This window comes from Acinetobacter sp. YH12233, assembly GCF_013417725.1.
Taxonomy (GTDB): domain Bacteria; phylum Pseudomonadota; class Gammaproteobacteria; order Pseudomonadales; family Moraxellaceae; genus Acinetobacter.
In genome coordinates this window covers 1-57,671 of record NZ_VPDK01000013.1, presented here as the reverse complement: position 1 = coordinate 57,671, position 57,671 = coordinate 1, and the positions used below count along the sequence as shown (strand labels likewise).

The window sequence follows — 57,671 nt, the reverse complement described above, 5'->3', positions numbered from 1 at the left end:
AAACCAGTCTTCTAACTGTCGCAGTACTGGTCAGCATCTGTTTTGTTCTGATTAACTTATTGCAAAAGCGCGATTTTCCTAAAATTGAAACTGAAAATATCCTGCATAGTCTGGGTGATGGTTTCCGTTTTATCTGGAACAGCAAAATTGTACTGTGGTCGATTTCCCTAGATTTGGTTTCGGTACTGTTTGGTGGGGTGATTGCCCTCTTACCGATTTTTGCAGAGGATATTTTAAAGGTTGGTCCTGAAGGTTTGGGGTATTTACGGGCTGCCCCTTCAATTGGCGCACTGATAACCATGATTGCCCTGACCCGTTTTCCGCCTACGCAACATGCCTGGCGTAATATGCTGCTTGCAGTCGCAGGATTCGGAGTCTTTACCCTGCTATTCGCCTTTTCTAACTCGATGTGGCTATCTCTGTTTGCTCTTGCCATGACCGGCGCCTGTGACAGTATTTCTGTAGTGATTCGCCAGACGATTTTACAGATTTACCCACCCGATAATATGCGTGGCCGGGTTGCTGCAGTAAACGGCATGTTTGTCTCATCTAGTAATGAACTGGGTGCTTTTGAGTCCGGTCTGGCTGCGAAATATATGGGCACAATTATGGCTACAGTGTTTGGTGGCAGCATGACCCTACTGGTGGTGTCCATCAGCTGGGCAAGAACCAAGGATCTGTTTGGAATTGATATTACCAAAGGAACTGAAAAATAATTTTTAGTTCTGATGTGCGTAGGATTTTCAACAGGAAAATATTGTGCACTAATGATGAATACAAATAAAAAGAGGCTTTACGCCTCTTTTTTAAAACATCGCATACGCCCAATAGACAAACAAATAACGTCCAATTTTGGCAATACTGACTATCAAAATAAAACGGGCAAAATTTTCCTTGAGCAAGCCAGCAATTAACGTAATTGGATCGCCAATAATCGGCACCCAGCTCAGCAATAATGACCAATAGCCGTATTTCTGATAGGTACTTTGGGCTTTAAGCATCTGCTGCTCAGAGACTGGAAACCATTTTTTATGTTTATATTGCTCAATCTTAAACCCCAGATACCAGTTCACACAGGAACCCAAGATATTTCCAGCACTTGCGATCATGATAAGTAAAGCCGCCGAATAGCTCCCTTGCCATAATAAACCCAGCAAAACCGCTTCCGACTGCAGCGGTAATAAAGTGGCTGCACCAAAAGCGGCAAGAAAGAGCAGAAACAGGGACATCCCGAGACTAACGGCTTAAACCCAGTTTTTTCTTGGCTTTAAGATATTCCCAATTCGCCCAGACTATAGCCATAACCATGGCCAAAATACGTGACCATTGATATTTCTGGGTGATCGGCTCAAGCGCTGCATTTAAAATCTGGCGATCTTTGGTATTCAAGGCGCTGATCACCTGATCCACATGCACAATTTCAGCAATAAACAGCAGCAGACAAGCTGCGATACCGAAAATAATACTCCAGTAAATTCGAGGATTCGTTTCCACGATTTTAGTAAAGTTCAGGAAAAAATCTTTCATACACTCACCCAATAAAAAACCACCCAAAGGTGGTTTAATCTACTTTTATCTAGTTTAGCACAAAGGCCAGACTTATCTGACCTGTATTGCTAACGCTCTTTGAACCGCTGGACGCGCAGTCAGGCGTGTCACATATTCCTGTACTTCCGGATAATCTGCCAGATCAATCTGCTGCCATTCATGACGTAACACCCATGGCAAAATAGCCATATCCGCAATTGAATACTCACCGGCTACATATTTTTGACCAATCAGCTGTTTGTTCAGAACCCCGTATAGACGCTTGGTTTCATTGACATAACGATCAGTGGCATACGGGATACGCTCAGGAGCAAAACGGCTGAAGTGATGATTTTGCCCCAGCATCGGACCCAAGCCACCCATTTGCCACATTAGCCATTGCTCAACTTCAACACGTTGCTGCTCATCATCCGGATAAAACAGGCCGGTTTTACGACCCAAATATTGCAGAATCGCGCCAGATTCAAAGACTGAAATCGGTTCGCCACGCGGGCCATCCTGATCCACGATCGCAGGAATTTTATTGTTCGGAGAGATACGTAAAAAATCAGGTTGAAACTGGTCATTTTCCAGAATATTGATTGGGAAAATTTTATATTCCAAGCTCATTTCTTCTAATGCGATGGTAATTTTATGGCCATTGGGCGTTCCCCAATAATAGAGATCAATCATGTTATTACCTGTTACCTTTTCGTTTTTACATGACATTATTGAAATTTGATCTAGTTATAGCATGATTTAAAGCTCTACTTCCGCATATTTTGTTATAGATTCAGCAGTAAAATCGCTAAATTCAAAGTATTATTTTTAGCTCAAGATGGGTTCAAATTTTTTTAAATTTTGAGTCTTGAAAAGCTTCGCCTCAATCCTATATTAGAAATAGAGCAATGATCTATTCAGAAAATTGTTTCTAATCACTGAGTTCATATTGAAGAAATGCATGTTGTTTATAAAACTTTTCTGAGATCAGGAGGTAAGATCAATGAGCAATTTCAGTCTTAGCCCACTATTCCGTCGTAGTATCGGTTTTGACCGCTTTAATGACCTTTTTGATTATGCAATGCAAAGTGAGGCACCGAATTATCCGCATTACAACATTGAAAAAACCGGTGACAACAATTACCGCATTGTGGTTTCTGCTGCCGGATTCAATGAAGACCAGCTAGAGATCAATCTGGAAAATCAGGTTCTGACCATTAGCGGTAAAGCGGTGGAAGAAAATTCAGATACGACTGTGGAATTCCTACATAAAGGCATCGCCCACCGTTCATTCAAGCTGTCTTTACGTCTGGATGAACATGTAGAGGTACAACAAGCTGAATTTGAAAATGGTTTATTGAAAATCGAATTGCAGCGCAATGTGCCGGAAGAAAAATTGCCTCGTCAGATTCCGATTGGCAAAAAGCTGTTAGCTGAAAAAAATGAATCTAAAGAGCAGCAAAGCTGATCATCAATCAAAAGAAAGGCCCAAACGGGTCTTTCTTTTTTAGGACAGAATCCTTAAGCTTGAAAGTATACAATTTTCATCCATCATAAAAATAATAATATGAACACATCAGACATTATTCTGTTTCATCAAAGTGCCCAGACGATGAAACATATGGGACTTCTCCTACTTTGCTATCCCATTGGGATTTTGATGACCTTGTACCTTCATACTCCAGTTCCTCCTTCCAGTTTTGTTCGAGGATTGGTATTTTTATGGCAGGAGTCTCCAAGCTTTTATGGCTATATGCTGGGTTTCCTGATGTTATCGCTCTTGCTATATAGCATTAAACTAAAAATCACCTCGCGAACAATTTATTACACTTTGGCAGGATACCGGATCAGCCTGTGTTTATATCGTGAAGCCGTCCATTACAGCTTTATCAATCCTCAATATGATTCACTTAAAGCCCGTACCAAACGCTGGCTAACCAGACTTCCCGCTCATCAAATTAATCAGCGAGATGGCACGCTCGATTTTATTCTTTGTCAGTCCAGTTGGCGCGACCGGCTCTGTTTAAGATTATTCCGGATTCATTTATCGATGTTTTCTCGTCAGCAAGCTAAGGAAATTATTCAAGCCATGTACAGTGCTTGGAATTTAAGATCATAAAGGCTGATTCAAAAACACTTTTAATTATATGGGTTAAGCTGAAAGAAATTTATCTCATCAGATTTCAAAGGATAAAAGCAGTTATTAAAAAAATGGTGTTCTGGTTAGGACTTTCCCCTATCACTACATATATTTGATTTACATAAAATTTCGGCTATGCTTTTTCTGAAACAGAATAAAACATTCAATAAATACCATAGATAAGAAAATCTGCCGTAGGTGCACTATGAATTATGTCCGTCGCAACGCCCTGAGTCCTTTCATGCTATTGAGCTTGCTGTTCTTTTTATTGATTGTTATTTTACTGCTATTGTTTGGCTGGCCACATTATAAAGTTTGGAAACAAGGCATGGATGGTCAGGCAGCATTGGCTGAAGCAGAACAATCCAAAATGATTCAAGTGCAAGTTGCAAAAGCGGAACTGGAAAGTGCCAAACTGCGTGCAGAAGCCATTAAACTCGTTGGGCAGGCAGCTAAAGATTATCCTGAATATCGCAAGCAGGAATTTATTGGTGCATTTGGTGAAGCCCTACGAGAAGGTCGTATTCAACAAATAATTTATGTACCCACTGAGGCCAATATTCCGATTGTAGAAGCAGGAAAATCCTACCCTGCTCAATAAAAGATTAAGTTACCTCATAAAAAAGCCCTGCAAATACAGGGCTTTTTTCATCAAGAGATGCTTACTTTTTCTTTTTAGGACCAAGCAGCATACCCATTTGACGACCTTCCATTTTTGGTGCTTGTTCAACTACACCATATTCAACTACGTCTGCTTCAACTTTTTGCAGTTGAGCCAGACCCAGTTGCTGGTGAGCCATTTCACGACCACGGAAACGCAAAGTAATTTTTACCTTGTTTCCTTCTTCAAGGAATTTGATGATTGCACGTAGTTTTACGTTGTAATCACCTACATCTGTCGCAGGACGTAGCTTGATTTCTTTCACCTGGACTTGATGCTGTTTTTTCTTCGCTTCTTTCTGCTTTTGTTTCAGATCAAACAAATGCTTGTTGAAGTCCATGATTTTGCAGACAGGTGGCTCAGCATTGGCTACGATCTCAACAAGATCAAGATCGGCAGCTTCAGCTGCGCGCAATGCTTCTGCAAGGTTAACAATACCTTTTTGCTCACCATTTTCGTCTACAAGACGGACTTCTTTTGCACGAATTTCATCATTCAAGGCAGGACGGTTTGATTTTCCGCCCTGTTGATTACGGTCAGGCTGTTTAATCGCTGTTACTCCACAATGTACCGGCCGCGTTCGGCTACGGCTGCTTTTACTAAGTCAACGAAAGCGTCGATTGACATAGTACCCAAATTTTTTCCTGAGCGGGTACGGACATTCACCGTACCTTCCTCTACCTCACGGTCCCCAAGTACCAATAAGTAAGGAATACGCTCTAAAGTACGTTCACGAATCTTAAAGCCGATTTTCTCATTTCTCAAGTCAGAAATTGCACGAATTCCGTTTTCTTTAAGTTTCGCGACGACTGACTCACAAGCCTCGGCTTGAGCATCAGTAATATTCATTACACACGCTTGCACTGGTGATAACCAAGGTGGCATAAAGCCCGCGTAGTGCTCAATCAGTATACCAATAAAACGTTCGAAACTGCCAAGAATTGCACGATGCAACATTACAGGCTGATCACGATCGTTATCTTCAGTGACATAAGAGGCATCCAGACGTTCTGGAAGGTTGAAGTCACATTGAATGGTACCGCACTGCCAGATTCGGCCTAAGCAGTCTTTCAATGAGAATTCGATCTTCGGACCGTAGAATGCACCTTCACCTGGTTGTAAATCCCAATCCAGGCCAGCAGCATCTAAAGCATCTGCCAAAGATTTTTCTGCCATATCCCAAAGTGCATCATCACCCACACGTTTTTCAGGACGTGTCGACAACTTCATTTGTACTTCTTCGAAGCCAAAATCTTTGTATACGTCTAGTGTCAATTTGATAAAGTCTGCAACTTCAGTACCGATTTGTTCTTTGGTACAGAAAATATGCGCATCATCTTGGGTAAAGCCACGTACACGCATAATGCCGTGTAAAGAACCTGACGGCTCGTTACGGTGACATGAACCAAACTCCGCTAAACGGATTGGAAGATCACGATATGATTTTAAGCCCTGGTTGAACACTTGCACATGACAAGGACAGTTCATCGGTTTCACGGCATAGTTACGGTTCTCTGAATGAGTCGTAAACATGTTTTCAGCATAGTTCGCTGCGTGACCTGATTTTTCCCAAAGCGTGAAATCAACTACTTGTGGTGTACGGATTTCAAGGTAACCATTTTCTTGCTGAACTTTACGCATGTATTGTTCAAGCACTTGATAAATGGTCCAGCCGTTCGGATGCCAGAACACCATACCTGGTGCTTCTTCCTGCATATGGAACAAGTCTAAGGCTTTACCAATTTTACGGTGATCGCGTTTTTCAGCTTCTTCAATACGTTTGATATAAGCTGCGAGCTGTTTCTTGTCAGCCCAAGCTGTACCATAGATCCGTTGCAGCTGTTCGTTTTTCGCATCACCGCGCCAATAAGCACCGGAGATTTTAGTCAGCTTGAATGATTTTAAGAATTTGGTATTTGGTACGTGCGGACCACGGCACATATCCAGATAGTCCTGATGGTAGTACAGGCCCATTTGAGTTTCTTCAGGCATGTCTGCGATCAGGCGCAATTTGTATTCTTCACCACGGGCTGTGAATTCTGCAATCACTTCATCACGTGGGGTCATTTTTTTCACGACATCATAGTCTTGATCAATGAGCTTTTTCATACGCTCTTCAATCGCAGCCATGTCATCTAAAGTAAATGGACGTGGCATCCAGATATCATAGTAGAAACCTTCTTCAATGACTGGACCAATGACCATCTTTGCTTCTGGGAACAATTGCTTAACGGCATGACCCACCAAGTGTGCGCAAGAGTGACGAATAATTTCGACACCTTCTTCATCTTTAGGCGTGATGATTTGTAAAGTTGCGTCTTCAGTAATCAGATCGCACGCGTCCACTAGACGATCGTTTACACGACCTGCAACAGTATTTTTTGCTAGACCAGGACCGATGCTTTGAGCAACTTCCATCACAGATACGGCGTGATCAAACTGTTTTTGATCGCCATTTGGCAAAGTGATAATTGGCATATGAAATCCTTAAGGAGTGATGCCCCGTACCATGGAGCATGTCACCGCGAGATTATGATCGAGGGAGAACCTCAAAAGATAAAAACGGTGGATAAATAAAAAATCACCTAGAATTTTACACGGCTTGGGCCAATGATTAAACCTTTTCCCTAATAAAAATAGGATTTATCACCAAAAAGTTCTTTTGAGCTGCAATGAGTTAAGATGATTATTCGCTCAAGAATTATTTATTCTCTCAAGGTTTGCCACGCTTCAAATTACCCTTCAGCATAGACATACAATTGAGAAAACTGAGGAATGATGGCTTCACTTTGGGTCGGCCTTAAAAACACGTAATCATCGACTTTCAGTTCACAAGATTTCGGTACCAGAACCATTTCCTGATTGCTACTACGTCCATATAAAACATGCGGCTGGCTTTTTTCTGGAAAATAATAGTCCGCCTGCCAGTAACCACCATAAACGAATAGCGCTTTATAATGATGCGGTAGATGATTAAATACTTCCAGACCAGGAATCTGACTATAAGGCAGCACTTTTAAAATCGGAGTGGCGATCCACAAAGCACATTTTAAAGCAGAGAGATTGGCCAGATCAAAATCACTGGGTTTAAGTAGCATGGAACCAAAAGCTAGATCATTACAGACACTCTGCTGGCAATGCTGCATAAAGGTCGGACTGCCGCCACCATTAAAACATAGATTTTCATGCCATAAATCAGGAAATTGCTGTTGCAGCGTCAGCTTGAATTGTTGATAAATCTGGTGTGATTGCTGATAACTTTTTTCAGGTCTTTTGAGAATTTTTGGCAGTTTGGCTACATGCGCATCATAGCCCATTAATCCGGAAAACTTTAGATACAGTAGATGCTGCCGAATTAAATTAAGCATGGTTACGAACTGCTCCTGACTGCTTACTCCTCCGCGATGTAGGCCCACATCAATTTCAATATTTATATTCAAGCAGAGATTCAGGTTTTGGGCGAGTTGCAGATACTGCTCCAAGCGTGCTTGACTATCGATCAGCCATTGAATATTTACTTGAGGATTTAAGCCCTTTTGACTAAACAGGCTTTGATAAAAGCGCTGCGCTGCATGAATCGGCATTGGTTTACCGAGCAGAATGTCCGCTTGCTGAAATGCTCCGATAATTTCCCGAAGATGTGGCAGATGAACTACCATAAAACATTGGGTATTCAGCTTTTCACTAGCGAATTGAAGCAACTTGGTACTGGCTAGAGATTTCACCACCAGACGAGGCTTTAACTGCGGAGGTAATTTTGCCTGCACAACATCCAGATTATGTTGATACTGAGCCAAATCCAGAATCAGTTATGGTGTACCCGTACCCTGCTGTTTTAGGTCTTGAGTCAGTTGCTGAAAATAAGTTGGTCGCATCTTCTACTGCTCTTACTTAACCAGAAACAGTTGTTTTAAGTAGGGATTCAGCCATTTTTTTGCGGATCCAGCTGCTGACGTAGCCCCATAAACTCACCCCATCTTGGATATAAGTCGCGCAGTGATGCGGCATGCATGCTATGCAATTTTCCCCAATGTGGTCGCCCCTGATATTTCTGAAAAATCGGTTCCACTAGATTAAAAATGACGTGATAATCCTGCTTATAAAACTGATGGATAGAAATTAAAACTGAATCCCGCTGATAAAATGGACTGAGCCAGATGTCATCCGCTTTGACATAACGAAACTCGATCGGAAAGAACATCGGCACACGATGCTGCTTTAAACAATGCAACACTTCTTCCAGACACTGCAAGCCTAGTTCAACCGGAATCTGGTATTCCATTTCATTAAATCGGGTATTGCGCGGTGTAGGGAAAATCTGACTGGACCAATCCACAAAACAGGTCGGTTTGACAAAAACACCGAGCAGCTTTTGCAGATAAGGATTGGTAGACGGCAATAACCGTGTCAATTCAGAACATAACATCAGTAAACTGTCTTCTGATGGCCAGCTTTCTTTTCTCGACTGGAGAATTTCATCCGTTTCATCTAGTGTTTTCAGCATGACCTGATCAGCATGCAGGAAAGCCCAAAACTCAATATGTCGGTGTTGTTGTTTCCATTGATCGATATTGGAAAATATGTCTTTTAACGAACATAACCAGATCTGTTCTTTTAATTTATAACGCGGCCGATTTTGCAGGTTAATTTTAGTGAGTATTCCGAGACTGCCCAGTGCCACCCGCCCCGCCTGAAAATTTTCCGTATTTTGCTGCTTATTACATTGCAATAATTCGCCATCTGCAGTCAGTAACTCAAAGCCTTGAACGAAAGCAGATAGACACGGTAAATCAATTCCCGTGCCATGTGTACCGGTCGAGATTGCACCCGCCAGACTTTGCTGATCGATATCACCTTGGTTGATCAAACCCTGATTAAGAGGAGCTAGATACTCACCCAGCTCATATAAACGTGTACCTGCCTGTACAGTACATTGAGCTGTCGCTTCATCTGCATATATCACGCCTTTGAAATAATCCAGACGAATCAATACCTCATCAGTTTTGGCTAGCGCACTGAATGAATGTCCTGCACCAACCACACGAATCTGCGCATGTGACTTCACTAGATTTTGTAATTCATTAATTTCTTTAGGCTCAAAAATTTGAGGAGAACTGTACTGGCTTCCTGACCAGTTGCGCCATGTTGCATCCGCCTGTTGTATTTTCATTATTATTCCTTGGCTGAGGCTATTTTTAACACTCATTTAGAGTAAAATACCTAAAAAGGCAAATATGGGAACCCATAGGTTCAAAAAATCAGTGCTTAAAAATAATTTTATTAATATTCAATTATTTAATTTTTTAAAATTATGCATTCGCACTCGACTAAAGCATAACTGCAAGACTTCCAAGAATTGCATATCTTTTTTAACAGGATATGAAAAATAAATATAGAACGGAGTTTTACAATGGTTAAGGCATACGATGAATTACCGCGCACCCCTGCCAATTTTGTAGCGCTGTCACCTTTACGCTATCTCGATCGCGCGGCTTATATCTACCCGAATCAAAACGCGATCATTCATGGTAAGCGTCGTATTACTTGGCGTGAAAAATACAATCGTTGCTGTCAGTTTGCCCACCAACTCCAAAATTTAGGCATCGGTAAAAATGATACCGTTTCAGTTTTATTGCCAAACGTACCTGCAATGATTGAAGCACACTTTGCTGTGCCAATGGCGGGTGCGGTCCTGAATACTTTAAATACCCGTCTGGATGCCAAAACTTTGGCGTTCATGCTGGAACATGCTGAGACTAAAGTACTGCTGGTCGATCCAGAATTTTCTGCAGTTGCAACAGAAGCTTTGGCATTGATTCCACAGCAAGACATTTATGTGATTGATGTGGCTGATGAAGAATTCGAGGGGGAAGATACCCGTATCGGCCAAATTGAATATGAATACTGGTTGGCTCAAGGCGATGCCAATTTTGAATGGCATTTACCGGATGATGAGTGGAATGCGATTAGCCTGAACTACACTTCTGGAACCACAGGCAATCCGAAAGGCGTGGTTTACCATCATCGTGGCGCCTATATTAATGCAGCCAGTAATATCATTGCCTGTGGCATGATGCCGCGTGCCACTTACTTATGGACCTTACCGCTGTTCCACTGTAATGGCTGGTGTTTTGCCTGGACCATGGCAGCCAATGGTGGTACGAACGTCTGCTTACGCAAGGTTGATCCGGAACTGATCTTTAAACTCATTGCTGAACATAAAGTGGATTATTTCTGCGGTGCACCAATTGTACTGTCTATGCTGATCAATACTCCTGAAGAGAAAAAGACCAAGTTTGATCATCGTGTCGAAGTGATGGTAGCCGGTGCTGCGCCTCCTGCTGCAATCATTGAGGGCATGCGCAATATCGGTATCAATGTGACTCACGTCTATGGTCTAACTGAGACCTACGGCCCTTCTGCGCTCTGTGCGTCTCAGGCAGGCTGGTCAGACCTGTCGATTCAGGAACAGGCACAACTGCATTCTCGTCAAGGTGTACCATATCCACTGCAAGACGGCATGAAAGTGCTTGATCCTGACACTATGCAGGAAGTGCCACATGATGGTCAGACCATGGGTGAAATCATGTTCCGTGGCAACATCGTCATGAAAGGTTATTTAAAGAATCCGGAAGCAACTGCTGAAGCCTTTGCCGGTGGCTGGTTCCATACTGGCGATCTAGCAGTATGTCAACCTGATGGTTATGCAAAAATTACCGACCGCTCTAAAGACGTGATTATTTCAGGCGGTGAGAATATTTCATCGCTGGAAGTGGAAGAAGTGCTCTATCAGCATCCTGCTATTCTTACGGCAGCCGTGGTGGCAAAACCAGATCCACGCTGGCAGGAAGTACCATGTGCCTTTGTCGAACTGAAAGCAGGACAAACTGCTACAGCAGAAGAGATTATCGAATTCTGCAAGCAACATCTGGCGCGTTTTAAAGTACCTAAAGATGTAGTGATTACCGAGATTCCAAAAACCTCAACCGGGAAATTACAGAAATTTATCCTGCGTGACTGGGCTAAAGAACGCTCTCAAGGTGAATTCTCTTAATTTATTAAGACCCTAGCATCCAGCCCTACTCCTCAAATTTCTTTTTTAATATTGAGAAAGAAAAATTTGGTGAATGGGGCTTTTTTTATTCAGAATAAAGACAATTTATTTATTTAAATAACTGAATTTAAAGTGCTGATTAAGGTACTTATTCTGAGGGATGCCTTACCAAATTAAAGATAAAGAATGCGATCAATCAAAGAAGTTTGCATCCACATGCTTATTTTTAGGCAATAAAAAACCCCAAGACTTAATATGCTTGGGGTTTTTCAGAATCTTGGTCCCGAGGGTCGGACTCGAACCGACACGTCATCTCTGACAGCGGATTTTGAGTCCGCCGCGTCTACCAATTTCACCACCTCGGGAGTGGATGACGGCTATATTACTCTGTTTCAAAAACTTGTCAACGCAGAAAAAACACATTTGCCTAATTTTAAAACAATTCTTATTTTTTTGTTTTATAATCGAGCAATTCCCGCCATAAAAAAGAAAAAAGTTTATACTAGCCGCAGTTTTTTTATCGTAAATTGTCATGCAACTTTCTGATTTTAGTTTCGATCTCCCTGATGAGCTGATTGCTCGCTATCCTCTTGAACAACGTAGTGCTTCTCTCCTGTTACACCTTGATGCACAAGGCCAATATCACGATCACCAGTTCACCGATATTTTGGATTTATTGAATGAAGGCGATTTGCTGGTTCTGAACGATACCAAAGTGATGAAAGCGCGCCTGAAAGGTAAACGTGCCTCTGGTGGTGCAGTTGAAGTACTGGTTGAGCGTATGATGGATCAGTTCATTGCGCATTGTCATATCAAGGCCAGCAACACACCTAAAGCCGGTGCAGAATTATTTATCGGTCCAGATGAAGTCAAAGTCACCGTTCAAGGCCGTCATGAAAATCTGTTTATTGTCGAATTTTCTCAGCCGATTTTAGATGTTCTAGACAAATACGGCGCACTGCCAATTCCCCCCTATTTCAATCGTGAAGCAGAAGAAATTGATACGGTTCGATATCAGACTGTCTTTAATGATCCAACTAAACTGGCCAGTGTTGCTGCTCCTACCGCTTCGCTACATTTCGATGAAGAGTTGCTGAAAAAACTGGAAGAAAAAGGCATTCAGAAAACCTTTGTGACCTTACATGTCGGTGCAGGTACATTCCTGCCGGTTCGTACCAATGATATCGAAAATCACATCATGCACAGCGAATGGTGTCAGGTGTCGGATGAATCCATGGAGCTGATCAAAGCCACCAAAGCGCGCGGCAATAAAGTGATTGCTGTGGGGACGACCGCAACCCGTGCGACCGAAAGTGCGGCTCAGGCCAATGGTGGTGAACTGAAAGGCTGGACAGGTGATACTCAAATCTTCATCTATCCGGGTTATGAATTCAAAGTGGTGGATCGTCTAATCACCAACTTCCACTTACCGGAATCTACCCTACTCATGCTGGTTTCAGCTCTATCTAATCGCGAAAACATCCTGAATGCTTACAAACATGCGGTTGAAAGCAAATACCGCTTCTTCAGTTATGGCGATGCCATGCTAATTGATCAAGCGCAATAATCAGCAGGAACCCTCCCGATGCCGATCGAGTCTGTGCAGCACTCCATTCATATTCGACGCAAGAAAAATGCAGTAGTGTTTCGCAACATCGCCCGGCTCTGGGATCTGGGTCGTCAGGCCAAAAGCCATCAGGAATTATTGGATGGCTTGCATCCATGGAACGGTCCAATTAGCTTAAAATTTGAAAATAATTTACCGCTTGCTCTGGCTGGAATCGGACTCTTTCTGATTGGCTGCATTTTTGTAGCACCTGCCAATATCTGGATGCAAAGCGGTGTCTTCTTCGGCTGTCTACTATTGTTCTGGGCTTATATCAGCTATGAACATCGAAAGCCACTGGATGAAGTTATCCGCTATCTGGAAGATGAGGCGCTCGCCAAAAAATACCAGCTGGCTTTTCAGAAGCAGCCACAACATATCTCGATTCCGCTCAATCCCGTACATTTTATTAGCCATTTAAAACGTCTGTTCCCGGTATTTAATCAAGGCTCTCTGAGTAATGAAATTTCACGCTATGCCAGCACTGTCTGGGAAGATGAAGATGGTCAACAACATCAGGTTCTGGTCTTTCAATATCATTATGTGCATGAAGTTCAGGTACGCAATAAGGAAGGTCAACCGGTCAAACTGACCCAGGTACATAAAGACCTTTGGGGGGTATTTGTTTTTGATGTTCAGATTCAGGGGCTAGCCGTGACTACCTCCAGAAAAAAATTTCATTATCCTTATGCTTATCCTTGGCACAGCAGCGACATTCGCACCAACCAGAAATTAAATTTCTTTGGCAGCGATCCGATGCAAATGGCGAAACTGCTCACACCTGGTTTTGTACTTCGACTGGCGGACTTTTTTGAGCAGCGTCAGGGCGATTTACTGTTTCATCCAGAAAGCCATATGCTCTGCTATCTGGGACCACATGATTTATTTCAGGTATCCAGTAAACACGATAAAATTAGCGATATTTCCACATTGCGTGGCCATCTCAGAACGTTTAAATTAATAGAGTTGGAAAAGTTACATACTGATCTGACACAATTTTTAAAATAATTATTTTTTCTGGGGACTGCTTTTATGGGATTTTTTGTTTTTGTCATTATCCCGCTTCTGGTCATTATTGCCATTATCATGATTCGTAACAGCATTGTGCGTCATCATAACTCCACTATTCGTGCATGGTCCGATGTCGCCAGCTATGAGCGGCAAAAACTAAAAATCCTGGATGGTCTGCAACCTCTGGTTGAGCAATATTCCAGTTTTGAAAAAGGGACTTTAGAGAAAGTTACTGAACTGCGCCAGAACATTATGAACCTGAATATTCAGGATGCCGATATCGCCCAGTTACAACGGGTTGAAAACCTAAATAAAGAACTGATGCGCAGCCTGAATGTGGTGATTGAAAACTACCCTGAACTGAAAGCAAATGAAATTTACCTGAAAATGATGAATGAAATTGAAGAACAGAATGAAAATGTCGGTGCTGCAATTACCATCTACAACCGCAATGTCGAACTCTTCAATAACCAGATCCAGATTTTCCCGCATAATATTATCAATAACATGTTTCTCAAAAAGAAAGCAGTACGCCCTTTCCGTGACCAGACCGTGAGTCAGAATTTTGACTATCGTCCGAACTTTCACTGAGAAAAATCATTACATTTTATAGTTTTTGATTTGCAATCCATTGGCTTATGATGAAATAGCGAGAGATAAATCAATACACTTATAAAAACCCAATAAAAAGAATAAAAAATCATGCTGGATTATTTAGAACACTTGCAACAGACGCTGATCAAGGAATTTTATCAGCTGTATGACCGTTATCAGGATGACCACATCTATGCCTGTAATCTGGTCTTTGATGAATTTTTGCTGCTGGATGATCTGGCGATTTCCACAGAACGTAGCTTTTTTCAGGACCCTGAAGATCCACAGCAATATCTGGCCGAACGCGATCGCTGGAATCTACAAAAATGGCGCTATAAAAGCCACAGCTCTTCACAATCTGAACTCATGCCTTTTAAAACTTTACTGGCAGAGTATTTTAAAACCCAGCATAGTTTTGGCCATCCTGTCTTAACCCAGCAAAAACAGCTTCCTGCTACTTACTTGGATTTATTGCTAGAAACCTTTAAACAAGCCAAACGCAAATTATCTGAAGCTTATGGTCTGGATCTAGATTCGATTATTTTTTTCCTCAGCGTTCCGGCCCAACCCGAATGTGAATGCCAATCTGCACTTGAACTCAATTCTGACAGTCGCTTATTGCAGGACTTTTTAGCTTCCAGACAGACCCTGTCTCAATCGACAGTCAATAAGCGTTTGAAACTCTCGCAAAGTGACAAAGACATCTTGATCGACCTGGAACAAATGCTCACGATAGAGCCTTATGACTATTTGCAAGTAGCGCAGAATGCCTATTTACTGACGCTGGAATCTTATTTTATCGACAGCAATATCTATATCCAAAAACTGATCCAGCATATTGCTGCCATGGCGGCTGAACCCGATGGTAGCTGTGCCTTGAGCCGGGAAGAAATCATGCAGCGTTTACAGTAATTTTCTGCAAATTCACCTCTTTCACCTGATATTTCCCCTATTCATCGATAAATAAAATTACAGAGTGAATTCTCTACAATGCTGGCGTTTAAGGTCAGAATCAAGGAAAATAGCGCCCTTTAATTCGCATTAGTAATCAGCGAACTGTTTTTTCGCCTTGATTTGGAACTCTTATGAAGTTTGAAAAATTAGGTCAGTCGGGTCGTGCCCGTCGTGGTCGTTTAACGCTTGAACATGGCGTAGTAGAAACGCCCGTCTTTATGCCAGTTGGTACTTATGGCACTGTCAAAGGCATGTTGCCACGTGATGTTGAAGGCATTAAAGCGCAGATTATCCTCGGTAATACTTTCCATTTGTACCTGCGCCCCGGTCTTGAAGTTATCAAGCAGCATGGTGGCTTGCACGGTTTCATGAAATGGGATAAACCGATTCTGACTGACTCAGGCGGCTTCCAGGTCTTCAGTCTGGGTGCAATGCGCAAGATTGAAGAAAAAGGCGTGACCTTCCGCTCCCCGATCGATGGTTCAAAAGTTTTCCTTTCACCTGAAATTTCGATGGAAATTCAGCATACGCTGAACTCCGATATCGTGATGATTTTTGATGAATGTACGCCTTATCCAGCGACCCATGAAGAAGCGCAAAAATCTTTGCAGCTGTCTTTACGTTGGGCTGAGCGCTGCAAGAAGCATCATCATGATGAACTCAAAAATAAAAATGCCCTGTTCGGGATTATTCAGGGCGGGATGTATGAAGACCTGCGTGATGAATCCTTAAAAGGCCTGCTTGAGATTGACTTCGACGGTTATGCGATTGGCGGTCTGTCTGTCGGTGAACCGAAAGAAGAAATGATCAAGGTGCTGGATTATCTTCCGAACAAAATGCCGGAAAATAAACCGCGCTACCTGATGGGTGTCGGCAAACCGGAAGATATCGTTGAAGGTATCCGCCGTGGTGTAGACATGTTCGACTGCGTCATGCCAACCCGAAATGCACGTAACGGTCATTATTTCGTGACCGATGGTCTGGTGCGTATCCGTAACAGCCAATATCGTCATGATCAAAGTCCACTTGATCTACATTGCGATTGTTATACCTGTCAGAACTTTAGCCGTGCTTACCTGTTCCATTTAGAGAAATGTGGAGAAATGCTGGGTTCTATGCTCGGTACCATCCATAACCTGCGTTATTACCAGCGTTTTACCGAAGATATCCGCAACGCGCTGGATAACGGAACTTTTGATGAATTTGTTCAGGACTTTTACGCTCGTCGTGGCCTGGAAGTTCCACCTTGTCCACAAGATTAATCTTTCAGCATTTGCGCTGAGGAAAAAGACAGGGTAAATTGCAAGAATATGTCAATTTATTATCAAGTTGATCACCAGTTTTTTATTTTAGGAAAATGAAATGAGCCTATTTATTTCGACTGCTCACGCTGCAGGTGAAGCTGCACAACAACCAAGCTTGATGGCTAACCTTTTGATGATTGCGGTTTTTGTTGCAATCTTCTATTTCTTGATCTGGCGCCCTCAATCAAAACGTGCCAAAGAGCACCGTGCTCTGGTTGACAGTCTTGGCGTAGGCAGCGAAGTCGTTTTTGCAGGCGGCTTAATGGGCAAAATCACTAAAATTGAAGGTGATTTCGCAGTCGTTGAGTTGAGCCGCGGTGTAGAAGTCAAAGTTCAACGCGCGAGTGTGATCTCAGTTCTGCCTGAAGGCACTTTAAATAACATTTAATCAAAATTAGTCGTGCTCCCCGCACGACTTTTTCATTTTAAGAAGAAAACGAATGCGTTACCCAGCATGGAAATATGTGCTGATCCTGGTTGTCCTGGTGGTCAGTACTTTATATGCCCTGCCAAGTTTGTATCCAGATGAACCTGCTGTACAGATTTCGGGTGCCAAAGCCGGTACTCAGATTGACGCAGGCATCGTACAAAAAGCAGAGCAGATTTTAACAACTGAAAATATTGCAACTCACGACAATAGCTTTAGTAATAACGCTGCTTTATTACGTGTAAATTCAAGTGAAGCACAGCTGAAAGCCAAAGAAGCTTTACGCCGTGGTTTAGGTGATGAATACGTCGTAGCACTTAACCTTGCTCCAACCACTCCAGAATGGCTACAGAAAATTGGTGCCAAACCAATGAAACTGGGTCTGGACTTACGTGGTGGTGTTCACTTCCTGCTCGAAGTGGATATGGACAAGGCGATTGCACAGCGCATGGACACCTCAGCAACTGACCTGCGTCGTCAGCTGCGTGATAACAACCTGAAATTCAATAGCCTGAATTTAAGCAATAACACCATTGTTGTGCAGTTTGCCAATAATGATGATCGTGCTGCTGTCATGGATTTCTTGCGCCGTAATGGCAATGAATTCAATCAGCAGGCAGTGGCGACTGAAACCGGTTCGACTTTACGCCTCAACTATACCGATACGCGTAAGCAGGAAATCGAATCTTATGCGGTGAACCAGAACTTAACTACTTTACGTAACCGTATTAACGAGTTAGGTGTGGCTGAAGCGCTGGTACAAACCCAAGGTAGCAACCGTATTGTGGTTGAACTTCCGGGTGTACAGGATACCGCAGAAGCAAAACGTGTCTTGGGTCGTACGGCGAACCTGGAATTCCGTCTGGTGTCTGATCTGAATGATCAATACATCGATCCTTATACTGGCCAATTAAGTGGTACAGCTCCAGCAGGAACTCAGGCATTTGCTTATGAATCTCTGGACAGTGGTCGTCAGTTATTGCTAAACCGTAACCGTATTTTGACCGGTGAACGTGTACAAAATGCATCTTCTGGCTTTAGTCAGGATACTGGTGGTGCTGAAGTTAATATTACTTTGGACAGCGCTGGCGGTAAATTGATGGCAGATGCCACACGTAATGCCGTAGGCAAACGTATGGCGGTACTGTTCATTGAGAACAAGCAAAAGATCAGCTACGTAGAAGACCCGGCAACAGGTGCACAAACTGAAGTGCGTACACCATATACCGAATCTGTGGTGATTAACGCTGCTACCATTCAGGCAGTATTGGGTTCTCAATTCCGTATTACCGGTCTGGACTCACCTCAGGAAGCTTCTGAGCTTGCCTTGATGCTACGTGCTGGTGCTCTGGCTGCGCCAATGTATTTCGTTGAAGAACGTGTGATTGGTCCAAGTCTGGGTCAGGAAAATATTGATAAAGGCGTACTCTCTACCCAAATCGGCTTCATTCTAGTAGCGATCTGGATGGTCGTATTCTTCCGTCTGTTTGGTGTAATTGCCAACTTTGCGCTGGTCGTTAACCTGGCGATGATTCTGACAGTGATGTCGTGGATTGGCGCTTCCCTCACCCTGCCGGGTATCGCGGGTATCGTGATTACCATCGGTATGGCGGTCGATGCCAACGTACTGATCTGTGAGCGGATACGGGAAGAAATGAAATGGGGCGCCTCGCCGAAACAGGCAATTGTGGCCGGTTATGATCGGGCCTATAACACCATTTTCGACTCGAACTTAACTACCTTCCTGGTCGCGTTCATTCTGTTCGCAATTGGTACTGGTCCAATCAAAGGCTTTGCTGTCACCCTGATGATTGGTATTGTCTGCTCGATGTTTACGGCGATTACCGTAACCCGTGCGATCGTACAGATCATCTATGGCAAAAAACGTAACTTGAAAAAGTTGAGCATTTAGGAGATCGATGATGACTGAAAATACTCAACTGAATCAGAAACAGTACGGTCGCCCTGAAGACGAACGTATCATTCCGTTTATGAAGATTGCATTGCCTGCGGCAGTGTTCTCTATCATCCTGACGGTTGCCAGCATCTTCTTTATTGCGACCAAAGGCTTGAACCTCGGTCTGGACTTTACTGGTGGTGTCTCAGCAGAGCTGAACTATACCAATCCGGTAAAACCTGATGATGTAACTCAGGCACTCAGCAAAGCTGGCTTTGATGATGCTGTCGTGCAGACGCTGGGCTCGGAACGTGACCTGATGGTACGTATGCCGGTTCAGGAAGATATTGAAGCAGAAGACCTTACCAAAGCCGTTACTGCAGCAGTTCAGCTGCCAGGCAATACGGCTCAGGTACCTAAGGTCGATGTAGTCGGTGGACAGGTCGGTAATGAGCTGTATGTGCGTTCTGCGGGTGCAGTTGCTCTTGCCCTCTTGCTGATGCTGGTCTATGTCACTATCCGCTTTGAGTTCAAACTGGCGATGGGTGCGGTACTGTCATTGTTCCACGATATCGTGGTGACGATTGGTATTTTTGCCATGATGCAATGGCCATTTGACCTTACGGTTCTGGCTGCACTACTGGCGATCATCGGTTTCTCACTCAACGATAACATCGTGGTCTCTGACCGTATCCGTGAGAACTTCCGTAAGATCCGGGGTGCCGAACCTGTTGAAATTATCAATATTGCCTTGACTGAAACCTTACGCCGTACCATTCATACTTCTATGACTTTATTACTGGTTGTAGTGGCCATGATGATCATGGGCGGTGCTGGTCTGAAATGGTTCTCGATTGCGATGTTTGTGGGTGTCTTTGTCGGTACCTATTCTTCGATCTATATCGGTACAGCCTTTGCCCTGTGGCGCGGTCTGAATCGCCAGGACTTTATTGTTCAGGTGAAACCAGAATTTGAAGACGAAAATCAGCTTCCATAAGCTGCCCGTTTTCGATTTCACTATTCAGCCCATCTTATGATGGGCTGAATTTTTTCTGGTCTAAGAAAATTGAATGCTGAGGCACTATGGCAATCACAGGATGGATTTTAGCTACATCAGACTTTTGGAAACTGACCTTGCGGCTTTCATCCAGACTTTGGATCTGATAGCTGTCCTGGTTTTCCGACATCAGCTCCACAATGAGCTGCAGTCCATTAATTAAATAAAGACACACCAAGCCAGATGACTGTAATACGGCTTGCTCATCACAGACCAACCACCAGCCTGCTTTTAGGCTCGGAAAATAATACTGTCCTGTCACCTGAATGGCATAATGCTGAGGTTCCAATTTAAGCCATGGTAAAAGTCTTTCTGCCGAATCTATAGTTTTCATTTTAAAGGCTTGCTGCTCAACAACCTGCATCTGGAACAAAGTTATTTTTACAGGACTAGATGCCACTTCAATGACAGGTGCTTCAGCACGATCCAATATTAAACATTCCAAACCCAGTTGCTGTTCAAGTTCTCGTGCAGCCTTCTCTCCAATCTGGCGCTTACTGTTCAATAGCTGGGTAATATAAGCTGCAGACAGACCAAAGTGCTCGCAAATCTCTTTGCCATTTTTAAACTGCTGGCTATCAATCAACTGATCAATCACTTTGGCTAGATTATTTCGTCTCAGTTCAAATATTTCCGTGGCACTCATGTTATTTGCTCTTCTCCCTCTTAAGCACACCTTATAACAAAAAAGCCCGCAATTGAATTGCGGGCTTTTCTAATCATGCCTAAGAAGAATTAGTTACCTTGTACCAGACGGCGTGCACTGATAATTCCCGGCTGCTGTTCAAGACGGGCCAATAGTTTGGAAAGTTGAGCCAGACCTTTAACTTCGATCAGCAGTTTCATATTGGCAATACCATCTGCTTCTGAAATGGTATTTACCTGACGGATATTGATCTGATCCGAGAAAATTACCTGGGTCAGGTCTTTCAGCAAGCCACGACGGTCATAGGCTTCCACCACAATCTGTACACTCTGACCGCGAGTCGGCTGCATCTCCCAGTCGGCTTCTACTGCACGTTCCGGTTCCTGCGAGATCATGCGTACATAATCTGGACAAGCCACCTTGTGGATGCTTACACCACGATTCAACGTGATATAACCCGCAATCGATTCACCATGTACCGGCTGACAGCATTGGGCAACATGCAGTTCGACGTTATCCAGACCATCAATCAGAATACCATGTGCAGACAAGGTATGGCTGGCACGCGGATTCAACGCCGGTTTCAGCACCAGTTCAGGCTCATCCTGATCCAGATGCATATGACGGTTCACCTGATTGATCAGGGCATGCAGGCTGATATCACCATTCACCAGACCAATCAGAATGTCTTCACCACTTTTCACATTGAAATGGTTGCAATAATCACCCAAGTCGATTGATTTCGGGTGAATTGCTAGACGTGCCAATTCTTTATTCAGAATTTCACGACCCACTTCCAGGTTCTTACTGCGATCCTGCTGACGGAACCAGTGACGTAACTTGTCACGGGCACGTGCAGTCTTGATATAACCCAGTGAATTAACCAACCAGTCCCGATTTGGTTCACGGTCTTTCTTGGTCAGAATCTCAACCTGTTCACCAGTTTTCAAGGCATAGGTTAAAGGTACATAGCGCTGGTTGACCCGGGCTGCATAGCATTTGTTGCCGACTTCAGTATGTACATGATAGGCAAAGTCGAGTACGGTTGAACCTCGTGGTAACTCTTTAATATCACCATCACGGCTGAACACATAGATTTTTTCGAAGCCTTCAAAATCTTGAATATGCTCAAAATTTTCAACTTCCTCTTCTTCATCCTTATGTGCACTGGCTTCATTGCGTTCCTGATAATGCTCAATCACTGCACGCAGGGAGTGCAGACGATGATTAAAGGAGGTATCGGTATTTTTCGAACCTTCCTTATAGTTGAAGTGTGAGCATACGCCAAGTTCAGCCTCTTCATGCATCGTATAAGTACGAATCTGCACTTCAAGTGACTTGTTTTCCGCAATCACAGCTGTGTGTAAAGAGCGATAACCATTGGCCTTCGGATTGGTAATATAGTCATCAAACTGATGCGGAATATGTCGCCACAATTGATGTACGATCCCGAGCGTGTGATAACACTCAGGCACACTTTTCACCAATACACGCAGCGCACGGATGTCATACAGCTGGTCGAAGCTCAGGCTTTTGCTTTTCATTTTCCGATAGATCGAATAAATGTGCTTCACCCGGCCGTTAATTTCAGCTTCAATGCCGTGTTCTGCCAGCTCTTCACGCAATTTATCAATCACGAACTGAATATATTGTTCACGTTCCAGACGCTTTTCATTCAGCAAAGAGGCAATTTCTTTATAGCGTTCTGGCGCCAGATAGCGGAAGGCCAGATCTTCGAGTTCCCATTTCAACTGGGCAATCCCGAGACGATGCGCTAGAGGAGAATAAATGGTGAGAATTTCTCGTGCGACCCGTTCTTGCCGTTCACGTGAAGAATTGGCCAGTTCGCGCAGTGCATAGGTACGTTCTGCCAGCTTGATTAACACGACGCGGACATCTTCTGTCACTGAAATCAGCATCTTGTAAATGCCAGACAGATGTTCACGCTGGTTATTATTAAAGTGATCTTCCAGGCGTTTATTTTTTTCAATCAGCTCAGACAGCTTACCCATGGACAGCGTGCCTTTGACCAGACTGTAGACCTGTTCACCGAATTTTTCCTGCACTTCTGCCAGTGGCATGACGCCTTCACGTACTGCGCGGTAAAGCATGGCAGCGGACAAGGTATCTTCATCGACATAGAGATGCGCGAGAATATCCGCCATTTCAATACCGGTATAGAAGGTATTAGAGCGATGCTGAATCGTACTTTGTAGCTCTTTTTCTAAGGTTAAACGGGCAACTTCTTCGAGCTGCTTCAGGGGAGCCCCGTCTAATATGCCACGAACCCGATCTAACCATTCAGTCAGATCCTGCTGTGCTTGTTCGGCATGTTCTACAGTCGCCTCCTGTGACAACTCAGTGAGCCGCCCAGGCAGTTGCTCACGTACTGTGACCATACCCTTCTCCTACTTTTAGATACATCATCTCTTTGATCGTTTATTTAATTTTCTTTTTCGAACAAGGCAATCGACTCGACATGTCCGGTATGCGTAAACATATCCATCACACCGGCTTTGGTTAGCTGATAACCCTGTTGTACCAGTAGCCCTGCATCTCTTGCAAGCGTAGCAGGATTACATGACACATAAACGATTCTTTTGGCACCAAACTGAGGAATATAATGCATGACTTCTTCTGCTCCAGCACGTGGCGGGTCGATTAATAATGCATCAAATCCTTGATTTGCCCAAGACTGGTGCGAAAAATCTTTGGTTAAATCTTGTGAATAGAACGAAACTTGTGCAATACCATTATTGTTAGCATTTTCCGCACCGCGTTGCACCATTTCCTCACTTCCCTCAACCGCAACCACCTGACCAGACGCACCAACACAGCGCGCCAGTGGCAAAGAAAAGTTTCCTAATCCACAAAACAGATCCAGAACGCGTTCGCCCTGCTGTAATTGAAGCAAATCACATGCCAAGCGCACCATTTGCGGATTGATCGTTGAATTGACCTGAGTGAAGTCCAATGGATTAAAACCGAATTCCACATCAAAGTCATCAAGACCATAGTGTAAGCGTGCTGCCTGTTCAGGCTCATCAATCCGCTTCAAATAATCTTGGCCTGCAGGCTGCAAATAAAGCTGCCAACCTTTCTCTAACGTAAATTGGCGCAATCGGTTGACATCTGTTACCGATAATTCTGCGGTTTCACGAATGAGCAACGCAATGTCATGATCACCCATAGCCAATTCTATATGACCAATATCTGCCTGACCATCGAGACTTTGGAGCAATTGTTTAAGACGTGTAACCGATCCAAACTCGCGATCTAGAATCATGCAGCGGTCAATCGAGGTCAGCTTATTGGACTGGTTTTCACGAAAACCGACCACCAGCTTGTCTTTTTGAGGCAGATAACGCACCCCAATCCGGGCTTTACGACGGTAATCTTCACGTTGTGAACGTAACGGTGGCAGCCATTCTACAGGCTGAATCCCGGCAAAATGTTGCAAATGTGATTTCAGAACATTCTGCTTAAGTTCAATTTGGGCATCTGGATGGATATGCTGCATATTGCAGCCGCCGCATACGCCAAAATGTGGACACACAGGTTTGACCCTGATCTCGGAAGCCTCACTGAGCAACTCAAGGCTATCCGCCTCTTCCAGTTTTTTGACTTCACGGGTAATGCGGGCACGTACGGTTTCACCTGGCAAGGCATAACGGATAAAGACTTTCTTGCCATGCTTTTCAAGTGGATGATCCGGATGTGAACCATAGTGAGCGATGCCACGTCCTTCATGTGAGAGTGATTCAACCTGAAAAATATACTCGGATTGCGGCGCTGGACGTGGTTGTACTCGACGTTTCATGAAAACCTAGGATGTGGAGATGGGAAAATCAAAACGGGTAAATTCAGTTCTTTGTGAGGTTTCACGCCAGACTGATAAAAAATCTGCATGTTGCGGCTGGGTATGCAGGTATTGAATCGTACTCTGCACCAGATGCTGATAATCAGGCAACATCAACTGGCCTTTTAGCAACAGCCAGCGAATATAGACCAACCAGGTATTGAGCACATCACCTTCGCAATAGCTGGTGAGTGCGTTCCATTGCTGGTTACGTACATATTCAGGTACATGATAGCCACCATCACCACGCTTGCCTGGATAACCCAGTAAATGAGCAACATCATCCAGTTTCTGAAAATGACGGGCATGAAACATGGCCATAACATCCATCAAATCAACATGACGCTGATGGTAACGATTCTGGTAGTTATTATAACGCTTTTGCGTATCGATTTCGCCCTGATCGAACAGACTTGGGGCAGATAAACCATGATACATGGCCCGATAAAGAATAACCGGCAGGTCAAATTGTGAGCCATTCCAACTGACTAGAGTTGGATGACGCTTTTCAAAAATGGATAAGAATTTTTTTAAAATCTCTGCTTCACTGTATTGTTCACGGCTGAAAGAAAACAGGCGCATACCCTGTTCATCCATCCATAAACCGGAAATACAGACAATCTCATGCAAAGGCAGACGCTGAAAGTCCGAGCCTGATTCCTGACGGCGTAACTTGGTCAGGGCCTGATCCAGATCAGCCTCGGGCAGATCCAGACCAAACAGATGCGCGCCTGATTTAAGATCGGTTTGGGTTTCAATATCGAAAGTTAAAACAGGCAGGCGCATAAAAGATTTCTCAAAAATTATTCAGGGTCTTGTACAGAGAATAAGCCTGTAGACAGGTAACGGTCACCACGGTCACAGATAATACATACAATTACTGCATCCGGATTTTCTTCTGCGAGCTTGATGGATGCCCAAACTGCACCGCCAGAAGATGTACCGGCACTGATACCTTCTTTTTGCGCCAGTTTACGCATGGTGCGTTCCGCTTCAATCTGTGGAATATCGATAATACGGTCGATACGGCTACGATCAAAAATCGTTGGCAAATATTCTTCTGGCCAGCGGCGGATACCGGCAATACTAGAACCATCAGATGGCTGTAGGCCCACAATCTGAATATCCGGATTCATTTCTTTCAGATATTTAGACACGCCCATGATCGTACCAGTCGTACCCATTGAGCTGACAAAGTGTGTAATTTTGCCACCTGTTTGCTGCCAGATTTCAGGACCTGTGGTCAGGTAATGCGCTTCGACATTGTCCGGGTTACCAAATTGGTTTAACACCAGACCTTTACCTTCAGCCTGCATTTGCAAGGCCAGATCACGTGCACCTTCCATGCCCTGCTCTTTGGTCACTTCAATCAGTTCAGCACCATAAGCACGCATTGCGTCCTTACGTTCCTGACTCATGTTATTCGGCATAATCAGCTGCATCTTGTAACCACGCATGGCCGCAACCATCGCCAATGCAATCCCTGTATTTCCGCTGGTCGCCTCAATCAAGGTATCACCCGGTTTGATCTGTCCGCGCTTTTCCGCCTGCATGATCATGTTATACGCTGGACGGTCCTTGACCGAGCCTGCCGGATTATTTCCTTCGAGTTTTGCAAGTACTGTGGCTTGAGTGTGACTAGCCAGACGCTGCAAACGCACCAGTGGCGTTTTGCCTACATAATGGTCCAGTAAAAATTCGTCTGCTTGAAAATCAGGGGTGGTATTACTCATTATTTGCACCTATATCGAGGTGCGGCTATTGTATGAAAAAATGCATTTCCCTGCACCCATTTATAGCAGTGCTTTTGCATAAAACTGTATAGATCACGATCAGCACGGCCAATTCGCCCTGTTTTAGCTTGATAAAACTCCTCAATCGTGACAGTGACTTAGCTCACTTCTCCCCCTGAAAAGATTTGCTTAAACACACATAATGACTGTTCAGCGCAATGGTTCTTATTTTCTGCGTTAATCTGGAGCTTTAGAAAAATAATGCTGAAATTTTAACAGTAGATTTAAAGCATGCTAATATGCAAAGCATAAGGAAAATACTGCTTGAATCATGTCAAATATCAACAAAAAGCTGTTTAAACGCCTACACTTAAATCATGCTTATGGACAGCTGATTGCACTGATTTTTGTACCCATTACTATTCTGGCCTGTGTTGGTGCTGCTCTGGTCATTTCAGAAACTTCCAATGCTGCCCGTGCCCAGCAAAAGCAGATGGCCATTGCGATTCTGACCCGTTTTCAGGCCACTTCTGAATATGCGCTGGACATTTTGAGCCTTTATCCATGGCAATATGAACAAGCTCATGACGCCATGCAAAATATGCTGAATGAAAAGCATCTGGTTCGTGCGGCTATTCTGGATGAAAATGGTAAAAGTAAACTCGGTATTGGGTTTCAGGAACAGGCGCCTTGGCCGGACTTTAAAAAAGACGGCAATTTTGTTGGCCCAATCTTAGATAAAAACAATCATATTTATGCAGTCAAAGTAAATGAAAATGGCATGAATGCAGGCTGGCTGGCGATCGAACTGGACAATCAGCCCTTAGAAATTGCCCGCTACCGGGTCCTGATCGTTTTGATTGCGACCGGCTTATTGACCTTATTGCTCTTGTTGTTATGTCTGAATTTCTATTCTCGTCGCTGGATTGCACCGATGTATGAGATTCGCATGCAGCTACAACGCCTGAATGCCGATACCCTAGATCAGCATATGGTGATTAACAGTACCGGTGAACTGCGTCTTTTGCAGCGTGATATTGCCAATGTGGTGAAACGTCTGCATTTCAGTTTTCTGGAATTGCGCGAGCATACCGAACAGACTGAAGATGATTTGCGCCGTACTCTAGATACTTTAGAAGTTCAAAATATTACTTATCGTCAGGCACGTGATCAGGCGATTTCGGCCAACCAGGCCAAGTCGGTGTTTCTGGCCAATATTTCCCATGAATTACGCACACCCTTAAATAGTATTGATGGTTTTATTCACCTGCTGCTGCGTCAAGGCAATCTTAGCAATGAGCAAAGCCTGTATTTACAGACCATCCGCAAATCTTCTGCGCATCTGCTGGCCCTGATCAATGATGTACTGGATTTCTCCAAGATCGATGCCGGCAAACTGGAACTGGAAACCGCACCTTTTGATCTGGAAGAAGCCATTTTCGATGTGATGGACATGCTCTCGCCACTGGCTGCACAGAAGCATATCGATATGGCATTCTATTTTGCAGACAATGTGCCAAAACATGTGATTGGTGATGTACTACGCTTCAAGCAGATTCTGACCAACCTGATTTCCAATGCGATCAAGTTTACTCCAGATGGCGAAATCATTGTCCGGGCACGCATGGAGCACGATGATATTGGACAATGTCTGCTGCATTTCAGTGTTCAGGACAGCGGCATTGGCCTGAGCGGAACTGACCGCAAGAAACTGTTTGAATCGTTCTCGCAAGGCGACACCTCGGTCACCCGCCAATTCGGTGGTACAGGTCTAGGGCTGGCCATTTCTAAGCAACTGGTTCACCTGATGCATGGTCAGATCGGCTTTGAAGATAACCAGGAACGTGCACCAACAGAAAAAGGCTCAACCTTCTGGTTTACTGCCCAATTCCCGGTGGATGAAGATATTGTTCATGAACATCCGGACTTCAGTGATCTGACCGTTGTGTCTTATCTTGCCCATCCGGCAACAGCGAATGTTTTGAGACATTATCTGGAAAATTATCGCGTTAAACATATTGAATCGACTTCCATTCTGGATCTGTTCAGTCGTCTGAACCATTTACAGAATATTGAGAATACCTGGCTGATTGTTGACCATAGTGGCGATAGCCAGGCTCTACTGACAGAAATTCGCTCTCGCTATCAGGGACATCTAGCTGTGTATGGTTATCAAATGCAGCTTGATCCGAGCATGCTGAATGATCATCGTGCTCGTGCCCTGCATCAGCCACTGAGTCGTAGTGCCTTGATCCAACTGCTCGGCAATCAACCCGTCTTCGATCAGGAACAGCATGAAGACTTTAATGGTCAGGGACTGCATATTCTGGCTGTTGATGACCATCTGCCGAACCTGATTGTTCTGGAAGCTTTACTGGCCGAACTGAATGTCACCACGACCAAAGCCATTAGCGGACAGGAAGCGATTGATATCATCCAGAGCCGTTATGAACAGGGTCTGCCGTCCTTTGACCTGGTGTTTATGGATATCCAGATGCCAGTGATGTCGGGTATCGATACCACGCGTGCAATCCGTTCACTGGAATCAACTTTTGAAAATCATCAGCGTCTGCCGATTATTGCCCTGACGGCACATGCCCTTTCCGATGAGAAACAGAAACTGCTACAAAATGGTATGGATGATTATGTCACTAAGCCTATTCAGATTGATCAGATCGTGCAGATCCTGACGCATTGGACGACTGAGAGTTTTAAAAAGATTCCGGTGCTGGAACGTGCCAATGTCATTGATGCGCTAGATCCGAATATTCTGGACTGGCAGCAAAGCCTGCAACTGGCGGCCAATAAAGAAGATCTGGCCGTCGATCTGCTCAGCATGCTGGTCGACAGTTTTGAAAAAGAGCTGGATGAAATTGAGCAATTAATTGAACTGGAAGATTTTCCGCAGCTGGAACATGTTTTGCACCGTCTCTATGGGGCTACTCGTTATGTCGGCACACCGACTCTGCAAAAAGTTACCGGAAGTTTTGAGCAGTTTGTCTCGACCTTGCGTAAGGAACGCCGTAAGGCCGATGACAGTTTTGTTCAGGAAGTACTGAAATATCTGGATGAACTGAAAGCAGTGATTGAGCAGGTAGAACAGGCAGCCCAGCAAATTTTAAACAAGCATAGTGGTTAAAAAATTACTGTTTTACTTACTCATATCTGTATGACTGCGCTGTCATGCAAGCACAGATTGCTCATGCTATGCTCGCTTACAGAAAAATTAAGGATGAATACCATGTCACTTGTGCGCTTTGAAAAAAATAATGGAATTGCCACGGTTACTCTCAGCCGTCCAGACAAACGTAATGCTATGAGCTTTGCCCTGCTGCGTGAACTGGTGCAGATTGCGAACCGGATTAAAAAAGACAAGTCAGTGCGTTGTGTCATTTTAACCGGTGAAGCGCAGGTCTTTAGTGCCGGCATTGACTTGGCCGATTTAAATAATCCTAAAAATCGGGCCTATGCGGCTTGGGAACTGATCCGTCCTGGACAGAGCTTATTCCAGAAAGCTTTTCTGGTCTGGCAAGAACTGCCTGTCCCCGTCATTGCAGCCATTGAAGGTTTCTGCTTTGGTGCAGGTATGCAACTTGCGCTGGCTGCGGATATCCGGATCGCCCACCCTGCGACCAAAATGTCAATTATGGAAACTCGTTGGGGCCTAGTACCAGACATGGGATTAACGCGTTCACTCAAAGGTCTGATCGGGATTGATCTGGCCAAAGAGCTGACCTTAACCGCACGTATTTTTGAAGGTGCCTATGCCAAAGAAATTGGCCTGATCACCCATGTTGATGAACAGCCATTAGCAAAAGCACAAGCTTTGGCTGAAGAAATGTTACAACGCTCTCCAGATGCCTTGATGGCCTCTAAATTTGTGCTGGATGCGATGGAGCACAAACCCAACAAGTCACTGCGTATGGAAAAAATCTGGCAGCTTAAACTGTTACTCGGTAAAAACAGTCAACTGGCACGCAAGAAGGATAAAAATCCGGACGTGCAGTTTGTGCCACGTCAATATCGATAATTATGGCTGAAGCAAAATCAAAAGATGAGAGATAAAATGCAATTCGATCATGATAGCAAAATTGCCTTTTTAGGTATGGGACTCATGGGCAGTCGTATGGCAACCCGCTTGCTAAAAGCAGGTTTTCAAGTTGCAGTCTGGAACCGTACGGCCAGTGCCTGCGATCCTTTGTTTGCTCTTGGAGCCACTCCGCTATCTCTAGATCAAATTGCAAATTATCCGGTTATTCTGACTTGTCTGGCAGATGATGCCGCAGTGCAATCGGTCTTTGAGCAGATTCAGCCCTATCTGGTGGCTGGACAGGTTATTGTCGATTTTTCCAGTCTTTCCGTACATCAAACCAAAACTCTAGCTGAACAGGCCCAAGCTAAACAAGCGATCTGGATTGACTCTCCTGTGTCTGGCGGTACAGCCGGTGCAGAACAAGGCACGCTAGTCATCTTCGCTGGTGGTGATACAGAAACTATTACCGCACTTGATCCAATCTATAAGGTGCTTTCACAACGTGTTACTCGTATGGGGAATACGGGAACCGGTCAGGCGACTAAAATCTGTAATCAGCTGATTGTGGCAGCGAATAGCACCTTGATTGCTGAAGCAGTGGCTTTGGCTGATCGTGCCGGTGTAGATACTGCCCTGCTTGCACCAGCATTAGCCGGTGGTTTTGCTGACTCCAAGCCTTTTCAGATTCTGGCCCCACGTATGGCCAGCCAGACGTTTGAACCCGTGCAATGGAAAGTGCAGACATTGTCTAAAGACCTGAACAATGCTGTGCAACTGGCAGCTACTTTATCTTTGGATATTCCTGTGGCCAGCCAAGCCCTGTCTCAACTCAAAACCCATCAGCAAGACGGATTTGCTGAAGCCGATCTGGCCACTGTTATAAAGCACGTAGACCGCTAATATTACATTTCAATATTCTGCCTTGAGCAAGGAAAAGCCCATGACCAAACTCGCCGTTAACCTCTCCATGATTTTTACGGAAGTACCGCTGTTAGAACGTTTTGCCTTGGCTCATGCGCACGGTTTTAAACATGTGGAAATCCAGTTTCCCTATGAACTGAGTATTGAGCAGATTCAGCAGCAGCTTCAGTTACATGATCTTGATATCTGCCTGATTAATGTGCCTGCTGGTGATCTGATGCAAGGTGGACACGGTCTGGCCGGTATCCCTGGACAGGAAATCGAGTTTCGTCATGCCGTAGAGCAAGCCATTCGATATGCGACTGCTCTGAATGTGCCGAGTGTCAATATTCTGGCCGGCAAACAGCCACTGGATTGTGACCTGCTTCCTTGCCTGAACACCTTGGCGAGTAATCTGAAAATTGCCTGCTCCATGCTCTCTGATTATCAGATTCAGCCAGTCTTTGAAATGATCAACGGTCAGGACATGCCACGTTTCCTGATTCAGAATGTGGCTCAAGCTCAGGAGATGCTGGAAGCTGTCAATCATTCTGCCTTGAAAATGCAATATGACTGTTATCACATGGCCATGATGGGTGAAGATGTGCTTGAAGCTTTAAAAGAAAATATTGCTGAGATTGGTCATATCCAGTTTGCAGACTGCCCGGGGCGTCATCAACCCAATACCGCTTCCATTCCATATTATGAGATTTTTCAATGGTTAGAGAATAGCCAATACAATGGTTATGTCGCAGCCGAATATAAACCTCTGGGGACTTCGGAAGAATCCTTTGGCTGGAAAGAACAGTTCTTCCCGGAGTATGACTAAAGCGGCGGAAGGTGCATTTGAAATTTTGGGCTAAAACCGCTATATTAGATCATGCATAATTGTTAGGAAATTATACTCCCTATGAATTTAGAACCATCGCCCAGCGCTTCTAATTCTCACGATCACACTATGAATTCTCATGCACAAGCAGTAAACGCATGCTTGAAAGTTGTACATGCAGCCCTCGAAGATGTAAAGGCTAAAGAAATTGTTCAGCTTGATGTTGCTAGCATCAGTAACGTGGCAGATGCCATGGTGATTGCAAGCGGTACATCAACCCGTCATATTAAATCACTTGCAGATAATGTTGCTGAAGAAGCACGTAAAGCAGGTTTCCGTCCGCTTGGTATCGAAGGCGAACGTGATGCAGAATGGATCCTGATTGATCTAGGTTTTGTTGTAGTGCACTGCATGCTGCCTACAGCGCGTAAATTCTATGACCTAGAAAGCCTATGGCGCAATCCTGCAGATTCTGTAGCATAAACATCGAATATTCAAAAAAAGCGACCTATGTAGGTCGCTTTTTTTATATCCTTTGATTTAAATCAAAAAGGAAATTCATGGATCAGCAACTTTAATGAATTCGCTTTTCGATCAGATTTAATTAGTCAGCCCATTTTTTAAACGTTTTGTTGCAATTTTATCTAAACCAATTTTCTAAAAATAAAACACCGTAGCTAATTTTATTTTGTAATTCTTCCCGATTCATCTTTTAATCTTTTATATAGGAGGGAAAATTTCTCTCTTATTTAAATAGAAAAATCCTCCTTTTAAAAGGAGGATTTAAGATGATTCAGCGAATGGAAAGTCTTAGTGACCTGTACCATTAATCGCTTTAGTCATATCTTCCACAACTTTCTTCGCATCACCGAAAATCATCATGGTCTTGTCGTTATAGAACAAGTCATTGTCCAGACCTGCATAACCGGTCGCCATAGAACGCTTGATGACCATGATGGTACGCGCCTTGTGAGCTTCCAGAATTGGCATGCCGTAGATCGGTGAGTTCGGATCGTCTTTTGCAGCCGGGTTTACAACGTCGTTTGCACCAATAACCAGTACTACGTCAGTTGCCGGGAAGTCCGAGTTGATCTCGTCCATTTCCAGAATGTCTTCATAAGGAACATCAGCTTCTGCAAGCAATACATTCATATGACCTGGCATACGTCCAGCAACCGGGTGAATCGCAAAACGTACAGTCACGCCCTGCTCTTTCAGCAAGTTTGCCAGTTCTTTGACTGCGTTTTGTGCACGGCCTTGCGCCATACCATAACCCGGTACAATGACAACGCTGTCTGCATTTGACATCAGGAAGCCAGCATCATCTGCAGAACCTGAACGGTAGTTACGTTGCACTTGTGCACCCGCAGCAGCTGTCGGCGCAGCTGCACCACCCATCGCACCACCAAACAATACATTGATGATTGAACGGTTCATCGCTTTACACATGATGTAAGACAGAATCGCACCTGAAGAACCAACCAGCGAACCCGCAACGATCAGCATGTTGTTTTCCAGTGTGAAACCAATCCCCGCTGCTGCCCAGCCTGAGAATGAGTTCAACAGCGAAACCACAACCGGCATATCACCGCCGCCAACTGGCGCAATCCATACCCAGCCAAATGCCAGCGCAAGACCAGTCATTGCCCAGAAAGATGTCATGCTACCTGTCAGGAAGAAGTGAATCCCTGCTGCCAGCATTGCAATAAAGATCAGAGCCTGAACCGGTTTTACCCAGCCACCTGAAATGGTTTTTGCCCATTTCTTTGCAGCCAGCTTACCGTATGCAAATACAGAAGCAGTAAAGGTAATCGCACCAACAAAACAGCCCACAAACAGTTCAAACAGGTGAACCTTGCTCATTTCATGGAAAGTCACACCATTTGCAGCTAACAGGTCCGGGCCCAATTCAACCAGCTTGTTGTTATGGATAATTGCCGCAACTGCAATCAGTACCGCAGCCAGACCCACCAGTGAGTGCATGAGTGCTACTGTTTCTGGCATCTGGGTCATTGGTACAGTACGTGCACGCGCAATACCCACCACTGCACCCGCAGCCATTGCTGCAAGAATCATCCAGACTACTGGATTTTCAGCAACAAAGAATGTGGTCACTACAGCAATCGCCATGGCGATCATACCGTAGCGGTTACCTGCAATTGCAGTTTTAGGACCAGATAAACCACGTAGCGTTAAGATAAAAAGAACGGCGCCAATCAGGTAGAACCAATCCGCATACTCTCGAATAAATTCCATGGTTTAACCCTCTTTTTTCTTTTGCTTAGGTTTGAACATTTCCAGCATACGTGCAGTCACGGCAAAGCCACCGAAAATATTAATGCTCGCCAGAAATACTGCGATTGCCCCCAGTACACTCACCACGTTAATGGTCTGGAAATCCACGCTGCCTTCAACGCCCACCATTGGCAGACCAACAGTCTGAATCATTGCGCCCACGATAATGATCGAAGACAAGGCATTGGTCACCGCCATCAATGGCGTATGTAGTGCTGGTGTTACCCCCCAAACCACGTAGTAACCCACGAAGATGGCCAGGACGAAAATCGTAATTGTTTCAACCATGAGTCTGCTCCTTAACCACGTTTTAACAGCACTTGGCCGCCGTGAGTGACAAGTAGGGCTTTTTGAATTTCATCTTCCTGATTCAGGACAAAGTTCTTGTCTGCATCAAAAAGTGTTTCAACAAAGTTATAGACGTTACGTGCATATAGCGCTGAAGCTTCAGTCGATACCGTTGATGGAATATTTGGAACACCCAGAATCTTCACACCATTTTCAGTCACAACAGTTTCGCCGCACTTAGAACCTTCAACGTTACCGCCTGATTCCACTGCCATATCCAGAATCACTGAGCCTGGTTTCATCTTGGCTACAGTTTCAGCACGGATTAAGCGTGGTGCATCACGACCTGGTAACAAGGCAGTGGTAATCACGATATCGGCATTCGATACCGCTTTATCGACAATCGCGGCCTGATCCTTGATGTACTGTTCACCTGGCATCCAGCCATAACCGTTTTTAGCTGCTTCATCAGCACGTGCCTGCTCTTCAGGAGACATCGGTACGTCTAGCCATTTACCGCCCAAAGACTCAACCTGATCTTTGGCAGTCGGACGAAGGTCAGTTGCTTCTACGACTGCACCCAGGCGTTTCGCTGTTGCAATTGCTTGAAGGCCTGCTACCCCGACACCCATGATCACGACACGAGCCGGTTTTACCGTACCTGCCGCTGTCATCAGCATAGGGAACATGCGCTGATATTCAGCAGCAGCTAAAAGCACTGATTTATAACCTGCAAGGTTCGCTTGCGAAGACAATACGTCCATGTTTTGCGCACGTGATAGAGTACGTGGCAAAAGCTCAAGAGCAAATGCAGACACATTCTGTGCCGCGAACTGGTCAAGCTCGGTATTGCGGTATGGGTCAAACATCGCTACAACCGTGGTGTTGGCTGACAGCTTTTGAATTTCCTCACCCTTCGGTGCACGAACTTTCAAAACTATCTGGCTACCGGTGTAGGCATCATCCGTAATTTTGGCACCAACTTGCTCATAGGCACTGTCGATGTAGGCAGCTTTAACACCTGCTCCACGTTCGATCACCACACTATGACCAGCGCTGATCAATTTCTTTACTGTCTCAGGCGTCGCAGCGACGCGATTTTCACCGACGACAGTTTCGGCTGGAATTCCAATCTGCATGAGCGTCCCTCAAGCTAATTTTTTCTTAAGTAAACACCGTGATTTACGGTGCTTCCCCTCAGGATGTGTTTTTGTTGAATTTTTGGATTCTAATTAAACTTCTAGAAATTACTACCTATTATTTATTTAATAAATACCCATATTTTGAACTGACGATTCATAAAAATGATGCTGTCATATAGCATTTATTAGTTCAGCCTGATTATTTTGATTTGCTGAATTTATAAACGATATTCATTCTCTTGAACGATGACTGTTTTCCTGGTTATTTTTTATTAGATTACTTTTTGTTTTATTTTGTTACATTGATCATTCTGACAGATATTTCATTTTTCCTGCTCAGCAAATCTTTATTTCAAATGAACTGATAAAGCCTAAATTAGGGCACTTTTCTAGGGCAGTTTTCTGTTTTTGACCTTTTTGACAAATTTAATCTACTTTGGAATATTCATTTTTAAGATCTAAAAATACTGTTTTCCTATAACTTTTTCATTTTTCACTCATAAAAAATATGAATTAATGATGAAAAAATTGATTTAGGATTCACTTATTTGACTTATTCAGCTCAAGTCTTAAGACTTGCCTGAAATAGGTGAAAAAAATATTCTGCAACATTTATTATATTAATACTCAGTCCACTGTTAGATTTACGAACTCTTCATTTTGCACCAATTTTGGGCAATCACTGATTCAGATGGATCTCTGTCACCTGGTCTTAAATGAGATGACTTAATACAAAGCGCTTCCACGTACATTTTCTTAAGTGAAAAAGTTAAATTTCTAGCGAATTTTCATCTCTTATCAATCCAGAAAAGTACTTTTTTGTGGCATTTCTCTTGTATGAGTTTGAGTACTTTGCACTATTTTTCTACTTTTATCCTGACGGGTTTTCGCCTATAGTGCCTGCAACTTCTGCATCATCTTTGATGTTCTTTATAAAAATTCTCCCTGAGCTTAAGGTACTTGCCATGTCTCCTCCTCTCGATATCAGTCAAAATAAATCTCTGTTATGGCTGATGGCGATCGCATGTGGTTTATGTGCAGGTGCAAACTATTATTGCCAACCGCTTATCTCCTCAATTCAGCAATATTATCAGGTACCAGAATCCCAAGTGGCGCTGACCGTGACCTTTGCGCAGGTGTCTTATGCCTTGGGCCTGCTGTTTATTGTGCCTTTGGGAGACATGCTGAATAAGTCCAGACTCATTCCTTTCTTGATGTTTGGTGCCGCATTAGGCTTGCTGATCTGTGCCACAGCAGTCAACCTGCCGATGCTCTGGGTGGGGACTATTATTGCCGGGCTATTTTCTGTTGCTGCCCAGATTCTGATTCCTTTAGCTACGATGGCTGTCCGACCTGAAAAAACCGGAGAAGTGGTCGGTTTTCTCATGAGTGGCTTATTAGTCGGTATCTTATTGTCGACCAGTATTGCCGGATTGCTTTCTGACCTGTTTCACTGGAAAACCATTTATGCGCTCAGCAGTATGGCACTGCTGGTTTTGGGCTTTTATTTAAAAGGACAATTACCCAGCATGCCGCGTATGCGTATCAGCTATGCAGCAATTTTTAAATCGATGGGTATGCTACTGCGTGAGGAACCGCGACTGGGCTTACGCTCCCTGATTGGTGCATGTGCCTTTGCCGCCATGAGTATGCTGTTTTCAACCATTGCCCTGCTGCTGACCCAGAAACCTTTTCATCTTTCTGATGTGATAGTGGGCCTAGTAACACTAGTTGGTGTTTTTGGTGCGCTGTCGACTCAGGTTATTGGCAAATGGGCGGATCGTGGTTATATCAAGATCCTGACCTGGATTGGCTGTTCAATTCTGGCAGTAAGCTGGCTATTTTTATATTTTGGTGGCGTGTCCCTGCTCAGTTATATTCTGGGTTATGCCCTGATTAACTTAGGTCTGGCGATTACTCATAGCTGTAATCAGAACGTGATTTTCCGCTTGCGCCCAGATGCCAAATCACGACTGAACTCTATTTACATGACGCTGTATTTTATTGGTGGTGCCTGTGGTTCAGCTCTGGGGGTATATGCCTGGCATCATGGTGGCTGGAGCATGACCTGTCTGTTTGGACTTGGCTTGGCACTATGCGCCGCCCTGTTTGCGTTGATTGATCAATGGCAACAACATCGAGCAAAAGCTTAAACCGATTTAGCTGACTTGTACCACTGGGTAATAAGGTTTACCCGAATCCCAAGTCGCTGCATTTTCCAAAAGAATGCAGATAAAAGTGGGCAGCAACCCGGCCAGAACCCGGCAACTGTCTTGGAGCTGCTTTATATTAAATGAGCTCTGATAAGTCGCACCGCCCTGCATAAGCTGATGATATAAAGTAGAAAGACGGTTAAAAATCACCAATAAGATTTCAGTTAAATTCCGCTCTTGAACAGCTTTTTGTATTTTCTGTTTTTGCTGATCTAATGCTTCACGACAGCTTTCCAGACTGACTTTATAATGGCGATAATCCCAGAAACCTTGATCGGTATAAGGGCTATCCAGCAGTGTAGAAATTGGCTGGCTGTATTTTTCCCAGACAATATGCTGAAGTTTTTGCTCCACATCTTTTTGACAGAGGGTTTCCAGAAATTGATGCAGGCTTTGTTGATCCTGACGAACCTCTGTTTCTTGTGCATAGATCGAATTAAAACTGATCCACAGGCTAATAAACTTAAACTCTAATTCCTGATCTAGTTCTAATGCTTTTTTAAACCAGCTAAGTCCCCGTTGAATCCGTAAATTAAAATAGTCTGAATGCTGAGGTTTTTTGCTTTTATAAATCTCCTCCAACATGAGCATCGTTATTCTCCTTATTTATCTCGTTTTCTTTATCTTAATCTTAAATATCTCAAAATATAGCATTGCAGAATGACTGGGAGTTTATTTTTTCAATTCCCACAATTTCTCTTGTTAAATATCTTTATTGGAATGACAGTTATCGTTCCTCATGCAGTTCAGCCTTTGGTCATGCAAATTTTATGCTAGTATTACGCCCTCTTTTTGCAGTACTGCTTTTTTGAGCAGATTTCCAGCAATTCCTGCTTATTCTAGTACTGCTATTACTCTTCCATTTCATTTAAGGCGTGATTTTGAATGACTGATCTCAGCACCATTGAAAACAAACTTCAACCTCGCATCAGTGTTGCGCCGATGATGGACTGGACGACAAAAGATTATCGTTTCTTTGCGCGCCTGTTTAATCCAAATGTCATTTTATATACCGAAATGGTGACTACGGGCGCCATCATTCATGGCGATGCCAAACGCCATCTGGACTTCAATCAAGAAGAACATCCGATTGTGTTACAGCTCGGCGGTTCCAACCCTCAAGATCTGGCAACTTGTACTAAAATGGCTCAGGACTGGGGTTACAATGAAGTTAACCTGAATGTCGGCTGTCCGAGTGATCGGGTACAGAATAATAAAATTGGTGCCTGCCTGATGGCTGAACCTGATCTGGTCGCAGAATGTATTGATGCAATGCGTAATGCCGTGGATATTCCGGTCAGTGTGAAACACCGCATTGGTATTGATGACATGCATTCTTATGAAGAAATGCTGCATTTTGTGGATACGGTCGCCAAAACCGGTTGCGATAACTTTATTGTGCATGCCCGAATTGCTTTACTCCAAGGTCTTTCACCTAAAGAAAACCGTGAAATCCCGCCACTACGCTATGAAGATGTTTACCGTCTGAAGCAGGACCGTCCGAAACTGACCATTGAAATTAATGGCGGAATTAAAACTTATGCAGAAACGCTTGAACATCTCAAGCATGTCGATGGCGTGATGATTGGCCGCGAAGCCTATCACAACCCGTACCTGTTAGCTGAGCTGGGTCAACTATGGAATCTCGAAGCACCGGACCGTTTTGAGATCATGCAACAAATGCTGCCTTATATTGCCCAACGTATGGCTGAAGGTGCACCATTGTCAATTATTACCCGTCATATTTTAGGTTTATTTCAGAACTTACCAGGTGCACGTAAATGGCGTCAGGCTTTAAGTGGTGGCAATGCCAAAACACTAAAAGATGTAGAAACAGCATTATTGAATATTCAGGAAGCCATGCAGCGCACTGAAGATTATCTGCGTGAACATCAAGTTCAGCCTTAAAATCAAAAAGCACCGAGATCCGGTGCTTTTTTATGACCTAAAATAAAAATTAGTGGGTATAGGCCGTAATATTCCCGACCGGAATCGGTTCTTCATCATAGGAAGCCGCTTGCAGGACAGGTTCTGTAACTGGACGGACATCTGGCCCGAACTCAATACTGGTAGGTTCATTCACAGGTTCCAGATCATCGAGTGATGAGGCCAGCTGTTCCAGCTCACGATCCAGTTGCTGACGATATTTCTCAATCTCGATTTCATCGATAAAGGCAAAAGCATCGTCTTCAATGGCCCAGCTATAACCACCATTCACCTTTGAAATTTTGACGTTAATGGGATATTCATTACCCTGATAATTCAGATGTGAAACCGCTTCAAACTCATTGCCTTTGCGATGGCGGATTTTTACATTTACCACAGTCAAACGATAATGCTGATAATTCGGATTGGCATTAAACTCTTGCTGCATTTGTCCTTGAATATTTCTGGCCAGTTCATCAATCGATACAAAATAACTGCATCCAGCCAGACAGGCGATCATCAATATCATTATGATTTTTTTCATCCCGCCCCCTTGTGTTCTCTCACTGCTTTACAGATGTGTAAAACTTTTCATCTTTGGATTATTCTGTGATCCATTTTATACTTTTTTTTAAATAAATGAATAAATAAATCCTTAGTCTATAAAGTCGTTTTTATTTTTATGTTGTACTGGCTTTTTAACTTCATGGTAAAAAAACCTATAAAAAAGCCCTGAACCAGTCAGGGCTTTAATCGTCATTTAAAACTTAAAAATCATCTTCTGCAGCAGGATCATGGTGCAAGGCATCATGGATCGCTTCAACCAGTTGCTGAGCAATTTCCTGTTTAGAGGCTTTGTCCAGATCACGCTTATCCAGATGATAGTGTTCGGCAAAGAATACCGTCATGGCATTTTCATCAGAAGCAAAGCCGATATCCGCACGCGAAACATCATTACAGGCAATCATATCCAGTTTTTTCGCCACCAGTTTGCCCGCTGCATATTCTTCAATATTACGGGTTTCTGCAGCAAAGCCGACCATAAATGGACGTTTTTCCTGCTGTGCGATGGTCGCCACAATATCCGGATTCTTTATTAAAGCGACATTCAGCTCATCGCCTGCTTTCTTGATTTTATGCTCGGCTACCTGTGCGACACGATAATCAGCTACTGCAGCGGTCGCAATGAAGATGTCACAACCCTGCTCCAGCATTTGCATGCTTTCATTCAGCATTTGCACTGCCGAAGAAACATTTTTACGTTTGACGCCATTTGGGGTATCTAGGCTCACCGGACCAGCAATCAGGGTGACATTCGCTCCAGCTGCATAACAGGCTGCTGCCAATGCAAAACCCATTTTCCCGGTACTGTGGTTGGAAATATAACGTACCGGGTCAATCGCTTCACGGGTCGGACCAGCTGTAATCGTGACTTGCTTGCCCGCCAGCATGCCAAATTTTTCTGCAATCGCGCGCTGAGCTTTATGGAAATATTCTGTGACCTGACGTGCCAGCTCTTCCGGCTCCGGCATACGGCCCAAGCCTACATCACCACAAGCTTGTGAACCGGCATCCGGCATAATCACATGTACGCCATCTTCAATCAAAGTCGCAAGATTACGCTGGGTTGCTTTGGCAGCCCACATCTGCTGGTTCATGGCTGGTGCGACCCAGACCGGTGCATTGGTTGCCAGATACAAAGTGCTCAGCAAATCATCTGCAAGGCCTGCTGCAAATTTTGCCAGCGTGTCGCAGCTGGCTGGCGCAACCAATAACAGATCAGCCCAACGTGCCAGCTCAATATGCCCCATGCCCGCTTCAGCTTCAGGATCCAGCAACTCGGTATGTACCGGATTGCCTGACAAGGCTTGAAAGGTCAAAGGGGTAATGAAAGCCTGTGCGCCTTGAGTCATGACAACCCGCACATTAAACCCGGCATCTTTCAGACGGCGAACCAGAATGGCACTTTTATAGGCAGCAATACCGCCAGTGACTGCTAAAATGATATTTTTATGAGGAATTACACTTAGATCAAAGCTCACGAACAGCTTACCTTTCTGTTGCAGTGGGGCTCACAATAGCATTAAATAATTGCATTCCCAAGAGATCAGCTTCAGGGAAAACTCATAATTCATAATAAATAAGTCTAATAACTATGCAATTTTCAATCAAAAACTGGCCTGAACTAGAACGGCCGCGGGAACGTTTAATTCAATATGGGGCAGAAAGTTTATCTGATGCAGAACTGCTGGCCATTTTTCTCCGATCAGGTTCACAACAGCATTCAGCCGTAGAATTAGCCCGGCTACTGATTCAACATTTTGGCCATTTAACTGCTTTACTTGATGCACCTTTAAAAGAAGTTAGCCAGTTTCATGGCATGGGCATTAGCAAATATACCCAACTGATGGCGGTTAAAGAATTAGGACGGCGTTATATTGCCGAGCATCTTAAACAGGATTCTTTAGAATTAAGTAATTCAAAAAGACTACGGGATTATTTACGTTTCGAATTATTGAGTGAAAATCAGGAAGTATTCGCGGTCCTGTGTCTGGACGCCAGTTTAAGGAAAATTGCATTTAAAAAGCTGTTTTATGGCTCTGTGAATGCATGTGATATTTCGATTAATCAGTTGCTCAGATATGCCATTACCCAACAGGCAACTTCAATTGTGATTGCGCATAATCATCCCTTGGGCCAAGCCACTCCTTCTAAGGCTGACCTGTATCTGACCCGCCAGATTCAACAGGCATGTCGACTGGTCGATATCCGTTTAATTGACCATTGCATCATCGCGCTGGAGGGCAGTTTTTCCTTTGCTGAGCAGCAACTCATCAAACCTGAAGCCTAAGGGGGAATAGCACTTGACAAAGCAGCTACAACTCAAGAAGATCATGAAAAAAAATTGTGATGATTCCAATAAATGATCGTACGTGACCAGCAGAACGTTTTTAAATTATTATTTTCCTGGCGAGGAACGATTTTACCTAAGGTTTTACCTCCTTTAGGCGTGGTCATGCTGATTTCAGCCATTATTGGTGGTTTTTCACGTGTAGGTTATTTTCATTTTCCAGAACTCCCTCTCGTCGGCTTTACCCTCATCGGCGTAGTACTGTCTATCTTTCTCGGATTTAAAAATACTGCTTGTTATGACCGCTGGTGGGAAGCACGTAAACTCTGGGGTATTCTGATTGCCAATGCACGTCATTTTGACCGTGACTGCCGGATGTTGTCTCAAGGCCGTCGTGAACGTGTGATTCAGCACGTCATCGTTTTCGCGAACGTACTGCGTGACCGTCTGCGCCATCAGACAGCCAATCCGACTGAACTGGTGGAAACAAGTGGGATGAGCCAGCAGGCGATTACTCAGCTCTATCAACAGGCCAATGCACCGCAATATACCTTGAGTCTGATTCAGTGGGAGCTAATGCAAGCTCTCAAAGAAGGTGAAATCTCTGACATCATTTATATGCAGATGAATAATCATGTCGCGGAACTCAGTATTGTGCAGACAGGTTGTGACCGGATTGCGACGACGCCTTTGCCTTTTGCCTATTCGGTACTCTTGAACCGTACCGTATATTTTTTCTGTTTTATTTTACCTTTTAGTCTGGGCTCAACGCTTGGTCTGTTTACGCCTTTGCTGGTCGGTATTTTGGCCTATACTTTTTTGGGACTGGATGCACTAAGCTCAGAGATTGAAGAACCTTTCGGAACTCAAAGCAATGACTTGCCACTGGACTCCATGGTTCGTACCATTGAAATCGAACTGTTAGGCACTCTGGGCAAACCGACACCGCCACCGATTCAGGCACAAGATAATAATTTGCTATAATTTATAAATAAATGCCTCAGAATTAGCATTTTGAGGTTCTAATTTTTATCTAAAAATTCAAAAAAATATGAAATTAAAACAAAAAATTCAACAAGCGGTGCCTCAACCCATTGTTCGACCATGGTTGGCTTTAGCACTATTTTTACTTTGTGCCATCTTGGCTTTTATAGTGAGTTCATTAGTCCAATCAGAACTTTTTCTCGATCTTCAACGTAGGCCTGTTTTCCATATTTTATTTAGTCTATGTGTTCCCCTCTTTCTGTTTCAGGATCGAGGAATAAATTTAAAGTTTCCTTTTTTTATACAAAAATATTTGATCGATCCTCAACTCAAAAAAGATATGACTGAGCAAGCAGTCCAACATTCACAAGCAATTATTCTGGCTCAACGTACTATTCGTGCAAAATGGTGGCAGGTGAAACAGCCACAGTTATTATTACAACTGCCCAATCATGATCAAGGCATCTGGTTTAATATAGATTTAAAACAGGTTTTTAATCTTTCGCCTTTTTTTACACTTCAAGTCAAATTAAGTGATGCGATGATTGGGCAACTGATCGATATACATTTTTTGACACGCTCTCATGTAATCATCCAGTTATTTGAAATTTCCCAAAATAATGATTTTTCAATATTCATTGGCACAGAAGTTGGAGCACAAAGAGGACTAGGGAGATTAGAAAAAATCCCATCGGCGCTTATGCTCGACTTATCCCGAATTACACACATAGAAGCCTTGAGAACCTGTCCAGAAAGTCATGACTTACAGTTAACCACAGGTTATGGTAAAACTTATCTCATTCATTCTCATGCAAAATACTTTAAACAATTGGAACTCGCCTTATCCTCACGCATTGATGTGATTGCCTATCGTAAGTTCAAACTTGATCTCAAGATTGATCATCTGTTCATTTCAAAAAAACATCCAAACTTTTATCGAAATTTAGTCCTGACTTCCATCATGCTGTATATCGTCATCATGACTTTAATCACTTCTGAATGGGCCTTATTACTTGTTAATGTCCTCATTCTGCATTTGATGTATAAATTCGCCCAAGATCTTAAAACTGATCCATTCATCAAGATTTAGAATTAACAAAAACTCTCCCAAATCCCGACCTGCCCTGGTTTTAAGCTCGGCACATTCCCCAGTTTAATCCAGGGCATATGGTCACCATGAAAATCACTGCCAATTGAAACTTTAAGTCCTTGCTCTGCAATCATCCGGTCAACCATCTGACGGGTTGAACTTGGATCAATAGCGGGCGGCAACTCCACCGCATCTCCACCAAACTTGGCGAAGATCTCGATCAGATAACGAATATTAGTCGCGGATAAATCATAACGGGTTGGATGCGCCAACACGGCAAAGCCACCGCTGTCATGTATGACCTGAATGGTTTCTTCCAGACCCAGACCATCAAATTTGACATAGGCCTTTTTACCTTCCTTGATGTACTTATCAAAGGCCTGTTGGGGGCGGGTCACAATGCCTTTTTCTACCAGCGTTTTGGCAATATGGGTTCGGGTAACCCGATCAGGAATATTATCAACTTTGGCAATCACGTCAGCATAAATATCCTGACCAATTAAAGGAACCAGAAGGTCACAGATCTGTTTAGAGCGTTCGGCACGAATGATCTTCTGCTGATTGAGGGCTTTTTGTAACGGCTCAGGATTCTGAACATTGAGTGCCACAATATGTACGCCATAATTTTTCTTGGTCGCAGGACGTGACCACTGGCTAGAAATCTCGACTCCAGAAATTATCTTAATCTCATGATTTTTGGCAGCTTCTTCAGCCAACACTAAACCGTCCATAGTGTCATGATCAGTCAGGGCCAAAGTATGGATAAGTTTGTCCGCAGCCGCTTCGACCAATTGCTGAGGACTCAAAGTTCCATCAGAAATATTACTATGTGTATGTAAATCTACGCCGTGCATCTCTATACTATGACATTTATTTGATCAGATTTAGATACTCTAACATGAAAGCACTTTTAGACTTTGTGCCACTCATTATTTTCTTTTATTTATATAAAACTGTAGATCCAAAAGACACTGACCATCAACTTCTACAATTGATCGGTTCTGCGGGGGGTGTCGACAATAACAATATTCTCGTTGCAACTACGGGTCTGATCATTTCCATGCTGGTGGTCTATGGTGCGTTATTTGTCATGCAGAAATTTCGCCTGGACAAACAGCAATGGATTGTTCTGTTTATGACGGTGATCTTCGGTGGGATCACCCTGATGCTCAGCGACGATTTCTATATTCGTCTTAAAGCTGTATTACTGAATCTGGTCTTTGCAGGTGTCTTCCTGTTATCGCCATGGTTTAGCAAAGATAAGAAGCCACTCATCCAGCGTCTGTTTGGCCCAGTATTTAATTTGAGCGCCAAAGGCTGGCTTAAATTGAACTATGCCTGGGTGGGTATGTTTACCCTCATGTCATTTCTGCATACATTCTTTGCCTATTTATGGATGGATGGAAAATATTGGGGCGAATTTACTGCATTCGGTGACATGATCGTGATGTTTTCCTTTATCATTATTCAGTTTATTGTATTGCGCAAATACTTTAGAACAGCTGAATAAGTCCAACTACAAACGATAGAGAGTCATCATGCCATTATTCGTCGTTAGCTGTACCGACCGGGAAGGTACAGTTGAAAAACGCCTTGCGATTCGTCCACAACATCTTGCACGTCTAGAACAGTTAGATGCTGAAGGCCGTCTGATTGTTGCAGGTGCCATGCCTAAAGATCCAGCCAATCCTCAAGCCGGTTTCTATGGCAGCACCATCATCGTTGATTTTGACAGTCGTGAAGCACTGGATGCATGGTTACAGGATGAGCCATTCCTGAAAGAAGGCGTATACGCGCATATTGATGTGAAACCATTTAATAAAGCATTTCCTAAAGGATAAGGTTCATGCGCGCTGTTACCGCCAGTTTCATTGGCTTTTGTTTCATGATTCCTTCTGCCTGGGCTGTTGAAGTTTCTGCTCCAGTTGCCCCGGCTACACAGCCAGCAGCTACTCCTGTCCAAGCTGTTACCACACAAGCACCTGCTCAGGGCGCTTCTGCACAGCAGGCTGGAATTATTCCAGCAGTTGCAACAACTGCTCAGACTGTTCAGCCGACTGAGAAAAAGCCGCTCACCGCAGAAGAAATTGCCAAGCAGAAAGCCCAGCAAGATGCCAAAGTCAAAGCTTTAGTCAAAGATCAGGCAACGCGTCTACAGCAACTGGAAAAAGCCAATCTGGAAGCCCTGTCACAAAATCAGGAATTGCAGCTCAAGAACGACAATCTCGGGGTTCAGGTACAGGTCCTGCAAAGTGAACGTAGTGCCCAGATGTTTCTCTACGGCGCTGCAACTTTGGCAGTCGGTGTATTACTTGGCTTTCTGATAGCGAGCTATGTTTATACCAAACGTCGCCGTCAGTGGTAATCTATAAGCCGTCCAAATATCTTTAAGGTTGTACCCGTTTTGTCGCATGCAATTCAAACTGCCGATCTGGATTGGCAATTGGTGGATGGCATTGATGTGCCTGTGTCCAAGCAATTTGGTGATGTGTATTTTTCCAAAGACAATGGATTGCTGGAAACCCGGCATGTCTTTTTAAATGGTAATGACCTTAGTACCCGCCTGGCCGATTTAAAACCTTTTGCATATTTCTGTGTCGGTGAAACGGGTTTTGGTACAGGTTTAAATATTCTGGCGTTATGGCAGCTCTGGCAACAGGTGCGTCCGGACAATCCGAGTCATTTGCATGCCATTTCAGTAGAAAAATTTCCGCTTTCTAGAGCAGATTTAGTCCGTGCCTTAAATGCCTGGCCAGAATTGAAACCACTAGCAGATCAACTCATCTCCCAATATCCAATTCCGATTGCCGGTTGTCATCGTCTCAGCTTTCCTGAAGAGCGTTTCAGTCTGGACCTGTGGCTGGGAGATGCACATGATGTCTTTCCTGTCATTGAAAAAACTGCACCCGTTAATGCCTGGTTTCTGGATGGCTTCGCACCTTCATGTAATCCGGATATGTGGGAAGAAAATGTTTTAAATAATATCGTGCGTTTATCCGAGATTGGGACGACTTTTGCTTCTTTTAGCGTTGCAGGTGTCTTAAAACGTGGTTTAAAACAGCACGGCATCTCTATTTCCCGTCCACGTGGATTTGGCCATAAACGTGAAATGCTGAAAGCGATCTGGAATCCTGTTGAAGAAAATAAAGACAGTGAAACGGCTTTAGAGCAGGAAATTACTCAAAAAAAAACTGAACCAGATCTAGAGAGTCTTACCAGACCTCGTCAAATCGCTGTGATTGGCGCTGGAATCGCAGGTTTAAGTACGGCATGGGCATTCACTCAACGCGGTCATCAAGTCACGATTTACGACCAGTCAGCGCCTCTTTCAGGCGGTTCCGGCAATCCCCTTGCCCTGCTTAACCCTAAACTGTGTCCAGTTGAGCAAAGTGCCGAACATCTGATGACGGTGGCCTGGCAGCATGCCTTAAATCATTATCAGAAATTTAAAGCTTTTCGCTCAATTCAGGTCAACCAGCTTGCCTTAAAAAATCCTGAACAGCTTTTAGGATTGGCAGATGAATATCCCGCAGAAACTCTTGCTGCTCAAAGTGCAGCAGACCAAGAGATTCAAACTGAATTTCCAGCTTTAAAACTATTAGCAGCGGGCGCAGTTTCACCCCATCAACTGCGTGATGAAATTTTGCAGCATCCTCTTATTCAGTATAAACAAGCCAAAATTAGTCATATTGAGGCTGCTGAACAACCTGAGTTATTTGCAGAGCAGCAATCCTTAGGCAAGTTTGATCACATCGTTGTATGTACCGCACGTGATACCCAGCAATTCTTTGAACATTATCCAGTCCTGAAACCGATTCGTGGACAGGTCAGCTGGGTCAATAATCAAGATCAGCCATTGAATCAGGATACAGCCTATAGTTACGGCGGTTACTGTATGCAGCTCAATCCCGAACAACTGATTTTGGGTGCTTCATTCTATCCAGGCCGGGATGATGCAGAAGTCTTAATAGAAGATCATGTGCATAATTATGAACTTATCCACAGTGTCTTTCCTGAATATGCACAGTTATTCCCATCTACCGAAACCTGGCAAGGTCGAGCGGCAGTACGCGCACAGAGTCAAGATTATTTTCCTTTACTCGGAAAAATGAAGGCAGATGAAGAGATTTACAGTTTTGCTGGTCTCGGCTCTAAAGGCTTTCTGTTTGCGCCATTGTGTAGTGAAATTCTGGCTGCCCAAATTTTGGGAGAAGCTTGCCCAGTACCTTCGAACTTGGTAAAGAAACTCGACGTGACACGTTTTCAAAAGAAGGTAAAAGCCAAGAAGCCTTATTTTAAGCCTCAAGATTAAAGAACTCCTCCCTTTAATAAAGGGTGAGGAATACTGTTCCGCAAGGGAGGGATTTTTAGAAAGAATGTTAATCCTCCTTTAAAGAAGGACGATTTTGAAGAAATCTAGACAACAAAAAAGCGCCTGACGGCGCTTTTTTTCACAAGGTCAATTATGCACCTTGTTCCAGTGGCATACCTGCATCACGAGCAGCACGAGTACCACCCATCAGAATGACATATTCACGTGTGCTGTCAAAACCCTCTAACTTTTCAGCTGCACGTGGAGCTTTACTCCCACCACCACATAAAATGTAAATCGGTTGATCCGCTGACACCTGAGTCAGGCTATCTGCTGAAAGATCGTTAATGGGCTGATTGACCGCCCCTTTCACGTGTGCTTCAGCATAAGCACTTGCATCTCGTACATCCCAGATTACAGCATTTTCTGGGAACTCAAATGTTGTAATTTCTTGTTTACGGATCATTGCGCACTCCTTTGATGTAAACAACACTTGGCAAATGAAGAAAACATCCCTAGCATCTCAGATATTCTTTCCCTTTGTAAAGGTCTAAACTATGCCTTCTTTCGATATTGTTTCTGAATTAGAAATTTTTGAAGTAAATCATGCAGTTCAAAATACCCAAAAAGAGATTGCAACCCGCTTCGATTTCCGTGGACAGGATGTTTCTATTGAACTAAATGAAAAAAACAAGGAAATCAAAATTAGCACAGAAAGTGATTTCCAATGTGAGCAAGTGTATACCATGCTGGAAAACCATTTCTTCAAGCGTAAAGTGGATATTCAGGCGCTAGATCCACAAAAAATGACCGCTTCAGGCAAAAATGTAGTTCAAGTGATCAAGCTTAAAGATGGCCTTGACTCTGATACTGCGAAAAAAATTAATAAGGCCATTAAAGAAAGTGGTATTAAAGTGCAATCTTCAATTCAGGGTGACAAGATTCGTGTGACTGATAAAAAACGCGATACCTTGCAACAAGTGATGGCATTCCTGAAAGAACAACAATTCGGTCTGCCTTTACAGTTTAACAACTTTAAAGACTAAGATATTTCAACGTCTGTAGATGGAATTATGGCAAAGAGCAACCGACTGACCAAACTGGTCGAAGCGACATCAAGATTACCGCAAGGTATGCGTACTGCTTTATTGAGTAAGACTTTTGGCCGAGTAGTTCCGATGGTTGGCTCTGCCAAGATTCGCTATCAGGAAATCAGTGCTTCCAAAGTCGTGGTAAGTATGGCCAATCATAAGGTCATGCAGAACCATATCGGTCAGATTCATGCCTGTGCCATGGCACTGCTGGCAGAAACAGCGACCGGTTTTGTGACTGCGATGAATGTACCTGACAGCGCAGTGGTTCTGATTAAAAGCCTAAAAGTGGACTTTAAGCGTCCAACCAAAGGTGCCATGACTGCGGTGGCTACGTTGACTCCTGAACAGCAGCAATTGATGCAAAGTTCAGAAAAAGGTGAAACACTGGTACAAGTAATCGTAAGCGATGAATCTGGTGAAGCACCGATTCAATGTGAAATGCTCTGGGCTTGGATTGCCAAGAACCAGTTGAAGCCAGGCTAATTTCAATACAGACAAAAAAATCCCAGATTATTGATCTGGGATTTTTTATTTAATGAATTATGAGTTCTGCTGAGATTCTGCAAATTTCTGTTTTGCTTCATCCGGAATTGGACGTTTATTGCCTTTGACATCCACTGCGACAAAGGTAAATACCCCTTCAGTCACGCGTACAGGTGCACGTGAGTTATCATGACTGTCCCATACTTCGATTTGCATCTGGATTGAAGTATTACCGACTTTTAGAATTTTGGTATAGCAGCTAATGACATCGCCGACTTTCACAGGAACCAGGAAGGTCATCTGGTTAATCGAAATCGTTGCACAGCGTCCTTTACTAAAGCGCTCTGCATGAATTGCTCCCGCCAAGTCCATTTGTGAAACAATCCAGCCACCAAATACATCTCCACTCCAGTTGGTATCCGCAGGCATTGCAATCGTCTGCAGGGAAAGTACTCCCTCTGGTTTAATATGAGAATCTGTCACTTGAACTCCAGGCTTTTTAAATTAGGATTGAGCATTATTTAACTGCTGATCAAGCCACTTTTGTAGTTCGCTTGAACGTAATGCACCGCTTATTCTAGCAATTTCATTGGTTTTATTCATCAAAACCAGCGTCGGAATACTACGTACATTAAATGCTGAACTTAATCGCGGATTCGCTTCAGTATCAATTTTAGCAAATACCACTTGTGGATTTTCTTTTGCTACAGCAGCAAAATGCGGTGCCATCATTTTACATGGACCACACCAGTCTGCCCATAGATCAATCAGGATGGGAAGATCACTATGGGTGACAAACTGACTAAAGTTCTGTTCATTTAGCTCAATCGGCGCTAATGGAACTAAAGCTTGATGACACTGACCACATGCTGGATCGGCCGTTAATTTTTCTTCAGGCACACGATTTTTAGCCTGGCAATTCGGGCATACAATGATCATCTAGCGCACTCCAATATGTTGATGTAAGAATTCTAATTGGGTCGAGACTGCTTTTTCAAACCATTCACCATGATAAATATCAAAATGCCGCATATTCCACTCATGATATTGTACAAATGGTGCAATATTGGTTGCGGTTTCCCGACTGGCTTCAATGGGAATCAGGCTGTCTTGTTGTGCTGCGATAAACAGGACAGGAATAGTGATTTTGCGGACTTCCTGAATAGGACGATATCGCATCAATTTAAAGAATACCCGGGCTGGGATATGACCACTCCAGTAATAATCTGGATTCACAATGGATAGATATCCTTCATAACTGTCTTGTGTCGGCATAAAACAGAGTTCATGACGATCAACCACCGGCAAGGTCTTGGGCGCCATTCCTACCTTTGCCCCCATATAATCCTGACTAGAAATCTTCAGGGCTTTAGGCAATTGCTGCAAAGGATAAAGTTTGGCACTTTCTGCACCATCAACAAAGGGTACCTGTACCATTACCGCCTGAATATTTTTTAGTTCTGCGGCCAATGTCAGTACATGCCCTCCACTTAATGCCGTTCCCCATAACACAATCCGTTTGGCATCAATCGATTTACGTGCCTGCAAATGCTGGATCATGGTACGCCAGTCTTCAAGCTGAGCACCGATCGACACCAATTCACGCGGACGCCCGGTACTGCCTCCCCAATAGCGATAATCAAACAGAACCACCGCATAACCTGCACTGGCAAAACGTTGGGCATATTGCACCAGTTTAAAATGACGTAAAGCAGCCAGGCCATGAGCCATCAGGATCACAGCTGGTTTGTCAATCTGTTGAGGACGATAGAAATCCGCAGCAATCACTTCCTGACTGTTTTTGACATACAGTGGTTCGACTGTATAGGCGTACATACGCGCTCCATTGCGTTATTTTATAGTTGTAATCGTTTATAAATTTTTCAGAACTAGGCCATCATGTTTTCAGCTTAATGCTATCATAAAGCATATCAAGATAAATGACATAATGGAGTGACACCATGAGCGAAAATGTAGGCTTTGCTGGCCAAATTGGTCCTGAACATATCTCTCAAGTAGTTGAAAAAGGTTTTAAATCAATTATCAATAATCGTCCGGATATGGAAGGTGGCCCTGAACAGCCAACCAGCGTACAAATTGAGGAGGCTGCTCGTAGTGCAGGTCTAGATTATGTCTTCCAGCCAGTAGTTGCTGGCCAGATTACCGAGCTTGATGTGCGCACCTTTGCTAACCATTATAACGAATTACCAAAGCCGATCTTGATGTTCTGCCGTACAGGAAATCGCTCTAATAATTTATATCAGCTGGCGAAACAGATGGACCTGCTGGATGACTAAGGTATTTGGGGGAAATGTACTTTTAGTCAACATCTCCTTTTAGTTTCAGAGCTCGACCTATGAATAAATTCTTACTGGTTATATGTTGCAGTCTTGCATTGATGGGTTGTAGTTCAATGCATTTTAAGCCTACTGTGGGTGTCAGTATGGGAACTTCTGTTTAACTTTTAAAAAGAAGTTCTCAAAAAAAACAGCGCCGAAGCGCTGTTTTTTTATTAATTAAGAATATATTCTTTTTTACGTACTTTTCCATTTGGTGCAGTAATACTTAAAATCAGACTATCACGTTCATCACAGTCTTTAAGCTTATATTCATAATAAACTTGAGAACTTGTTTTAAAGCTATTAGGAGTTAAAAGATTAAATACATTTGGCACTGTAGCATTTCCGCTCCATAACTCTGCAGTACATGATTTTTCATTGTCTTTAGTATTATCTTCAGCAGTCACTGATACTACTGTTCCTGTTGGCATTGGTACTGATTGAGCATTATTACCAAAAACATTAAAACTGAATTTAGCTCTATCTGTAATTTTCTCATCTACTACAGTAGGGGTGTCGTAGCTGAAAGCAAATATCAACTGTTGACGTATTACTGCTTGCAAATTCTGATTACAAGTACCTTGTATATTAGGCTGTGTGATACTACTTGGTGTACAAGTATTACCGATGGCACCTCTCTTATATAAAAACTCACCAAGCGCATTTTCAAAGATATTATTTTCATTATCATCACGGAAAAAATCACCAATATTACTAGTTAATTCATCAATACCCGCTGTATATAAATTATCTGAGTTCTTATCGATATAAGATTTATCCCCTTCAACATACGCTAATACTGTTACACGATTGTCAGCAGGACGTGGATCTTGTGTTTGTAATTCCACACTACATTCGCCATTTACAGTTGAACAGTTAGGTGTAATACTACCACCCTCTGTATTAAAACTTACGACTGTACCATCTGGTACTTTATTTCCTACACGATCACGTAGTCGAGCTGTGATAGTAGCTTTATCCCCATCTACATTCCACTGTAAAGCATTTTTACTTACAGAAAGACTAAAACCATTTTGTGTTACACGGCCTGTTGCTACTGAAACATCTTTAGATAATGCAGTAACCTGTGAGTCACTTACTAAAGTCGCCTTAATTTCTACAGGGCCAGGAATACTTCCTGGGAATACATCAACAATAACTCGCCCTTGATCATCAGACTTAATTATTTTACTTGTTTTATTATTTAAAGAAACAAATGAAAAATCATTTGGTGCGTAAACTAGCTCAACGTTCACATCCTGATTACGTGCAGGAATGTTGTTTGAATATACTGTAAATTCAACTTTTCCAGATGAACTTGATCCACTACTTAGAATGCCTAATTTTAACTCTCCAGAAGTATAAACTATGGAGTTTGCCTTAATCGCATTAATATTCACATTTTGAGTTGTAGTGACAGCCCCATTGTTTGCTAAAAGTGTTAATTTTTGAGTACCAGTACATAATTGACCACCGCTTGAAATAGCAGTATAGATAGTTTCAACAATCCCTTGATTAGAAAAAATTTCATTCGTGCTAAATGTTCCACATTCAGCTTCAAAGTTAACCTTAATATTGTTTAAAAGTACACCAGTATTTTTATCAACAGTATTTGCAGTTAATCTAACTGAGCCACCCGCTTCAATTGATGTACTTTCTAATTTAACGTTATCAAACTTAGTTTGTAATTGACCAATAGTGAAGTTTGTTGCCGCGGATTGAGCAGTATTTTCATTCATCTCAGCTGCAGCTGAAATTTTATACGCACCTGTTATTTGATCATCAACTGGTTTAATTGCAATGACAGCGACACCATTCATATCTGTCAATACAGAAGCATTGCTAGTACTAAATGCAATTCCTTCACCTGAAAAAGTAACTAATACACCACTTAAAGGTGATTTATTTTCATCTGTCACTTTAACTTGCGCAATAGCACCAGCACTTGTAATTACTGTAGTTATTTTGCCATTCTCATCAATGATTTCTACATTACTAATATTAAGTTTAGAAACTTCAGGATTTTCAATACCATTATCTGAACCTCCCCCAGTATTACCGGAATTTGATCCACTATTATAATATCCGTCACTACCACCACCGCCGCAGCCGGCCAACATTAGTGCAAAAGTAAGAGCAGATAACTTCATACTTAATTGTTTACTAATCATTTAAATCCCCAAGTCCCTCTATCTTCAGAGTTTGTTATCAATCTTTATTTAATTATGCGTTATGTAACCACAGTTGAGCTTTTATGTAAATAAAGGTAAGCCAAATGTTTTGTATGCTAGCTTATAACAATCAAATAAATTTGATAAGAGCAATAAATGTACGACTTAATCATTATCGGCGCAGGCACAGCAGGAATCAGTGCTTATAAAGAAGCTATTAAATATACCCAAAATATTTTAATTATTAATGCCGGTTCATGGGATACAACATGTGCTCGTGTAGGCTGTATGCCGAGCAAGCTTCTGATTTCTTCTGCTAACCGTATGCATGAGATAAAAACTGCAGAAAATCTCGGATTACAGCATGATGCCGTAATAAATACCTCCACCGTTATGGATCGCCTGCATAAGCTTCGTGATCATTATATTCGGGCCACTTTAAAAGAAGTAGAACAATGGGATTCAACTCATAAGGTATCAGGGCACGCAAAATTTACCAATGCTCAAACAGTCCAAGTAGAAGGAAAATCTTATCAAGCTAAAAGTTTTATTATTGCAGTAGGCTCTCGACCAAATTTTGATGCTACCTTAAAAGATGAACTAGGCGATAAACTCCTGACATCTGATGAAATCTTTGAACTTACACAGCTACCTAAATCCTTAGCAGTGATTGGTAGTGGCGTTATTGCAATTGAATTGGCTCAAGCCATGCAACGTTTAGGGGTACGTACTACTATGTTTGCTCGTAGTCAGAAAATAGGTGCACTCACCAGTCCAACTCTACAAGCTTTGGTTAGAGAGCAATTAAATAACGAGCTGGATATCAAATTTAAAACTTTACCTAATCAAGTCAAACTCCTTACTGATCAGGTAAAAATTGACTATATAGAGAATGATCAAAAACAAAGTCTTGAAGTAGATTATGTACTCTCAGCTACTGGACGTAGTTCTAATTTAGATCGATTAGGTTTGGAAAAAATTAATCCTGAATTCCAAGATGTTAAAAAGCTACCTATTAATAAAAAAACCAAGCAATTAGAAAACTTGCCTATTTTTATTGTTGGCGATGCAGCCCCTGATGTCCCAATTCAACATGAAGCTGCCCATAATGGTAAAGAAGTGGTCCAGAACTGCTTAAATTTTCCAGATGTTCAGCCTATTTCTGCCCTAACTCCTTTGGCAATCGTATTTAGCCAACCAGAAATGGCGATTATTGGACAAAGTTTCAAACAGCTAGAAGAGAAAAATACGGAATATATTAGAGGCTTTGTATCTTATGAAAGACAGGGACGCGCGTTAATTCTTTCAGAAAATAAAGGTGGGGCTGAAGTATATATAAATAAAATGTCAGGAAAATTATTAGGTGCTGAATTATTCTGCCCTCAAGCCGAACATCTAGCACACATACTAGCCTGGATGATTGATGCAGAACAAGATATTCATCAGATTTTGGCAAAGCCTTACTATCATCCGACTTTAGAAGAAGGGCTGAGAACAGCATTTAAACATGCTCGTCGTCAGCTTGATCAACAGGAAGTAATTGACAATTCTTAAATATATTAAAGAAGTATTGATAGATAAAATTTAATTACTTCAAACAATATGGTGCAGCTAATAGCTCTGAAGTTTTGGCTGCACCTTGTTACTCTTTAACTCATTTTTTAGATCAGAAAATATCAATAGAAAAAGTTGTAAGCATGAAACCCCACGCATAAAAAAAGCCCCCTGCGTGAGCAGAGGGCTTTAGGAATAATGAGCTGGCGATGACTTACTCTCACATGGGAGACCCCACACTACCATCAGCGCTAAGAGGTTTCACTTCTGAGTTCGGGAAGGGATCAGGTGGTTCACTCTTGCTATGGTCGCCAGCACAACTGGTATGCTTACTCGCTATGGTCTTATCTACGTTGCTTGCGCTTCGTTTGCCTAGCTTTCTTCAAATAGAATGCATTAACAGATGTATCTGAGTCGCAGTAGTTTGTCCGATTAGCTTAACTAAATCAAGTTTTCGTCTGATCGTTAGATCAATATGAAATCAATTGATGCTTTATATACAACTGCTTGGGTGTTGTATAGTCAAGCCTCACGAGCAATTAGTATTGGTCAGCTTCATGCATCACTGCACTTCCACATCCAACCTATCAACGTCGTAGTCTTCAACGGCTCTTTAGAGGACATAAAGTCCTAGGGAAATCTTATCTTGAGGTAGGCTTCCCGCTTAGATGCTTTCAGCGGTTATCCCTTCCGAACA

Annotated in this window: 53 protein-coding genes, 1 tRNA gene, 2 rRNA genes and 2 pseudogenes (1 of these 58 running past the window's edge); 31 read left to right on the top strand and 27 right to left on the bottom strand. The window is 43.2% G+C overall.

All coding sequences use genetic code 11. The features are described 5' to 3' along the window. Window positions 1-716, top strand: partial view of an MFS transporter gene (locus tag FTV12_RS07855; protein WP_180033837.1) — the 3' portion only. Its footprint begins 538 nt before the window's first position; 716 of the gene's 1,254 nt are visible here — the last part of the coding sequence; the start codon falls outside the window, past its left edge; its stop codon occupies window positions 714-716. A gap of 90 nt (window positions 717-806) precedes the next feature. Here FTV12_RS07855 and FTV12_RS07850 read toward each other — a convergent pair whose 3' ends face one another. The 3 genes from FTV12_RS07850 to FTV12_RS07840 form a co-directional block, all read right to left on the bottom strand. Beyond that, on the bottom strand, window positions 807-1,229 hold the full coding sequence (locus FTV12_RS07850) for a YqaA family protein (RefSeq protein ID WP_104425758.1): 423 nt from the start codon (window positions 1,227-1,229) through the stop codon (window positions 807-809). 7 nt (window positions 1,230-1,236) lie between these two features. Further along, window positions 1,237-1,527 (bottom strand): hypothetical protein, encoded by a 291-nt coding sequence (locus FTV12_RS07845; protein ID WP_180033836.1) that lies wholly within the window; start codon window positions 1,525-1,527, stop codon window positions 1,237-1,239. A gap of 72 nt (window positions 1,528-1,599) precedes the next feature. After that, window positions 1,600-2,220 carry a glutathione S-transferase N-terminal domain-containing protein gene (locus FTV12_RS07840; RefSeq protein WP_180033835.1) on the bottom strand — a complete coding sequence of 207 codons (621 nt, stop codon included), beginning with the start codon at window positions 2,218-2,220 and terminating at the stop codon, window positions 1,600-1,602. A 310-nt stretch (window positions 2,221-2,530) separates the two neighbouring features. Between FTV12_RS07840 and FTV12_RS07835 the strand changes: the two genes are divergently transcribed. The 3 genes from FTV12_RS07835 to FTV12_RS07825 all read left to right on the top strand — a co-directional run bounded on the left by FTV12_RS07835 (window position 2,531) and on the right by FTV12_RS07825 (window position 4,268). Then, window positions 2,531-2,995, top strand: a complete 465-nt coding sequence (locus tag FTV12_RS07835) for an Hsp20 family protein (protein WP_180033834.1) — start codon at window positions 2,531-2,533, stop codon at window positions 2,993-2,995. Between the two features lie 99 nt (window positions 2,996-3,094). Next, window positions 3,095-3,646, top strand: coding sequence for a hypothetical protein (locus FTV12_RS07830; RefSeq protein ID WP_180033833.1), 552 nt, complete (start codon window positions 3,095-3,097; stop codon window positions 3,644-3,646). A 262-nt stretch (window positions 3,647-3,908) separates the two neighbouring features. Further along, the gene (locus tag FTV12_RS07825; protein WP_373687226.1) at window positions 3,909-4,268 is read left to right on the top strand and encodes a hypothetical protein; all 360 of its coding nucleotides are present in this window, start codon (window positions 3,909-3,911) and stop codon (window positions 4,266-4,268) included. 61 nt (window positions 4,269-4,329) lie between these two features. Here the strand turns inward: FTV12_RS07825 and infC are convergent, their stop codons facing one another. From infC to FTV12_RS07805, 4 genes and pseudogenes are all read right to left on the bottom strand, one after another. Continuing rightward, window positions 4,330-4,878, bottom strand: coding sequence for a translation initiation factor IF-3 (gene infC, locus FTV12_RS07820; protein WP_081402664.1), 549 nt, complete (start codon window positions 4,876-4,878; stop codon window positions 4,330-4,332). Window positions 4,879-4,883: 5 nt separating this feature from the next. Then, window positions 4,884-6,806 carry a threonine--tRNA ligase gene (gene thrS / locus FTV12_RS07815; protein ID WP_004783592.1) on the bottom strand — a complete coding sequence of 641 codons (1,923 nt, stop codon included), beginning with the start codon at window positions 6,804-6,806 and terminating at the stop codon, window positions 4,884-4,886. Window positions 6,807-7,063: 257 nt separating this feature from the next. After that, window positions 7,064-8,203 (bottom strand): annotated as a pseudogene (locus FTV12_RS07810) (alanine racemase). A 12-nt stretch (window positions 8,204-8,215) separates the two neighbouring features. Further along, window positions 8,216-9,498: pseudogene (locus FTV12_RS07805) on the bottom strand (D-arabinono-1,4-lactone oxidase). 240 nt (window positions 9,499-9,738) lie between these two features. Between FTV12_RS07805 and FTV12_RS07800 the strand changes: the two are divergent. After that, a complete protein-coding gene (locus tag FTV12_RS07800) occupies window positions 9,739-11,382 on the top strand; it encodes an acyl-CoA synthetase (RefSeq protein ID WP_180033832.1) in 1,644 nt (547 codons plus the stop codon). Between the two features lie 278 nt (window positions 11,383-11,660). Here the strand turns inward: FTV12_RS07800 and FTV12_RS07795 are convergent. Next, window positions 11,661-11,747, bottom strand: a tRNA-Leu gene (locus FTV12_RS07795). Between the two features lie 167 nt (window positions 11,748-11,914). Between FTV12_RS07795 and queA the strand changes: the two genes are divergently transcribed. From queA to secF, 8 genes are all read left to right on the top strand, one after another. After that, window positions 11,915-12,949, top strand: a complete 1,035-nt coding sequence (gene queA / locus FTV12_RS07790) for a tRNA preQ1(34) S-adenosylmethionine ribosyltransferase-isomerase QueA (RefSeq protein WP_175966024.1) — start codon at window positions 11,915-11,917, stop codon at window positions 12,947-12,949. Between the two features lie 18 nt (window positions 12,950-12,967). Next, window positions 12,968-13,996: a hypothetical protein gene (locus FTV12_RS07785; protein WP_180033831.1), complete on the top strand. Its 1,029-nt coding sequence runs from the start codon at window positions 12,968-12,970 to the stop codon at window positions 13,994-13,996. A 24-nt stretch (window positions 13,997-14,020) separates the two neighbouring features. Beyond that, a complete protein-coding gene (locus FTV12_RS07780) occupies window positions 14,021-14,590 on the top strand; it encodes a LemA family protein (protein ID WP_104425748.1) in 570 nt (189 codons plus the stop codon). A 111-nt stretch (window positions 14,591-14,701) separates the two neighbouring features. Further along, complete coding sequence (locus FTV12_RS07775; protein ID WP_180033830.1) at window positions 14,702-15,505, top strand: DUF4303 domain-containing protein; 804 nt, start codon at window positions 14,702-14,704, stop codon at window positions 15,503-15,505. A gap of 173 nt (window positions 15,506-15,678) precedes the next feature. After that, window positions 15,679-16,809, top strand: coding sequence for a tRNA guanosine(34) transglycosylase Tgt (tgt, locus tag FTV12_RS07770; RefSeq protein WP_180033829.1), 1,131 nt, complete (start codon window positions 15,679-15,681; stop codon window positions 16,807-16,809). Window positions 16,810-16,909: 100 nt separating this feature from the next. Then, a complete protein-coding gene (yajC, locus tag FTV12_RS07765; protein WP_004783613.1) occupies window positions 16,910-17,239 on the top strand; it encodes a preprotein translocase subunit YajC in 330 nt (109 codons plus the stop codon). A 52-nt stretch (window positions 17,240-17,291) separates the two neighbouring features. Continuing rightward, on the top strand, window positions 17,292-19,190 hold the full coding sequence (gene secD, locus FTV12_RS07760) for a protein translocase subunit SecD (protein ID WP_159123076.1): 1,899 nt from the start codon (window positions 17,292-17,294) through the stop codon (window positions 19,188-19,190). Between the two features lie 7 nt (window positions 19,191-19,197). Next, entirely contained in the window at window positions 19,198-20,172 is a 975-nt protein-coding gene (secF, locus tag FTV12_RS07755) for a protein translocase subunit SecF (protein WP_180011720.1), read from the top strand. 34 nt (window positions 20,173-20,206) lie between these two features. Here secF and FTV12_RS07750 read toward each other — a convergent pair whose 3' ends face one another. From FTV12_RS07750 to cysM, 5 genes are all read right to left on the bottom strand, one after another. Next, window positions 20,207-20,878: a hypothetical protein gene (locus FTV12_RS07750; RefSeq protein ID WP_180011718.1), complete on the bottom strand. Its 672-nt coding sequence runs from the start codon at window positions 20,876-20,878 to the stop codon at window positions 20,207-20,209. 89 nt (window positions 20,879-20,967) lie between these two features. Continuing rightward, complete coding sequence (locus FTV12_RS07745; protein ID WP_179992984.1) at window positions 20,968-23,277, bottom strand: bifunctional (p)ppGpp synthetase/guanosine-3',5'-bis(diphosphate) 3'-pyrophosphohydrolase; 2,310 nt, start codon at window positions 23,275-23,277, stop codon at window positions 20,968-20,970. A gap of 44 nt (window positions 23,278-23,321) precedes the next feature. Continuing rightward, window positions 23,322-24,698, bottom strand: a complete 1,377-nt coding sequence (gene rlmD / locus FTV12_RS07740) for a 23S rRNA (uracil(1939)-C(5))-methyltransferase RlmD (protein WP_180011716.1) — start codon at window positions 24,696-24,698, stop codon at window positions 23,322-23,324. Between the two features lie 6 nt (window positions 24,699-24,704). Continuing rightward, on the bottom strand, window positions 24,705-25,523 hold the full coding sequence (locus FTV12_RS07735; RefSeq protein ID WP_159123080.1) for a 3'-5' exonuclease: 819 nt from the start codon (window positions 25,521-25,523) through the stop codon (window positions 24,705-24,707). Between the two features lie 17 nt (window positions 25,524-25,540). Beyond that, window positions 25,541-26,470 (bottom strand): cysteine synthase CysM, encoded by a 930-nt coding sequence (gene cysM / locus FTV12_RS07730; protein WP_034702431.1) that lies wholly within the window; start codon window positions 26,468-26,470, stop codon window positions 25,541-25,543. Window positions 26,471-26,801: 331 nt separating this feature from the next. On the opposite strand from cysM, the gene FTV12_RS07725 reads away from it, so the two are divergent. The 5 genes from FTV12_RS07725 (at window position 26,802) to rsfS (ending at window position 32,715) form a co-directional block, all read left to right on the top strand. Then, entirely contained in the window at window positions 26,802-29,609 is a 2,808-nt protein-coding gene (locus FTV12_RS07725; RefSeq protein WP_180002936.1) for an ATP-binding protein, read from the top strand. 102 nt (window positions 29,610-29,711) lie between these two features. Continuing rightward, window positions 29,712-30,500 (top strand): crotonase/enoyl-CoA hydratase family protein, encoded by a 789-nt coding sequence (locus FTV12_RS07720; protein ID WP_005233879.1) that lies wholly within the window; start codon window positions 29,712-29,714, stop codon window positions 30,498-30,500. 36 nt (window positions 30,501-30,536) lie between these two features. Next, window positions 30,537-31,403, top strand: a complete 867-nt coding sequence (locus tag FTV12_RS07715) for an NAD(P)-dependent oxidoreductase (protein WP_179992988.1) — start codon at window positions 30,537-30,539, stop codon at window positions 31,401-31,403. Between the two features lie 40 nt (window positions 31,404-31,443). Then, window positions 31,444-32,232 carry a hydroxypyruvate isomerase family protein gene (locus FTV12_RS07710; RefSeq protein WP_179992989.1) on the top strand — a complete coding sequence of 263 codons (789 nt, stop codon included), beginning with the start codon at window positions 31,444-31,446 and terminating at the stop codon, window positions 32,230-32,232. 81 nt (window positions 32,233-32,313) lie between these two features. Continuing rightward, complete coding sequence (gene rsfS, locus FTV12_RS07705) at window positions 32,314-32,715, top strand: ribosome silencing factor (protein ID WP_180011712.1); 402 nt, start codon at window positions 32,314-32,316, stop codon at window positions 32,713-32,715. 327 nt (window positions 32,716-33,042) lie between these two features. Here the strand turns inward: rsfS and FTV12_RS07700 are convergent, their stop codons facing one another. From FTV12_RS07700 to FTV12_RS07690, 3 genes are read right to left on the bottom strand one after another with little or no spacing between them, the layout of a single operon-like run. Next, a complete protein-coding gene (locus FTV12_RS07700) occupies window positions 33,043-34,488 on the bottom strand; it encodes an NAD(P)(+) transhydrogenase (Re/Si-specific) subunit beta (protein WP_159123084.1) in 1,446 nt (481 codons plus the stop codon). A 3-nt stretch (window positions 34,489-34,491) separates the two neighbouring features. Next, the gene (locus FTV12_RS07695; protein WP_004783638.1) at window positions 34,492-34,815 is read right to left on the bottom strand and encodes a proton-translocating transhydrogenase family protein; all 324 of its coding nucleotides are present in this window, start codon (window positions 34,813-34,815) and stop codon (window positions 34,492-34,494) included. A gap of 11 nt (window positions 34,816-34,826) precedes the next feature. Further along, window positions 34,827-35,954, bottom strand: a complete 1,128-nt coding sequence (locus FTV12_RS07690) for a Re/Si-specific NAD(P)(+) transhydrogenase subunit alpha (protein WP_034170850.1) — start codon at window positions 35,952-35,954, stop codon at window positions 34,827-34,829. A 968-nt stretch (window positions 35,955-36,922) separates the two neighbouring features. Here FTV12_RS07690 and FTV12_RS07685 point away from each other — a divergent pair. Next, window positions 36,923-38,110, top strand: a complete 1,188-nt coding sequence (locus tag FTV12_RS07685) for an MFS transporter (protein WP_180011710.1) — start codon at window positions 36,923-36,925, stop codon at window positions 38,108-38,110. 6 nt (window positions 38,111-38,116) lie between these two features. Here the strand turns inward: FTV12_RS07685 and FTV12_RS07680 are convergent, their stop codons facing one another. Continuing rightward, on the bottom strand, window positions 38,117-38,761 hold the full coding sequence (locus tag FTV12_RS07680; protein ID WP_180033828.1) for a HEPN domain-containing protein: 645 nt from the start codon (window positions 38,759-38,761) through the stop codon (window positions 38,117-38,119). A gap of 294 nt (window positions 38,762-39,055) precedes the next feature. Between FTV12_RS07680 and dusA the strand changes: the two genes are divergently transcribed. After that, the gene (dusA, locus tag FTV12_RS07675) at window positions 39,056-40,078 is read left to right on the top strand and encodes a tRNA dihydrouridine(20/20a) synthase DusA (RefSeq protein ID WP_159123087.1); all 1,023 of its coding nucleotides are present in this window, start codon (window positions 39,056-39,058) and stop codon (window positions 40,076-40,078) included. Window positions 40,079-40,127: 49 nt separating this feature from the next. On the opposite strand, the gene FTV12_RS07670 is transcribed toward dusA, so the two are convergent. Both FTV12_RS07670 and coaBC read right to left on the bottom strand, forming a co-directional pair. Then, window positions 40,128-40,640 carry a hypothetical protein gene (locus FTV12_RS07670; protein WP_179993321.1) on the bottom strand — a complete coding sequence of 171 codons (513 nt, stop codon included), beginning with the start codon at window positions 40,638-40,640 and terminating at the stop codon, window positions 40,128-40,130. Window positions 40,641-40,863: 223 nt separating this feature from the next. Then, window positions 40,864-42,138: a bifunctional phosphopantothenoylcysteine decarboxylase/phosphopantothenate--cysteine ligase CoaBC gene (coaBC, locus tag FTV12_RS07665; protein ID WP_159123089.1), complete on the bottom strand. Its 1,275-nt coding sequence runs from the start codon at window positions 42,136-42,138 to the stop codon at window positions 40,864-40,866. Window positions 42,139-42,251: 113 nt separating this feature from the next. Between coaBC and radC the strand changes: the two genes are divergently transcribed. The 3 genes from radC (at window position 42,252) to FTV12_RS07650 (ending at window position 45,021) form a co-directional block, all read left to right on the top strand. After that, window positions 42,252-42,947: a DNA repair protein RadC gene (gene radC, locus FTV12_RS07660; RefSeq protein ID WP_179993323.1), complete on the top strand. Its 696-nt coding sequence runs from the start codon at window positions 42,252-42,254 to the stop codon at window positions 42,945-42,947. Between the two features lie 72 nt (window positions 42,948-43,019). Further along, window positions 43,020-43,931, top strand: a complete 912-nt coding sequence (locus tag FTV12_RS07655) for a bestrophin family protein (RefSeq protein WP_159123091.1) — start codon at window positions 43,020-43,022, stop codon at window positions 43,929-43,931. A gap of 67 nt (window positions 43,932-43,998) precedes the next feature. Continuing rightward, window positions 43,999-45,021, top strand: a complete 1,023-nt coding sequence (locus FTV12_RS07650; protein WP_180011708.1) for a hypothetical protein — start codon at window positions 43,999-44,001, stop codon at window positions 45,019-45,021. Between the two features lie 2 nt (window positions 45,022-45,023). Here FTV12_RS07650 and FTV12_RS07645 read toward each other — a convergent pair whose 3' ends face one another. Further along, complete coding sequence (locus FTV12_RS07645) at window positions 45,024-45,875, bottom strand: PHP domain-containing protein (RefSeq protein WP_159123093.1); 852 nt, start codon at window positions 45,873-45,875, stop codon at window positions 45,024-45,026. 44 nt (window positions 45,876-45,919) lie between these two features. On the opposite strand from FTV12_RS07645, the gene FTV12_RS07640 reads away from it, so the two are divergent. The 4 genes from FTV12_RS07640 to mnmC are packed head-to-tail and all read left to right on the top strand — an operon-like array spanning window position 45,920 to window position 49,333. Next, entirely contained in the window at window positions 45,920-46,531 is a 612-nt protein-coding gene (locus FTV12_RS07640) for a septation protein IspZ (protein ID WP_005233839.1), read from the top strand. Window positions 46,532-46,559: 28 nt separating this feature from the next. Further along, the gene (locus tag FTV12_RS07635; protein WP_004783657.1) at window positions 46,560-46,862 is read left to right on the top strand and encodes a YciI family protein; all 303 of its coding nucleotides are present in this window, start codon (window positions 46,560-46,562) and stop codon (window positions 46,860-46,862) included. Window positions 46,863-46,867: 5 nt separating this feature from the next. After that, on the top strand, window positions 46,868-47,386 hold the full coding sequence (locus tag FTV12_RS07630) for a hypothetical protein (RefSeq protein ID WP_159123094.1): 519 nt from the start codon (window positions 46,868-46,870) through the stop codon (window positions 47,384-47,386). A 39-nt stretch (window positions 47,387-47,425) separates the two neighbouring features. Beyond that, entirely contained in the window at window positions 47,426-49,333 is a 1,908-nt protein-coding gene (mnmC, locus tag FTV12_RS07625; RefSeq protein ID WP_180011706.1) for an FAD-dependent 5-carboxymethylaminomethyl-2-thiouridine(34) oxidoreductase MnmC, read from the top strand. 151 nt (window positions 49,334-49,484) lie between these two features. Here the strand turns inward: mnmC and FTV12_RS07620 are convergent, their stop codons facing one another. Then, window positions 49,485-49,799: a rhodanese-like domain-containing protein gene (locus FTV12_RS07620; RefSeq protein WP_179993326.1), complete on the bottom strand. Its 315-nt coding sequence runs from the start codon at window positions 49,797-49,799 to the stop codon at window positions 49,485-49,487. Between the two features lie 91 nt (window positions 49,800-49,890). Between FTV12_RS07620 and FTV12_RS07615 the strand changes: the two genes are divergently transcribed. After that, a complete protein-coding gene (locus tag FTV12_RS07615) occupies window positions 49,891-50,379 on the top strand; it encodes a YajQ family cyclic di-GMP-binding protein (protein WP_004783667.1) in 489 nt (162 codons plus the stop codon). A 27-nt stretch (window positions 50,380-50,406) separates the two neighbouring features. Continuing rightward, window positions 50,407-50,910 (top strand): DUF4442 domain-containing protein, encoded by a 504-nt coding sequence (locus FTV12_RS07610; protein WP_180033827.1) that lies wholly within the window; start codon window positions 50,407-50,409, stop codon window positions 50,908-50,910. 57 nt (window positions 50,911-50,967) lie between these two features. Here the strand turns inward: FTV12_RS07610 and FTV12_RS07605 are convergent, their stop codons facing one another. From FTV12_RS07605 to FTV12_RS07595, 3 genes are all read right to left on the bottom strand, one after another. Beyond that, on the bottom strand, window positions 50,968-51,339 hold the full coding sequence (locus FTV12_RS07605; protein ID WP_171523022.1) for an acyl-CoA thioesterase: 372 nt from the start codon (window positions 51,337-51,339) through the stop codon (window positions 50,968-50,970). A 75-nt stretch (window positions 51,340-51,414) separates the two neighbouring features. Continuing rightward, the gene (gene trxC, locus FTV12_RS07600) at window positions 51,415-51,849 is read right to left on the bottom strand and encodes a thioredoxin TrxC (protein ID WP_004783672.1); all 435 of its coding nucleotides are present in this window, start codon (window positions 51,847-51,849) and stop codon (window positions 51,415-51,417) included. Beyond that, a complete protein-coding gene (locus FTV12_RS07595) occupies window positions 51,850-52,746 on the bottom strand; it encodes an alpha/beta hydrolase (protein ID WP_179993328.1) in 897 nt (298 codons plus the stop codon). A gap of 125 nt (window positions 52,747-52,871) precedes the next feature. On the opposite strand from FTV12_RS07595, the gene FTV12_RS07590 reads away from it, so the two are divergent. Next, entirely contained in the window at window positions 52,872-53,207 is a 336-nt protein-coding gene (locus FTV12_RS07590) for a TIGR01244 family sulfur transferase (protein WP_004783676.1), read from the top strand. 215 nt (window positions 53,208-53,422) lie between these two features. Here the strand turns inward: FTV12_RS07590 and FTV12_RS07585 are convergent, their stop codons facing one another. Beyond that, window positions 53,423-55,420 carry a hypothetical protein gene (locus tag FTV12_RS07585; RefSeq protein WP_179993330.1) on the bottom strand — a complete coding sequence of 666 codons (1,998 nt, stop codon included), beginning with the start codon at window positions 55,418-55,420 and terminating at the stop codon, window positions 53,423-53,425. Between the two features lie 156 nt (window positions 55,421-55,576). Between FTV12_RS07585 and FTV12_RS07580 the strand changes: the two genes are divergently transcribed. Next, window positions 55,577-56,974, top strand: a complete 1,398-nt coding sequence (locus FTV12_RS07580; RefSeq protein WP_180011703.1) for a dihydrolipoyl dehydrogenase — start codon at window positions 55,577-55,579, stop codon at window positions 56,972-56,974. Window positions 56,975-57,175: 201 nt separating this feature from the next. Here the strand turns inward: FTV12_RS07580 and rrf are convergent. Then, window positions 57,176-57,290: ribosomal RNA gene (gene rrf, locus FTV12_RS07575) — 5S ribosomal RNA — on the bottom strand. 202 nt (window positions 57,291-57,492) lie between these two features. Further along, a 23S ribosomal RNA gene (locus FTV12_RS07570) occupies window positions 57,493-57,671 on the bottom strand; the annotation flags it as partial.

Excerpts from the sequence above, each read along its gene's own strand:
- FTV12_RS07850 (WP_104425758.1), bottom strand. The coding sequence starts at position 1,229 with ATGTCCCTGTTTCTGCTCTTTCTTGCCGCTTTTGGTGCAGCCACTTTA.
- FTV12_RS07845 (WP_180033836.1), bottom strand. The coding sequence starts at position 1,527 with ATGAAAGATTTTTTCCTGAACTTTACTAAAATCGTGGAAACGAATCCT.
- FTV12_RS07840 (WP_180033835.1), bottom strand. The coding sequence starts at position 2,220 with ATGATTGATCTCTATTATTGGGGAACGCCCAATGGCCATAAAATTACC.
- FTV12_RS07835 (WP_180033834.1), top strand. The coding sequence starts at position 2,531 with ATGAGCAATTTCAGTCTTAGCCCACTATTCCGTCGTAGTATCGGTTTT.
- FTV12_RS07830 (WP_180033833.1), top strand. The coding sequence starts at position 3,095 with ATGAACACATCAGACATTATTCTGTTTCATCAAAGTGCCCAGACGATG.
- FTV12_RS07825 (WP_373687226.1), top strand. The coding sequence starts at position 3,909 with ATGCTATTGAGCTTGCTGTTCTTTTTATTGATTGTTATTTTACTGCTA.
- thrS (WP_004783592.1), bottom strand. The coding sequence starts at position 6,806 with ATGCCAATTATCACTTTGCCAAATGGCGATCAAAAACAGTTTGATCAC.
- FTV12_RS07800 (WP_180033832.1), top strand. The coding sequence starts at position 9,739 with ATGGTTAAGGCATACGATGAATTACCGCGCACCCCTGCCAATTTTGTA.
- queA (WP_175966024.1), top strand. The coding sequence starts at position 11,915 with ATGCAACTTTCTGATTTTAGTTTCGATCTCCCTGATGAGCTGATTGCT.
- FTV12_RS07785 (WP_180033831.1), top strand. The coding sequence starts at position 12,968 with ATGCCGATCGAGTCTGTGCAGCACTCCATTCATATTCGACGCAAGAAA.
- FTV12_RS07780 (WP_104425748.1), top strand. The coding sequence starts at position 14,021 with ATGGGATTTTTTGTTTTTGTCATTATCCCGCTTCTGGTCATTATTGCC.
- FTV12_RS07775 (WP_180033830.1), top strand. The coding sequence starts at position 14,702 with ATGCTGGATTATTTAGAACACTTGCAACAGACGCTGATCAAGGAATTT.
- tgt (WP_180033829.1), top strand. The coding sequence starts at position 15,679 with ATGAAGTTTGAAAAATTAGGTCAGTCGGGTCGTGCCCGTCGTGGTCGT.
- yajC (WP_004783613.1), top strand. The coding sequence starts at position 16,910 with ATGAGCCTATTTATTTCGACTGCTCACGCTGCAGGTGAAGCTGCACAA.
- secD (WP_159123076.1), top strand. The coding sequence starts at position 17,292 with ATGCGTTACCCAGCATGGAAATATGTGCTGATCCTGGTTGTCCTGGTG.
- secF (WP_180011720.1), top strand. The coding sequence starts at position 19,198 with ATGATGACTGAAAATACTCAACTGAATCAGAAACAGTACGGTCGCCCT.
- FTV12_RS07750 (WP_180011718.1), bottom strand. The coding sequence starts at position 20,878 with ATGAGTGCCACGGAAATATTTGAACTGAGACGAAATAATCTAGCCAAA.
- FTV12_RS07745 (WP_179992984.1), bottom strand. The coding sequence starts at position 23,277 with ATGGTCACAGTACGTGAGCAACTGCCTGGGCGGCTCACTGAGTTGTCA.
- rlmD (WP_180011716.1), bottom strand. The coding sequence starts at position 24,698 with ATGAAACGTCGAGTACAACCACGTCCAGCGCCGCAATCCGAGTATATT.
- FTV12_RS07735 (WP_159123080.1), bottom strand. The coding sequence starts at position 25,523 with ATGCGCCTGCCTGTTTTAACTTTCGATATTGAAACCCAAACCGATCTT.
- cysM (WP_034702431.1), bottom strand. The coding sequence starts at position 26,470 with ATGAGTAATACCACCCCTGATTTTCAAGCAGACGAATTTTTACTGGAC.
- FTV12_RS07725 (WP_180002936.1), top strand. The coding sequence starts at position 26,802 with ATGTCAAATATCAACAAAAAGCTGTTTAAACGCCTACACTTAAATCAT.
- FTV12_RS07720 (WP_005233879.1), top strand. The coding sequence starts at position 29,712 with ATGTCACTTGTGCGCTTTGAAAAAAATAATGGAATTGCCACGGTTACT.
- FTV12_RS07715 (WP_179992988.1), top strand. The coding sequence starts at position 30,537 with ATGCAATTCGATCATGATAGCAAAATTGCCTTTTTAGGTATGGGACTC.
- FTV12_RS07710 (WP_179992989.1), top strand. The coding sequence starts at position 31,444 with ATGACCAAACTCGCCGTTAACCTCTCCATGATTTTTACGGAAGTACCG.
- rsfS (WP_180011712.1), top strand. The coding sequence starts at position 32,314 with ATGAATTTAGAACCATCGCCCAGCGCTTCTAATTCTCACGATCACACT.
- FTV12_RS07700 (WP_159123084.1), bottom strand. The coding sequence starts at position 34,488 with ATGGAATTTATTCGAGAGTATGCGGATTGGTTCTACCTGATTGGCGCC.
- FTV12_RS07695 (WP_004783638.1), bottom strand. The coding sequence starts at position 34,815 with ATGGTTGAAACAATTACGATTTTCGTCCTGGCCATCTTCGTGGGTTAC.
- FTV12_RS07690 (WP_034170850.1), bottom strand. The coding sequence starts at position 35,954 with ATGCAGATTGGAATTCCAGCCGAAACTGTCGTCGGTGAAAATCGCGTC.
- FTV12_RS07685 (WP_180011710.1), top strand. The coding sequence starts at position 36,923 with ATGTCTCCTCCTCTCGATATCAGTCAAAATAAATCTCTGTTATGGCTG.
- FTV12_RS07680 (WP_180033828.1), bottom strand. The coding sequence starts at position 38,761 with ATGCTCATGTTGGAGGAGATTTATAAAAGCAAAAAACCTCAGCATTCA.
- dusA (WP_159123087.1), top strand. The coding sequence starts at position 39,056 with ATGACTGATCTCAGCACCATTGAAAACAAACTTCAACCTCGCATCAGT.
- FTV12_RS07670 (WP_179993321.1), bottom strand. The coding sequence starts at position 40,640 with ATGAAAAAAATCATAATGATATTGATGATCGCCTGTCTGGCTGGATGC.
- radC (WP_179993323.1), top strand. The coding sequence starts at position 42,252 with ATGCAATTTTCAATCAAAAACTGGCCTGAACTAGAACGGCCGCGGGAA.
- FTV12_RS07655 (WP_159123091.1), top strand. The coding sequence starts at position 43,020 with ATGATCGTACGTGACCAGCAGAACGTTTTTAAATTATTATTTTCCTGG.
- FTV12_RS07650 (WP_180011708.1), top strand. The coding sequence starts at position 43,999 with ATGAAATTAAAACAAAAAATTCAACAAGCGGTGCCTCAACCCATTGTT.
- FTV12_RS07645 (WP_159123093.1), bottom strand. The coding sequence starts at position 45,875 with ATGCACGGCGTAGATTTACATACACATAGTAATATTTCTGATGGAACT.
- FTV12_RS07640 (WP_005233839.1), top strand. The coding sequence starts at position 45,920 with ATGAAAGCACTTTTAGACTTTGTGCCACTCATTATTTTCTTTTATTTA.
- FTV12_RS07635 (WP_004783657.1), top strand. The coding sequence starts at position 46,560 with ATGCCATTATTCGTCGTTAGCTGTACCGACCGGGAAGGTACAGTTGAA.
- FTV12_RS07630 (WP_159123094.1), top strand. The coding sequence starts at position 46,868 with ATGCGCGCTGTTACCGCCAGTTTCATTGGCTTTTGTTTCATGATTCCT.
- FTV12_RS07620 (WP_179993326.1), bottom strand. The coding sequence starts at position 49,799 with ATGATCCGTAAACAAGAAATTACAACATTTGAGTTCCCAGAAAATGCT.
- FTV12_RS07615 (WP_004783667.1), top strand. The coding sequence starts at position 49,891 with ATGCCTTCTTTCGATATTGTTTCTGAATTAGAAATTTTTGAAGTAAAT.
- FTV12_RS07610 (WP_180033827.1), top strand. The coding sequence starts at position 50,407 with ATGGCAAAGAGCAACCGACTGACCAAACTGGTCGAAGCGACATCAAGA.
- FTV12_RS07605 (WP_171523022.1), bottom strand. The coding sequence starts at position 51,339 with ATGCCTGCGGATACCAACTGGAGTGGAGATGTATTTGGTGGCTGGATT.
- trxC (WP_004783672.1), bottom strand. The coding sequence starts at position 51,849 with ATGATCATTGTATGCCCGAATTGCCAGGCTAAAAATCGTGTGCCTGAA.
- FTV12_RS07595 (WP_179993328.1), bottom strand. The coding sequence starts at position 52,746 with ATGTACGCCTATACAGTCGAACCACTGTATGTCAAAAACAGTCAGGAA.
- FTV12_RS07590 (WP_004783676.1), top strand. The coding sequence starts at position 52,872 with ATGAGCGAAAATGTAGGCTTTGCTGGCCAAATTGGTCCTGAACATATC.
- FTV12_RS07585 (WP_179993330.1), bottom strand. The coding sequence starts at position 55,420 with ATGATTAGTAAACAATTAAGTATGAAGTTATCTGCTCTTACTTTTGCA.
- FTV12_RS07580 (WP_180011703.1), top strand. The coding sequence starts at position 55,577 with ATGTACGACTTAATCATTATCGGCGCAGGCACAGCAGGAATCAGTGCT.